The sequence below is a fragment of the Actinoplanes sp. NPDC051411 genome, assembly GCF_040682075.1.
Lineage (GTDB): Bacteria > Actinomycetota > Actinomycetes > Mycobacteriales > Micromonosporaceae > Actinoplanes.
This window is the reverse complement of the sequence record NZ_JBFBAD010000022.1, coordinates 1-57,098: the sequence shown is the minus strand read 5'-3', so window position 1 is coordinate 57,098 and position 57,098 is coordinate 1. Positions and strand designations below refer to the sequence as shown.

The following is a 57,098-nucleotide window of genomic DNA, read 5'->3' as shown; positions in this document are numbered from 1 at the left end:
CATCCACCACGCTGTCCGGCAGGTGCGCGCCGATCAGCACGACGTTGCTTCCGGTACGCGCGAGCGCCGCGGCCAGATTCGCCGACACCAGGGTCGCGGCCGAACCGCGGCTCGCCCCGGTCACCACGATGATCTGGTCGCCCGGCTGGAGGCTGGCCAGAACCTCGTTGCGGAGCCGGTTGAAGACCCGGCCGCCCGCGCCGTAGGGCTGCAGCACGTCGTCGAAGTGCGGAGTGGTCCGGTCGTCGAGGGCCGCCAGCACCGGCATCCGGCCGCGGTCGCGGACGTCCGCCGCGGTGCGCAGGCGCCGGTCGAAGCGTTCCCGGGCGAAGGCCAGCAGCAGACCGAGCAGCAGGCCGACCATGCCGCCCGTGGCCAGGTTGACCATCGGGTTGGGGCTGGTCGGCGTGTCGGGCAGGCGGGCGTCGCTGATGATGCTGCCCGCGCCGACCGTGGTCGTGGTCAGCTCGTTCAGCTTGCCGGTCAGCGAGTTGAGCTGGTTCTGCGAATTGTTGCGCAGGCTCAGCAGGTTGCTCTCGTCCGGGCTGCCCTTGGCGGCCCGCGACAGGCGCGCGTTGATGCCGGTCAGCGTGGTGGTGAGCTGCTTGACCTTGGCGTTCAGCGTCTTGATCTGCTGGTTCAGGCCGTCCTGCGCGGTCTCCTGCCGGTTGCGCAGGTAGGCCTCGGCGAACGCGTGCGACCCGGACTGGGCCTCCTGCGGCGTACCGCCCTTGAAGTTGACCACCAGGACCGTGGTGTTCGCCGGCACCTCGACCGACACGTCCTTGGCCAGGTCGATCGGCGAGCGGGTGGTCCGCAGCAGCTCGGCCGCCTTGACCGCGACCGCGCCCGAACCGACCAACTGGGCCTCGGTGTCGAGGTTGACCGCGCCCTTGGTGCGGCCACCGGAGGCGTTGGTGTCCTGGTCGACGGCCTGCACGAGCACCGAGGTCGACGACTCGTAGACCTTCGGCAGCGCCTGGGTCAGCGCCGTTCCGGCTCCGAGCCCGGCCCCCGTCGCCAGCAGCGCGATCCACCAGTGGCGGCGGAAGACGCCTAGGTAGTGCGAGACATCAGCGGACGAGGCGGACGCTTCCATCGGTTTCGGCGGCCCTTCCGGGGTGGAGTGAGAGGGTGCTTTGCCCCCGGAGGGGTAAACGTCTCACTCCCGCCTACGTGATGGGTCAGCTCAACTTGGGCTCCACCCAGCCGCTCTCCACCAGATAGGCCAGCACCACCTCGATCGCCTCCGGCACCGACATGTCGGTGGTGTCGATCGTGAGCTCGGCGTTGGCGGGCTCCTCGTAAGGGTCGTCGACACCGGTCATGCCGCGCAGCTGACCGGCCCGGGCCCGGGCGTACAGGCCCTTGCGGTCGCGCTGCTCGCACACCTCGAGCGGGGTCGCCACGTGCACGAGCACGAAACCGGCCCCGGCCTCGGTCGCCATCCGCCGGGCGGCCCGGCGGGCGCTTTCGTAGGGCGCGATCGGGCAGGCCACGGCCATGCCGCGGTGCCGGGCGACCTCGGCCGCGACCCAGCCGATGCGGCGCACGTTGGCGTCCCGGTCGGCCTTGGAGAAGCCGAGACCGGCCGACAGCTCACGGCGCACGACGTCGCCGTCGAGCAGCGTGATCGTGCGGTCGCCGCTCTCGCGCATCGAGTCGACCAGGCCGCGGGCGATCGTCGACTTGCCCGAACCGGAGAAGCCGGTGAAGAAGACGACCAGGCCGCGGTGCCGGCGCGGCGGGCGCACCCGGACCAGCTCCTTGGCGACCGCGGGCGGGGTGTGCCACTCGGGCAGCGGGAAGCCGCGGTCGAGCAGGTCGTCGATCTCGGCCGGGGTCATCGCCAGCCGGCGGTTGCGGGGCGGGATGTCGTCGCGCCAGCGCCACTGGCCGTCGCGGTTGTCGTACGCCAGCTCGCGCGGCACCAGCACCCGCAGGCCGGCGCCGGACAGCATGTCGCCGGTCGACAGCACGTGGGTCACGCCGTACGCCCCGGCCACCCGCGCCCGCAGGAGCGCGTCACGCATCTCGTCGCCCCGGGTGAGCAGCGGGACCGCGACGATGGTCGCCGGAGGCATCCGGTCACGGGCCGCGAAGATCGCCCGGACGAGTGCCTCGGGCGGCAGGCCGTCGGGGCCGGGACCGCTCACCGGGACCAGGATCAGCAGGTGGGCCGCCAGCGTGCGGGCGGCGTGGGCGATCTGCGCCAGTTGAGGCCGGTGCAGCGGGCGGTCGGCGATCACGCCGAGCACGCGGCCCGGCGGCAGCAGCGCCTTGACCTCCTCGGGCGAGCGCCGCAGCCGCTGGAACGGGCCGTGCCCGCCGTCGCCCATCCGGCGGACCGTGCCGCCGGCGCCGTAGCGCTGCGGATCGATCGGCCAGACGTCGGTGAGCTCGAGGGCGGCCACCGGCGCGCCCTCGGGGTCGGTCAGCACGACCGTGCGTTGTCGTGGGTCGTCGGCGTCGAGCCGGCTCGCCAGCTCGGCCGGCAGCTCCAAAGTGACCGGCACCGGCCACTGGGTTCCGTCGGCGAGCTGACCGCGACGCTGCAGCGCGGCCAGATCGGCCCGGCCGAGGAACCCGGTCAGCGGCGAGTAGGCCCCGCTCAGCAGGAGCTCCAGGTCGGCGAGCTCGTGCGGGCGCGGCGTGTACGACGGGGCGTCCCGCAGCACATCCTCGGGCAGCACCGAACCATTCACTGTCGTATCCCCTTGCGGCCGATTAGGAGACAGTTTTGCAGCCCTGCTGATCGAGGTCGAGGCGGGTCTCCCCACGACGGATTTCTCGTCGGGTATTGGACAAATCGGATAAAAGTCACAATACTGGCTGATCGTGAGTCGTCGCCCGCGCCGTTTCCGGCATCTCCACTTCGCCGCGATACCCGTCGCATTCGTTCTTTCCGCCGTCACCACGCTCGCCTGGGCGTGGACCGGGGGGATGTCGCAGATCGGCCTTCCGGGTGACCCGACCGTGGCCCTGCCCCTACTGGCACCCGGCCCCTCGCCGTTCTCCGTCGGGCCCCTGCCGACCGGTGGTTTCGCCGCCCCCTCCCTTCTGACACGCCCGGGCGCGGGGGACGACCCCGTAGTCCACGCCGCCGCTCCGACCACGTCGGGTGCCGCGCCCGGGCCTTCACATTCCGCACCGGCCGTCCCCGCCCCGCCCGTACTGGCGCGATCGGCCTGCCACACCGCGGACAAGCTGATCCCGACCTGCGGCGTCCTCTGGGGAGTCGCGCCGGGCGCCCACACCGAGTCGCGGGGCGCCTCGGCGCTGGCCGCCTTCGAACGCAAAACCGGGCGCCACCAGGCGATCTACCACGCCTACCACGGCGGCATCCACCGGCTGTTCCCCACGCCGCAGGAGATCGCGATCGCCCACCAGAAAGGCGCGCCGCGCATCCTGTTCCTCAACTGGAAACCGGAAGCCGCCTCCTGGGCCGCGATCGCCCGCGGCGACCGGGGCACCGACGCGTTCCTCGACCGGCTGGCCGTCCACATCCGCCGGACGTTCCCCGACAAGTTCTTCTTCGCTGTGCACCACGAGGGCGAGAACGACGTCCGCGAGAAGGCCGGCTCGGGCTACACGGCCCGGGACTACGCCGCGATGTACCGCCACGTGGTGAAGCGGCTGCGGGCCGACGGCGTGCACAACATGGTCACCGTGCTGGTGCACATGGCGTACGTGCCGCACGCGACCAAGAGCTGGTTCGACCAGATGTACCCGGGGGACGACGTGGTCGACTGGATCGGCCTCGACGTGTACGCGTACAGCACCCCCGGCTACGGCCACGGAGACTTCGCCGAGGTGCTGAACCGCAAACTGGGCGGCAAACGGGCCTGGCCCGGCTTCTACAACTGGTCCATCCGCGAACACCCGCACAAGCCGCTGATGATCGCCGAATGGGGCGTCTGGTCGTCCTCGAAGAACACCCGCTACAAGGTCGACTTCTATCGCGATCTCGGCTCCGAGCTGCGCCGCTTCCCGCGCATCAAGGCGATGGTGCAGTTCGAGACCCCGCACAACCAGAAGGGCCAGGACTCGTCGGTCGACAGCACCCCGGCCGCCCTGCAGGCCTACCGCCGCCTCGGCCACCTGCCGATGTTCCAGGTGGCGGTCACCGCCCGCTGACCAGAGCTTCCAGCCCTGACCGGCAACCGCGTGGCCTCACTGTGCGCTAGATCACAGTGCGCGTTGGTGCCGCGCGCTCCGTCACTCCGCCCCCGGCACGGCCGAGACGACGTTTCCCTCCACGGGCACACGTTCCCGAAGTTCCCGGGCGGCCGACGAGAGGACCGGGAGGTGATCGCGCCGGAAACGGACCGGCGCGAAAGGGGCGCTCCGCAGCGGCCGCGAGGGTGCCAGCCGCAGCGACAACTCGAACGGGTGCCCGGCCTCGCCGCCGAGGCCGACCAGCGCCTCACAGAGGTTGGCAGTCACACCCTGCGAGACGGCCTCGGTGAAGACATCGAGCCCGTTCGCATCGGTCAGGGCCTCGTTCGCCGCGGCGTGCGCCGCCCGGACGGCGTCGTACAGCCTCAGCGACACGAGACGCTCGAACGGTTCCGCCGAGCCGGCCGCGTCCGGCTCGGCGAGCGGGGCGGCCAGGGCGCCGGGCCGTGGCCCGGCGCCCGGCGTGCGGGTCAGCTGGTTTCGCCGGCGACGCTGAAGGAGCCGAGGCGGCGGATGGCGTAGAGGGTGCCGCCCACGATGAAGATCGCGCTCATCACGATGGCGACCGGGATCGAGACCACGCCCTTCAGCATGTCGGTGGGATGGATTTTGTCGGCCAGGGCGATCACGTACTGCTCGATGGAGAGCACCCGGGTGCCGCTGAGGAAGCGGCCCAGCAGGCCCTCCCAGACCAGGATGTAGATCAGGCCGAGCAGGACCGGGCGGCGGCTCAGCAGGCTGAGCAGCACGAACAGGGCCGAGTAGGCGATGGCGCCGACCACGCCGCCGATCACCAGTGCCAGGCCGAAGGCGGCCGAGTCGGCCAGCAGGCCGGCGATGAACAGCGGGATGGCCGCGCTGACCGCGCTCACCACGATCGCCACCAGCAGCTTGGCGAAGATGATGTCGCGCCGCGGGAGCGGCTTGGTCAGGATGTGGACGATCGTGCCGTCGTCCACCTCGGAGCCGAGGACGCCGGTGCCGACGATCAGCGACGTCACGGGGAGCACCACGACCAGGCCGAGGCCGACGATGACCGGCTGGCCCCACTGGGTCGGCGCGACGTCGTTGGCCCGGCAGATCACCGCCAGGAGGATCATCAGCACCGGCAGGGGCAGCAGGAGGAGCAGCCGGCGGCGACCGAACAGGCCGCGGGCGGTGATGTAGGCGACTGTGGACATCATGCCTCCAGCAGGTAGGAGAAGACGCTCTCCAGGGACTCGTCGGACGGCAGCAGCTTGCGCAGCCGGATGCCCTCGCCCAGGGCGATGCGCGGGAGCGCGCGGGTGAAACTGCCGTAGTCGCTGGCGCGTACGGTCAGACCGGTCTGTTCGATCTCGACGCCGCTCACGGATTTCTCGCCGATCAGGGCGACCGCCAGGCGGCGGTCATCGGAGCTCTGTACGGCGAAGACGTGCGGCCGGTTCGTCATCAGCCGGCGGATCTTGCGGTAGTCGCCGGAGGCCGCGAGACGGCCCGCCACGATGACCTGGACCAGGCCGGAGAGCTGCTCGACCTCCTCCAGGATGTGTGAGCTGAACAGGATCGTGTGCCCCTGCTCGCCCAGCTTGTGCAGCAGCGTCATCATGTGCATCCGCTGGCGCGGGTCCATGCCGTTGAACGGCTCGTCGAGCAGCAGCACCTGCGGCTCGTGGACCAGCGCGGCGGCGACCCGGGTGCGCTGGCGCATGCCCTTGGAGAAGGTCTCGATGCGCCGGTCCTGCGCGTCGGTCATCTCGACCAGGCGCAGCGCCCGGTCGGCGGCGGCCGCCGGGTCGGGCAGCTTCTGCATCTTGGCGCACGCGGTGACGAACTGGCGGGCGGTCAGGAAGCCGTGCACCGCCTCGCGCTCGGCGACCAGGCCCAGCGTGCGGTAGATGCCCGGGTTGCGCCAGGTGGGCGATCCGTCGATGGTGACGGTGCCGCGGGACGGGCTGAGGAAACCGGCCATCATGTGCAGCACGGTGGTCTTGCCGGCCCCGTTCGGACCGAGCAGGCCGGTGACGCCCGGCTCCAGGCTCATCGTGATGTCGTTGACGGCCACCACGTTGCCGTACCAGCGGGAGACGTTCTGCAGATCGACGGTGCTCACAGGGAAGCCACCTTCCGATAGCGGGCCAGCAGGAGCAGCAACAGGGCCGCGACCAGGCAGACGAACTCGATGCCGTAGATCGGGCCGAAGCTTCCGATGTCGATGCCCGCGTTCGGCTTGTTTCGCAGCCAGGTGCTGATGCCGCCGACCAGGGTCTCCGGGCTGGCGAGGCCGGCCAGGTTGCGCGACGTCTCGGACGGCAGGATGCTCAGCACCCCGACGATCGGGGTGGTCACCACGAAGAGGGCGACGATGCCGCCGGCCGCGAACGCCTGCTTGCCCGTGACCGAGGCGATCAGCAGGCCGATGGCCGAGAAGAGGACCGCCCACAGCACGCTGTAGCCCCAGCCCGGGAGCAGGTTTCCGGCCTCGTGCCACACGCCCTTCATCCCGGTCTTGGTGGTGAAGGCGGCGCCCAGGAACATGATCAGCTGCGGTACGCCGAGCAACAGCCACACCGCGCTGATCAGCGCGGCCACCTTGGCCATGACGTAGTCGGAGGCGCGCACCGGGCGGCTGAAGTAGAGCGGCAGCACCCCGGCGCGCAGATCGCGGGAGACCAGGGCGGGCGCGATGATGGCGACGAAGAAGACGACCAGGATCCCCATCGTCTCGTCGAACTGGTAGTAGTCGAACAGCGTGATGTTCGCCTTGGCCTTAACCCCGGCGTCGATCACGGCGATGAGCAGGCCGATGCCCGCCACCAGCCAGGGGAAGATCTTGGCCTTCGCCGAACGGCCGAGACCGAACGAGGCCCGGATGCCGTGCACGTAGAGCGAGCCGAACAGCGCGCCCCGGCCCAGCTTCGGACCCTCGTACCGCTGGTATCCGATGTCATGGATGACGCCGGCCTCAGACATCGGCCGTCTCCTTCGTCGTGAAGAGCTCGGCCACCCGGTGGCGTCGCTGGTCGAGGCGGTGCAGCGGCAGGTCCAGATCGGCCACGACCCGCAGGATCTGGTCGTACGAGTCGTCCGAGGTGAGTGGCACCAGCAGCAGGCGCCCCTCCCGGCTGACCGCCAGGCCGTGGTTGGTGAGGGACTCGGCCAACTCGTCCGTACCCTCGCTGACCTCGACCGCGAGAACGTCGGAGGCGGTCGTCATCGCCGAGATGCGGTCGGCGCGAAGCAGCCGGCCGCCCTCGATCGCGATCAGCGAGTCGCAGATCCGCTCGACCTCACCGAGCAGGTGGGAGCAGACGACGACCGAGATGCCGAACTCGGTGCCGATCCGGTGGACCAGGGCGAGCATGGCTTCGCGGCCGGCCGGGTCGAGGCCGTTGGTCGGCTCGTCGAGCAGCAGCAGATCGGGGTCGTGCACGAGCGCCTGGGCCAGCTTGACCCGCTGCTTCATGCCGGTCGAGTAGCCACCGATCTGCCGGTAGCGCTCCTCGTAGAGCCCGACGTGCCGCAGGGCCTCGGAGGCACGCTCGCGGGCCGCGGTGCGGGGCAGGCCACTCATGCGGCCCAGATGGGTGACGAACTCGGAGGCGGAGACGTCCGGAGGCAGACAGTCGTTCTCCGGCATGTATCCGACACGGGCCCGGACCTTGTCGGTCTGCGAGACCGGATCGAGGTCGAAGACCCGGACCGACCCGCTGGACGGTGCGAGCAGGCCCAGCATGATTTTAATGAAGGTGCTCTTACCGGCGCCGTTGGCGCCGACGAGCCCGATGACGCCCGCATCGACGTCAACGGTCAGGTCGGCGAGAGCCGTCACCCCGCCGCCGTACGTCTTCGTCAGCGCCTGAGTCGCGATGATGGTCACAGGCCTAGCCTAGGAACCACCCGCACCCTGCCGGATCAGGTGGAACCCTGAGAGCGCCCCGAGGGTTCTCAGCTCACTCTCAGTTACGCCACCAGTCGTCGAGCGGGGTGACCGGGACCGTGCGCTTGTGGCGGGTCGTGCGATAGATCGACTCCAGCTTTTCGGCCACCTCGGGAGCCACGTCGGCGCCCTCCAGGTAGTCGTCGATCTGGGCGTACGTGAGACCCAGCGCGACCTCGTCGGGGAGCGCGGGCCGGTCGTCCTCGAGGTCGGCGGTCGGAACCTTCCGCCAGACCGACTCCGGCGCGCCGAGCTCCCGCAGCAGCTGGGCGCCCTGGCGCTTGCTGAGGCCGGTGAGCGGGGTCACATCGACGCCGCCGTCGCCGAACTTGGTGAAGAAGCCGGTGACCGCCTCGGCCGCGTGGTCGGTGCCGACGACGAGGAGGTTGAGCTGACCGGCGATCGCGTACTGGATCACCATGCGCTCGCGGGCCTTGATGTTGCCGCGGACGAAATCGCGCAGCGGTTCGCGCAGGTCACGCGCCACCTCGGCGGCCAAGGCGTCGGCGCTCGGCTTGACGTTGGCCACGATCGAGCGGTCCGGGGAGATGAAGTCGAGCGCGATCTGCGCGTCGGATTCGTCGGCCTGCACGGCGTACGGCAGACGGACCGCGACGAACGTCGCGGCGTGACCCTCCGACCGCAGTTCCTCGGCCGCGATCTGGCACAGCCGGCCGGCGAGGGTGCTGTCCTGCCCGCCGCTGATGCCGAGCACGAAGCCCTCGGTGCGGGACGCGCGCGAATAGTCCTTGAGGAAGTCGACCCGGCGCCGAATCTCGTCGGTGGGGACGACGGACGGCCGCACGCCGAGGTCGTCGAGGATCTGCTTCCGGAGGTTCGTCACCCCAGTACGGTATCCGGCCGCCCCGCGGGCGTGGCCCGGGCCACGTTGGGAGAATTCCGCGTTGCTCTAGGGTTAACGGAAGGTGGACGAGGGTATGCGGCCCGGCCGGGGCTACGAGGGAAGTGGGGCCGTGACAACGACGGGGTTCTGGCAGCCGGACCGGCTGCACACGCTGGCCGACGAGGTCGACCAGGTCGAGCTGAAGCTGGTCGTGCACCGTAAGGGCAGCCGCTCGCTGGGCCTCGACCGCGACCGCGGGCCAACCCGCCGCATCTACTTCCTCGACACGCCTGACCTGGCACTCTATCGCCTCGGGGTGATCGTCCGGTTCCGCGACCGGGCCCGCCGGCGCGACGACGCGGTGGTCAAACTGCGGCCGGTCGTGCCGGGCCGGGTGCCCGGCTGGCTGCGCCACGCCGACTGCTTCCGGATGGAGATCGACGCGCTGCCCGGCCACTCGGTGTGCTCCGGAGCGCTGAAGAAACGGCTGGCCCGCGGCCAGGTGTCGCGCACGGTCGCGGCCGGGCGGCCGCTGACCAAACTCCTCTCACCCCGCCAGCGGCGGCTCCTCACGCAGTACGCCCCGGCGGTCGCCCTCGGCGACCTGACCGTGTTCGGGCCGATCGACGTACGCTGCCAGAACGTCAAGCTGCGCGGCTTCGACGGCGGCCTGACCGCGGAACGCTGGCGCTACCCGGACGGCTCCGACCTGGTCGAACTGTCGACCCGCTGCCCGGTCGACGAGGCGCCGGCGGTCGCGGCGCGGGTGTCGACGGCGCTCCGGGCGTACGGGGTGGTCCCCGCCGACCTGCAGGTGACGAAGACGGAGATCGCCCTCAACTCGTGAACGGCGAGGCGAGCAGAAACTCAGTCGATGTCTTCTCCCCGCGCGTGGTCGCAGGACGGTGAGCAGCGCCGCCCGAGGGCGTGGCCCAGGTCGGCGATCAGGCGGCCGAGCCTCGCGGACTCGCTCGGGCCGAGTGGGGTGATCGGCGCGCCGGCCGCGAGGTGTTCGCCGTGCTCGTAGAGGACCACGTAGAGGTTCTCGGCGGTCGGGCGGTCGAGCCGCAGAACGAGATCATCCGGCATCGGTCCACCGTAGTGGTGGGGCGAGCGCACCCCGCGTACGGAAAAGGCGCGGCGTCCGCCGGAAGCGGACGCCGCGCCGAGGTGAAGCGGCAGCTCAGCCGGTGTTGCGCATGCCGGCGGCGATGCCGTTGACGGTGGTGAGCAGGGCCCGTTCGAGGGCTGTCGAGTCGGAGGCGGCCCGCCGGGCGCCCGGTGCCGTGGCCAGCTGGCGTTCGGTGTCGCCCAGGTCGCGGTATTGCCGCAGCAGGGCCACCTGGAGGTGGTGGAGCGGCTCCAGGTAGGTGTCGCGGACGCCCAGGGTGCGCTTCAGTTCGGGCTGGGCGTCGAGCAGGTCGTTGCCGCCGGTGATGGCGAGGACCTCGCGGACCGTGCGGTCGTATTCCTCTTCGATCGTGTCGAAGATGGGGTGCAGGCCGGCCGGGACGAGGGTGTCGACGTAGCGGCGGGCGATTTTCAGGTCGGTCTTGTTGAGCATCATCTCGACGTTGGAGAGGAACGTCTTGAAGAACTCCCAGTGTTCGTGCATCTCGGTCAGGACCGGCGTGTGCCCGGCTTCGCGGGCGGCCTGGAGGCCCGAGCCGACGCCGAACCAGCCGGGGACGATCTGCCGGGTCTGCGTCCACCCGAACACCCACGGGATGGCCCGCAGGCCGCCGAGTCCGGCGTCGGCGTTGGGCCGCTTGGACGGCCGTGACCCGATGTTGAGCTGGCCGAGCAGTTCGGTCGGGGTCGCCGCCCAGAAGTAGGCCGGCAGGTCGGGGTTCTCGACCAAGGCCCGATATGTCCCGAACGCCGCGTCGGAGGCGCAGTCCATGGTGGCGTCCCACCGGGCCAACTGCGAAGGGTCGACCGACGGCGAGGTGTGCAGCAGGGTCGCCTGCAGAACGGCGGCCACAGTCAGCTCGAGGTTTTCGCGGGCCAGCGCCGGCAGGGTGTATTTGTCGGAGATGACCTCACCCTGCTCGGTCACCTTGATCGCACCGTCCAGCGTGCCGTAGGGCTGAGCGAGGATCGCCTCGTGCGTCGGGCCACCACCCCGCCCGACCGTCCCGCCCCGACCGTGGAAGAGCCGCAACCGCACGCCGTGCCGGGCGGCCACGTCACGCAACGACCGCTGCGCCTTGTGGATCCGCCACTGGCTGGTCGTGATCCCGGCCTCCTTGTTGGAGTCGGAGTAGCCGAGCATGACCTCCTGCAGATCGCCCCGGGCGCGGACGATCTCGCGATAGGCCGGCAGCGACAGCATCTCGTCGAGCAGGTCACCGCCGGCGTCCAGCTCGGCCGGCGTCTCGAGCAGCGGCACGATGCCGACCCGGGCGCGGCCGGTGTGGATGTCGATCAGGCCGGCCTCGCGGGCCAGCACGGCCGCGGCCAGCACGTCGTCGACGCCCAGGGTCATCGAGATGATGTACGACTCGATGACGTCCATGCCGAACCGGTCCTGGGCCTCCCGGATCGTGTTGAACACGTCGAAGGTCTTGCGGGCCGAGTCGGTCAGCGGCGTGTCGAGCGCGGACAGCGGCCGGCGGCCGGTCAGCTCGTCGGCCAGCAGCTTGGTGCGCTGGGTGCGGTCGAGCGCGGCATAGTCGTCGACCTCGCCGACCTGTGTGTACATCTGCTGGAGCACCTCGTGGTGCTTCTCGGCGTGCTCGCGCACGTCGAGCGTCGCCAGCTGCAGGCCGAACGCCGAGACCGTACGGATCGCCGTCGCGACCACGCCGACCGCCGTGAGCTGGCCCGAGTTGCGGGCCAGGGACGCCCGCATCAGCTCGAGGTCGCTGATCAGCTCGTCGCTGCCCAGGTAGTCGCGGCCCGGCACGTGGGCCGTGCCCTGGTCGAGGCGCTTGCGGGTGTTGGCCAGCTTCGCCTTGATCGCCCGGACCTTGAGCCGGTAGGGCTCCTCGGCGTTGGTGCGCCGGAACCGGGGCGCCACCTCGGGCAGGTCGTCGAGGTCCTTGGCCAGCGAGGCCGCCAGGTCGAGGGAGACGCCGCGCAGGCGCCGGGAGACCGACAGCTCGTCGATCAGCGCGTCCATCGCCTTCTCGGTGGCCTGGATGCCGTGCTCGTGCTGGATGATCAGCACGTCGCGGGTGACCGCCGGGGTGACGAACGGGTTGCCGTCGCGGTCGCCGCCGATCCACGACCCGAAGGTCAGCGGGCGGCTGGTCGGCGAGGTCTCGACGCCCAGCTGGCGGAGCGTCTCGGCGAGGTCGCCGAGCACCTGCGGAGCCGCGTCGGCGTAGAGGTCGCGCAGGTAGAAGATCGCGTTGCGGGCCTCGTCGGTCGGGTCGGGCCGGTCGAGCCGCAGCTCGTCGGTCTGCCAGAGCAGGTCGATCAGCTCGGCCAGGCGCCGGGTCGTGGCGCTGGTGTCGGACGCGCCGTAGAGCACCGCGGCGGACGCCTCGGCGTCGAGCGAGTCGGCCAGCTGCCGCAGCTTGGAGAGGATCGAGCGGCGGGCCGCCTCGGTCGGGTGGGCGGTGAACACCGGCCGGATCGCGAGCCGGCGGGCGGCCGCCGCGATCTCGTCCGACGGGACGCCCTGCTCGGCGATCAGCTTGGCCGCCTGGTCGAGCCAGCCGCCGTTGCGGGCCCGGCGTCGCTGCAGGTCGCGCGCCCGGTGGACCTGCTCGGTGATGTTGGCCAGGTGGAAGTAGGTGGAGAACGCGCGGGCCAGTTTGGTGCCGGTCGTGACGTCCATCGCGGCCAGCCGGTCGGCGGCGGCCTCGGCGTCCTGGCGGACCAGGGCGCGGACCTCCTCGACCAGGTCGAGCAGCGGCCGGCCTTCCTGGCGGGCAAGGGTCTGGCCCAGCAGCGTGCCGATGCGCCGGATGTCGGCGCGCAGCGCCGCGTCGGGGCTATCGGGGTCTAGGTGGCCGTGCTGGTCGGTCATCGGGGCGCTCCTTCGCGATCAGGTGCTCCAGGACTGCGCTGTCCCGACTGCGCCGATCGTATCGGCGTCGCCTCAAGCGGGGGTGAATTGAGGCACTTCTCACCTCGGGTCTCACCTCAGGCCGAGATCGGCACCGCCGGGCGGACGCGGGCGACCGGCACGACTTTTCCCTTCACCGGGAGCGCCAGCCGCGGCGGGGTCGCACCCGGGCGGGCCTTGGTCACGAAGTCGCGCCGGGCGGCCGCGAACCCGGATCGATCGCCGAACATGTCCCGGCTCATCTCGGCCAGCTCACGGGCCTCATAGACCTCGAGCGGCACCCGCTCGCCGGCGAGACGCTTGGCTTTCGCCGCGCGGCGGACGCGGGCCAGGCGGGGGTCACTCTGCCGCTCGGCGAGCGCGGTCAGCCATTCCCCGTACGCGTCGGGATGGCGCGGCCCGACCTCGTCCACGAGACCCATCGTCGCCGCCCCGGACGCGCTCACCGGCAGTTTCTCGTCGATGAGCCGTTGCGCCTGCTCCGGCCCGACCCGGCGGGGGAGCGTGAAGGTGTGCAGCTCGGAGCCGTACAGCCCCATGTCGTAGTAGGGGTTGAGCACGATCCCCTCGCGGGCGGCCACGATGTCGGCGCCCAGCCCGAGCATCACCCCGCCGGCCCCGGCGCTGCCCGCGTAGCCGGCGATCACGACCTGCCGGCTGCACGTGATGATCGCCCGGCACACCTCGTTGATCGCCCGGATCGCGGCCCACGCCGCCCCCGAGGGGTCGGTCGACGCCTCGATCACGTTGAGGTGGATGCCGTTGCTGAACGCGTCCGTACTGCCCCGCAGCACCAGCACGTCGGTGTCCTGGGCGGTCGCGTACTTCAGCCCGGCGAGCAGCCGCCGGCAGTGCCCGGGCGCCATCGCGCCGTTGTAGAAGTCGAAGGCCAGCCATCCGACCCGGCCGCTGCGGCGATAACGGATCTGGCGATAGGCGCCCGGTGATTCCGGCTCGCTGCCGGGCGGCAGCGGCGAGTGCGGTACGCCGCGGAGCCGCGCTCCGAGAAGCGTGGTCGCCGGGAGCTTGATGTTCCGGTATTTCTCGGCCGACCGCAGATGGCCCAGCCAGATGCTGCCGTCCCCGGTGCCGACCAGCACCGCACCCTGGCGGCGGCTGATCAGCTCGCCCGGCCGTCCGCCCCGGTGCAGTCCGGGGTGTGCGTCGTACGCGAAGACCGGCAGCCCGGCGATCTCGGTGCGTACGCCGGGGGAGCCGTCGGCGGCCCGGATCCGCCGCACGATGTGCTCGGTCGGTTCGGTCCAGGCGAAGGCCCGGTCGTCCTGCCGCATGAGCGGCCGCAGCCGGGCGCCGCCCTCTTTCCGCAGTTCGGGTTGTGGCGGGAGGGCTTCGGTCGGCATCCGCTCGGCCGGGATCGGGGTGAATTCGGGGTCGACGGCCTTCTTCACGACCTCGAGGACGCATTCCATCGCGGCGTCGGCGACCGGCCCGTTGTAGAGCGACGACTTGCGGGGTGGGGCCATCGGCAGGGGGAAGGTGCGGGTGGCCCAGATCGGCCCGGCGTCCATCTCCTCGACGGCCTGCAGTGCGGTGACGCCCCACTGCCGGGCGCCTTCGGTGATCGCCCAGTCGAGCGAGGAGGGTCCGCGGTCGCCGACCGGGCCGGGATGGATGATGATCGTCCGCCACCGCTGCCAGACCGTGGCCGGGACCCGGTCCTTGAGGAACGGGCAGATGATCAGGTCGGGGTCGGCGGCCCGCGTTCCCTCGATCATGTCTTCCGCGCTGGTGGCCAGCTGCACGCCGACGTCGTGCCCGGCCTCGCGCAGCGAGCACCACACTCGCTGGGTCAATCCGTTGAACGCCGTAACGAGCAGCAGTATCCGCACGTTGCCTCCCCAGAGACTCATTTAGGAACGGCACTATTCACGGCTTTTATGCGGTTATGTCGGACGCGTTGTCCGACTCCGACAGGTCGGGAGGCCGGACTAGACTTGGTCCCCTACCCCCGTCCTCTTGGGCGCTGGGGTTAAAAGACGTGTCTCGGGGGATCCCCATGCAACTCGCCGGCCTCATCCCGGCCGCTCTGCGCGACCGGGGCCTCTCGCGTGCCCGTGACCTGGCGCGCAAAAGCTTCGTCGACTCCGACTCGCTCGACCTGACCGCGCCCGCCGCGCTGCGCCCGTTCGTGGTCGCCACCGTGGCCGGCGGCTCCGACATCGGCGGCGCCGGCCGTCCCGTGCTGGCGGTCACCGCCACCAGCCGCGAGGCCGACGACCTGGCCGACGCGCTCGGCTGCCTGCTCAGCCCCGACCGGGTCGCGGTCTTCCCGTCCTGGGAGACGCTGCCCCACGAGCGGCTGTCCCCGCGCTCCGACACGGTCGGCCGGCGGCTGGCCGTGCTGCGACGGCTCGCCCACCCCGGCGACCACCCGGTCCAGGTCGTCGTGGCACCGGTGCGGTCGGTGCTGCAGCCCCAGCTCAAGGGCCTCGGCGACCTCGAGCCGGTCGAGCTGACGGCCGGCGGCGAGGCCGAGCTCGAGGGGGTCGCGCGGCGGCTGTCCGACATGGCATACGCCCGGGTCGACCTGGTCACCAAGCGGGGCGAGTTCGCGGTGCGCGGCGGCATCCTCGACGTCTTCCCGCCGACCGACGAGCACCCGTCCCGGGTCGAGTTCTGGGGCGACGAGGTCGAGGAGATCCGCACCTTCGCGGTCGCCGACCAGCGGACGATCGACCAGGTGCCGCGGCTGTGGGCTCCGCCGTGCCGCGAGTTGCTGCTGACGCCCGCGGTCCGTTCGCGCGCGGCGGAATTGTCGGCCGAGCACCCCCAGCTGGCCGAGATTCTCGACAAGCTGGCCGAGGGCATCCCGGTCGAGGGCATGGAGTCGCTGGCCCCGGCGCTGCTGCACGGCACCGACTCGATGGAGTTGCTGCTCGACTGCCTGCCGTCCGGCGCCCACGTGCTGTTGTGCGACCCGGAGCGCATCCGCACCCGGGCCCACGACCTGACCCGCACGTCGGATGAGTTCCTGGAGGCCTCCTGGGCCGCCGCGGCCGTGGGCGGCCAGGCGCCGATCGACGTCGGGGCGGCGGCTTTCCGCACGCTGGCCGACGTACGCGCGCACGCCGCAGTCCTGCACCAGCCATGGTGGACGGTGTCGCCGTTCGGCCTGACCGAGTCCGACGATGAAAAAGTCGATGATCAACCGTGGCTCGAGACGCCGTCCGTCGAGGTCGCGCCCGATACCGGAGACGCGATCGCGCTCTCGGCCCAGCCGGTGCCGCTCTACCACGGCGACACCGCGAAACTGGTGTCCGATCTGTCGGACTGGTCGCGCGGCGAGTGGTCGATCGCCCTGGTCTTCGAGGGTCACGGCACCGCCGAGCGGGCCACCGAGGTGCTGCGCGACGCCGGCGTCGGGGTGGTCCCGGTCGACTCGATCCCGACCGCGATCGAACCCGGCCAGGTGCTGATCACGCGGGGCGGGCTCAACCACGGCTTCGTCGACGCCGGCTCGCGGCTCGCGGTGATCACCGGCAACGACATCAGCGGCGGCCGGGGCTCGTCCACCCGCGACATGCGCAGGATGCCGTCCCGGCGGCGCAACACGATCGACCCGCTCGAGCTCAAGGCGGGCGACTTCGTGGTGCACGAGCAGCACGGCATCGGGCGGTACGTCGAGCTGGTGCAGCGGACGGTCAACGGCGCCGACCGCGAATATCTGGTGCTCGAATACGCCGCCTCCAAGCGGGGCCAGCCCGGCGACCGGCTCTACGTGCCGACCGACCAGCTCGACCAGCTGTCGCGCTACGTCGGCGGTGAGTCGCCCACGCTGCACAAGATGGGCGGCTCGGACTGGCAGAAGAGCAAGGCGCGGGCCCGCAAGGCGGTCCGCGAGATCGCCGCGCAGCTCATCCAGCTGTACGCGGCCCGCCAGGCGTCCAAGGGCCACTCGTTCGGCCCCGACACCCCGTGGCAGCGCGAGCTGGAGGACGCGTTCCCCTACACCGAGACCCCGGACCAGATGGCCGCGATCATCGACGTCAAGCAGGACATGGAGCTGGCCGTCCCGATGGACAGGCTGATCTGCGGCGACGTCGGCTACGGCAAGACCGAGATCGCGGTCCGGGCGGCGTTCAAGGCGGTGCAGGACGGCAAGCAGGTCGCCGTGCTGGTGCCGACCACGCTGCTGGCCCAGCAGCACTTCAACACCTTCACCGAGCGGATGAGTCAGTTCCCGGTGCAGATCAAGCAGCTGTCCCGGTTCCAGACGCCGAAGGAGACCGCGACCACGCTGGAGGAGGCGGCCAGCGGCACCACCGACATCGTGATCGGCACCCACCGGCTGCTGGCCAGCTCGACCCGGTTCAAAAACCTCGGCCTGATCATCGTGGACGAGGAGCAGCGCTTCGGCGTCGAGCACAAGGAGCAGCTCAAGGCCCTGCGGGCGTCGGTCGACGTGCTGACCATGTCGGCCACGCCGATCCCGCGCACGCTCGAGATGGCGATCACCGGCATCCGCGAGATGTCGACCATCGCCACCCCGCCCGAGGAGCGGCACCCGGTGCTCACGTTCGTCGGCGCGCAGGACGACAAGCAGGTGGCCGCGTCCATCCACCGCGAGCTGCTCCGCGACGGCCAGGTGTTCTATCTGCACAACCGGGTCGAGTCGATCGACCGGGCGGCCCGCAAGCTGCGCGAGCTGGTGCCCGAGGCCCGGGTCGCGGTGGCCCACGGCCAGATGAGCGAGGAACAGCTGGAAAAGGTCATGGTCGGCTTCTGGGAGAAGGAGTTCGACGTCCTGGTCTGCACCACGATCGTCGAGTCCGGCATCGACATCCCGAACGCCAACACCCTGATCGTCGAGCGGGCCGACCTGCTCGGCCTGGCCCAGCTGCACCAGATCCGCGGCCGGGTCGGCCGCGGTCGCGAGCGGGCGTACGCGTACTTCCTCTACCCCCGCGAGAAGCCGCTCACCGAGCACGCCCACGAGCGGCTGGCCACCATCGCCCAGCACACCGAGCTGGGCGCCGGCATGTACGTCGCGATGAAAGACCTCGAGATCCGCGGCGCCGGCAACCTGCTCGGCGGCGAGCAGTCCGGCCACATCGAGGGCGTCGGCTTCGACCTCTACGTGCGGATGGTCGGCGAGGCGGTGCAGGCCTTCAAGGGCGAGCGGCCCGAGGAGGAGCCCGAGGTCAAGATCGACCTGCCGATCGACGCGCACCTGCCGACCGAATACATCTCGGTCGAGCGCCTGCGCCTCGAGATGTACCGCAAGCTGGCCGAGGCCCGCGACGAGCCACGCCTCGACGAGGTGGTCGCCGAGATGGCCGACCGCTACGGCGAGCCGCCCGAGCAGGTCGCCAACCTCATCGCGGTCGCGCGTTTCCGGCTGCTGGCCCGGGCGTACGGCCTGACCGACGTGTCCGTGCAGGGTAAGCACCTGCGGTTCTCGCCGCTGCCGCTGCCCGACTCCAAGCAGATGCGGCTCAAGCGCTACCACCCGGATTCGGTCTACAAGACGACCACCGACCAGGTCAGCGTGCCCCGGCCGAGCACCCGGCGGATCGGCGGCGAGCCGCTGCGCGACCAGGCCCTGCTGCAGTGGTGCGCCCAGCTGCTCAAGGACGTGCTGGGGGAGGTCCCGGCGCCGGTCAAGGCGTGAGGTGGATTCGGGGGTCGGAGGGCATGCGTCACATCGGTCGTGAGAGAGTCATGACCATGCAGCGTGCTCGCCGACTCGCATCCGTGGTCGTTGTCGCTTCCCTCGGCGTGGCCGGGCTGTCCGCCTGCCGGTCGGAGCCCTCGGTCGCGGCCTACATCGGCGACTCGGAGCGCATCACCCAGGACCGCGTCGACGCCGTCTACAACGAAGTGCGTGACAAGCTGCAGGCCTCGCCGCCCGCCGCGCAGGCGCCCGACGGCCAGCCGGCGGCCACGTCGTCCGGGCCGGCCGCCGTGCCGATCACCCGCGCCGACGTGGTGTCCCTGCTGATCGGCTCCAAGGTCATCGACAAGCTCGCCGCCGACCAGAGCATCCCCGCCCCGACCGCCGACCAGCTGCAGGAGCCCGGCCTCGCGGGCGTGCTCCACCTGCCGGCCGATTCGGAATACGCGCAGCTCTACGCCAAGTGGCTCTACGAGATCGAGACGTTGCGCGACAAGGTGGCGACGCCGGTCGACCCGACCGACGCCGAGCTCCACCAGGTGCACGACGCGCTGGTCGGCATGCAGGGCTACGACCCGTCCGCGCCGTTCTCGAAGTTCAAGTCCGACATCGCGGCCAGCACCAACATGGCCGTGTTGAAACAGGCGGCGGGCCTGCGTAACGAGATCGCCAAGACGACCTCGCAGCTCGACGTCCGGGTCAACCCGCGCTACCAGCCGACCAAGATGCCGGTGCTCGTCACGCAAAACCAGCAGACCGGCGCGATCGTCTCGCTGATCACGATGCCGATCGGGCCCGACGACCAGATCTCGCCGGTCACCGACGCGCGCTGAGCGTGACCGCCCGCATCGTTCTGCTCGTCACCTCGCCGCGCCTGCCGGCCGGGCTGCTGACCGCGGCCGCGTGGGATGTGGTGCGAGCCCATCCGGTCTTCACCGCGGCCGAGTCCGCCCAGGTGGAGGCGCTGCGGGCGAGCGGCGTACCGGTCACGGTGATCGACCCCGACCCGGAGCGCCTGCTTTCCGAAATCGGGTCGGGTGCCGTCGTCTGGCTCGGCGGGCCGGCCGGCGACCTTGACTTCACGCGGAGGCTCGGCCTGCGGCTCGCCAACGAGCCGTCGCTGGCCGAGCTGGAATTGATGTACGGGTCGTGGGACCCACCCGGAGCGCGGCTGCTCGACGCGGTCGCGGTGATGGACCGGCTGGTCTCGCCCGGCGGTGACCCGTGGAAGCGGGCGCAGAACCACCGGACGCTCGCGCCCTACCTGCTCGAAGAGGCCTACGAGGCCGTCGACGCGATCGAGTCGGACGACCTCGACGCGCTGCGCGAGGAACTCGGCGACGTGCTGCTGCAGATCGTGCTGCACGCCCGGCTGGCCGAGGAACTGCCGGAAGACGAACGCTGGAACGTCGACGACGTGGCCGGCGGGCTGGTCGACAAGATGGTGCGGCGCAACCCGCACGTCTTCGCCGGGGAGACCGTCGAGGGCCTCGAAGAGATCACCGAGAACTGGGAGCGCATCAAGAAGGCCGAGAAGTCGCGCGACTCGGCGCTCGACGGCATCGCGCTCGGTCAGCCCGCGCTCGCGCTGGCGGCCAAGATCCTGCATCGGGCGGAGAGGGCCGGCCTCCGCGTACCGCTCCCGGAGAGCGCCGATCTCGGCGCCGCCCTGCTTCGGCAGGTGGCCGCGTCGCGTGCGGCGGGCGAGGATGCCGAGGCCGTATTGCGGCAGGCTGCTCTGCGGTACGCGGACGACGTGCGCGACGCGGAGCGAAACCGGCGTCCCGGAACCGCCGGGCGTCCATGAACGAAAATGTCGGGGGTGCCGGGTAGGTTTCTCGGCATGCCGGAGTTCGTCCCCCTCGCCGAGCAGATCGTCGACGCCATCCTCGAGAGCGAACCGGGTCTCGCCTCCTTCGCGGGCGACCACCGTTTCGACGACCGCCTGCCCGATCTGTCGCCCGGGGGCGTGGCCGCCCGGGTGTCCATGTTGCGCGATGCCGCCGACGCATTGTCCGGCATCGACCCCGACACCTTCGACCAGGAAGATCAAGTCGACCACGCGATTCTCTCCGCGGTCGTCGAGCGGGGCCTGTTCGAGCTGACCGATGTGCGCGAGCACGAGTGGAACCCGTTGGAGCACAACCCCGGCCCGCTGCTGCACGCGCTGCTGGCGCGGCCGTTCGCCCCGGCCGAGGAGCGGCTGGCCAGCCTCGGCGGCCGGCTCGCCGCGATCCCCGACACGCTGGCCACCGCCCGCGCGGTGCTGCGCGACGTGCCGCGCATCCACGCCGAGACGGCGATCGGCCAGTTCCAGGGCACGGCCGCGCTGATCCGCCAGGAGCTGCCGCTGCTGCTCGCCGAGGAGCCGGGCATGCAGGCGGCGATCGAGCCGTCCGCGGCGACCGCGCTGAGCGCGCTGGCCGAGTTCGACGGCTGGCTCCGCGGCCGGCTCGAGGGCGGTGAGCCCGGGCGCGACCCGCGGCTCGGCCGCCCGCTGTGGGAGGCCCGGCTCTGGCACACGCTCGACACCGAGCTGCCGGCGGCCGAGATCCTGTCCCGGGCCCGCGAAAACCTCGAGCGGGTCAGCGCCGAGCTGCGCGACGCCTCGGCCGAGCTGGTCGGCGGCCCGGCCACCGACGAGACGGTCCGCAAGGCGCTCGCCGCCCTCGCCGCCGACCACCCCGACAACGCGACGATCGTCGACCTGGCCAAGGTCACGATGACCGAGGCGACCGAGTTCGTCCGCGAGCACGACCTGCTGACCCTGATCGACGACCCGTGCGTGATCGAGGAGATGCCCGAGTTCGCCCGGGGCGTCGCGGTGGCCTATTGCGACCCGCCCGGCCCCCTCGAGACGGCCGACGTCCCCACGTTCTACTGCATCGCTCCGACCCCGTCCGACTGGCCGGCGGCGCGGGTGGAGAGCTTCTACCGCGAATACAACAACCAGATGATCCGCAACCTCACCGTCCACGAGGCGATGCCCGGCCACTTCCTGCAGATCGCCCACTCCCGCCGCTTCCGGGCCGCGACCCGCGTCCGCGCGCTGGGCTGGTCAGGCCCGTTCGTCGAGGGCTGGGCGGTCTATGCCGAGGAGGCGATGACCGCCCTCGGTTTCGGCGGCCTGCCGGTGCGCCTGCAGCAGCTCAAAATGCAGCTGCGGATGAGCCTCAACGCCATCATCGACCAGCTGGTGCACTGCGAGGAGCTCCCCGAGTCCGAGGCCATGGCCCTGATGACCGGGCGCGGCTTCCAGGAGGAGGGCGAGGCCGCCGGCAAGTGGCGCCGCGCCCTGCTCACGTCGACCCAGCTCTCGACATACTTCGTCGGCTACACCGAGATCTCCGCGATCGCGGCCGCCCGCCCCTTCGGCGCCACCCCGAAAGCCTGGCACGACGCCATGCTCGCCCACGGTTCCCCACCCCCACGCCACCTGCAGGCCCTCCTCGGCGTCTGAGCACACATTGATCTAGCTCGGTAGGGTGAGCCGATGCCGGTTTCTGCATACATCTCTGGGTTGCGTGCCCACATCGGTCATGGCCTGCTGATGCTGCCCAGCGTCAGCGCGGTCGTCCGCAACGAGGCGGGCCAGGTGCTGCTGGCCCGCCGCAGCGACAACGGCCGCTGGTCGGTGCCGGCCGGGGTCGTCGATCCCGGTGAGCAACCGGCGGAGGCCGCGCTGCGCGAGTTGTTCGAGGAGACCGGGGTCCGCGCGGTGATCGAACGCATCGGCGGCGTCGCCACCCACCCGGTGGTCTATCCCAACGGTGACCGGTGCGAATATCTCAACGTCTGGTTCCGGTGCCGGGCGGTCGGCGGCCAGGCCCGGGTCAACGACGACGAATCGGTCGAGGTCGCCTGGTTCGACCCGGGCGCCCTTCCCGACCTTGACGACTGGTCGAAGCTGCGCATCGACACCACGGCCGGCCTCGACGATCCCACCTGGTGTGTGCCCCCGGGAGAACACCATGCCGGGGTCAGCCAGCCCGATGCGCTCTGAGGCCGGCTGCCGTCCGAACCAGACAGTCCGAAGTGGACGCCGAAACGATGGTGCAGCGATGGGCGGTCGCGGCCGCCGGGAGCTCGACACCGGCTCTCCGCATCCGGCGCGGCGCTATGACTATCCGCTCGGCCGCTCGGCCGCTCGGCCGCTCGGCCGACTTCGCCGACCGCGAGGCCGCTGACGAGATCGTGTCCCGGCATTCGAAGGCCCGGCTGAGCGTGTGGGAAACCGCTGGTTCCTGCACCGGGCGGTGCGGTTCATGGCCGCCCGGTGCCTCCGGCAGCTTCGACATCGGCTCCGGCATCTCGACCTCGGCCAACACCCACGAGATCGCCCAGGTCCGACCCAACGGCCCGCTTCGTCTACGTCGACAACGACCCGCTGGTCCTCGTCCACGCCCGAGCCTCTGCCGGCCGGTGACCCGAGCCTCTGCCGGCCGGTGACCCGGGCTCTTGCCGGCCGGTGACCCGGGCTCTTGCCGGCCGGTGACCCGGGCTCTTGCCGGCCGGTGACCCGGGCTCTTGCCGGCCGGTGACCCGGGCTCTTTCCGGCCGGTGACCCGCGCGGCTGGCGCCGCCCGGTGACCCGGGCTTTGCCGCCCGGTGGGCTGTGCGGCTAGCGCCGCCCAGTGACCCGGGTTCTTGCCGGCCGGTGACCTGCGCGGCTGGCGCGCCCGGTGACCCGGGCCCCTGCCGGGCGGTGACCCGCACGGCTGGCGCCGGGCAGCTTCATCGTCGCCTCTCACTCTCACGCGGCGCCGGAGTACACGCCGCGCGGGCAGGCGGCCGCCCTGCGCGCGGTCATGGAGTCCCCGTGGGCCGGCCCCGGCGCGCCCTCTGAGACCCGTCCTCGCCTGGAGCGGGTCGCCTCGGGCGTCCAGCCGGTCTCCCGCTGGCGGGGCAAGGATGCGCCTGACCCTCGCTCGGCGGTCGAAGACGTGGCCAGCAACCGCATCGTTCTGCGGGTGGCCGCGGCGCCGTCTACTTGCGCTGGTCGGTGACCTTGGCGCTCGGCGGGAGGTCGAAGGCCGATGCGTCCGGCTTGTCGGAGTAGGCGGTCAGGGCCAGGTCGGCCTGTTTTCCGCCCATCGTGGCGGTGAAGCTGCCCAGGGCGCCCTCGGCCGTGACGCAGACGCTGAAGTCGGGCGTGGGCGTGTGGGCGACGCCGGTCAGGGCCAGGCAGGTCGCGTGGTGGCCGGCGATCGTCGTGTCGTGCTGTTTGGCGGTTGCGCTCGGGTCGATCGCGGCCTGATTGAGCATCGCCAGCACGGACTCGGGCGTGGTCAGCATGCCGGTCGAGTGGAGGTCGGCCGGGTCGGGCCGGGTCTGCGTGCATTTCAGGGCCGACGATGCGCCCCGGCAGCGGGTGGTCGCGTCCGACGTGCGGATCATGAGGCCGCCGGGGTAGGTGTAGGCCGCCCGGGCCGGCTTCTGCGTCTGGGTGATCTGTGCCTCGTCGCCCCCGGCCAGCTGATAGGTAGCGGTGTAACTGAGCGTCGCCGACTCGGAGAGCTGCGTAGCCAGTTCGGAGACCAGGTCGTCGTGGGTGATGCTGGCCGCGTTGGCCGTGTCGACCCCGCCGCAGGCGGCCGCGACCAGCATCGTCGCGGAGGCGGCGAGGCCGGTCAGAACAAGACGCACAGCGGGCACGTCTGTCACCTTTGCCTACGCGCGCAACCCCGCGCAAACCAAATCCCGACTACCCCACGCAACCAGAAACCGACAATTCCGGCAAAGCGCACAGGAAGCTCAGGCCAGCGCAGCCCGCGACCGCGACAGCAGCTGCTGCTTCATGATGTAGCGCCGGATCATCTTGGCCGTATGGTCGTCCTGGCCCTCGAACACCGCGACCAACTCGACCGACAGCGGCCCCCGGCGGGGCACCTGCTGGCGCATCGAGCTGACCTTGAAGGCCCGGGCGGGAAACGAGGCGACCTCGTCGGTGAGCTGAACCTTCAGCAGCATTTCGTCGCCCGGACGCACGGTCACGTCGGTGAAGTGGGCCCGGACCGCCCGCTCACTCAGATCGTGCACAAATCCGACCGCGTCCTCGTCGCCGTCGCGCTCCATCAGGATCAGCTCGCCGCCCCCGCCGCGTACGTAATCGCGGGCCTGCACGATCGAGGGCTCGCCGGCGAACCGGATGTCGAACCGGTTGCCGTCGACCGCCGCGACGTTGGCTGTCACGGCGTACCGTCCGCGCGGGGCCGCCGCCCAGCGGACCGTGACCGCCGAGCCCTGCGGCGGGATCTCGGAGAGGGCGAGCGAGAGGGTGATCACCTCCTCGCCCGCGTGGACGACCCGGACGTCAGGCACCGTTTCGCCGAATTGGGTCAGCTCGATGTACGACCCGTCGGCGGGAAGCTGGGGTTCGCTCATAGTGCTCGGGTGATCGGCCAGCTCGGGGTCGACTTGAGGAAACCCGCACCTTCGGGTTCACCGGCCGCCCGAACAGCCCCCGGGAAGGCTCGATACGCTCTGTGTCGTGGTCGGCCGCAGGGTCGCGGTCGGGTGAAATGGCCGGTCACCAGGCCGGCACAAGCTGTTAGGGAGCGACACGACACATGGCCACCATCGAAGCGATCGTCGCCCGCGAGATCCTCGACTCCCGGGGCAACCCGACCGTCGAGGTCGAGGTCGGGCTGGACGACGGCACGGTCGGCCGAGCCGCGGTGCCCTCGGGTGCCTCGACCGGCGCCTTCGAGGCGATCGAGCTGCGGGACGGCGACAAGGGCCGTTACCTGGGCAAGGGCGTCGAGAAGGCGGTCTCGAACGTCGAGGACAAGATCGCTGACGAGCTCATCGGCTACGAGGCGAGCGAGCAGCGCCTGATCGACCAGAAGATGCTCGACCTGGACGGCACCGCCGACAAGTCGGAGCTGGGCGCGAACGCGATCCTGGGCGTTTCCCTCGCGGTGGCGAAGGCGGCGGCATTGAGTGCCGAGCTGCCGCTGTTCCGTTACGTCGGCGGCCCCAACGCGTCGGTGCTGCCGGTGCCGATGATGAACATCCTCAACGGTGGCGCGCACGCCGACTCGAACGTCGACGTGCAGGAGTTCATGATCGCTCCGATCGGCGCTCCGACCTTCCGCGAGGCGCTGCGCACCGGTGCCGAGGTCTACCACGCCCTCAAGAGCGTGCTGAAGAAGAAGGGCCTCTCCACGGGCCTGGGCGACGAGGGCGGCTTCGCGCCGAGCCTGCCGTCCAACGCGTCGGCGCTCGACCTGATCGCCGAGGCGGTGCAGGCGGCCGGCTTCACGCTGGGCACCGACATCGTGCTGGCCATGGACGTCGCGGCGACCGAGTTCTTCAAGGACGGGTCGTACGTCTTCGAGGGCGCGCCCAAGTCGACCGACGAGATGATCGCGTACTACGCGAAGCTCGCCGCCGACTACCCGATCGTCTCGATCGAGGACCCGCTGTCCGAGGAGGACTGGGCCGGCTGGAGCGCGATGACCGGCCAGCTCGGCGACAAGATCCAGATCGTCGGCGACGACCTGTTCGTCACCAACCCGACCCGCATCGGCCGGGGCATCGCGGAGAACGCGGCCAACGCGGTCCTCGTCAAGGTCAACCAGATCGGCTCGCTCACCGAGACGCTCGACGCCGTCGACCTGGCCCACCGGGCCGGCTTCAAGACGATGATGAGCCACCGCTCGGGCGAGACCGAGGACGTCACGATCGCCGACCTGGCGGTCGCGGTCGGCAGCGGCCAGATCAAGACCGGCGCCCCGGCCCGGTCCGACCGCGTCGCGAAATACAACCAGCTCCTGCGCATCGAGGAGCAGCTGGAGGGTGCGGCCCGGTACGCCGGCGCCGGCGCTTTCCCGCGTTACCGCACCGCCTGACGGCAGTCCGGCAGATCATGGAGTTGTGGCGCTCGCCGGAACCGGCATAGGTTTCGGTGAGCGCCGTCCAGCGGCCGGAAGACAGCCGGAGGGGAAGCGGTGAATACACAGCGACGCATGCCGAGCGGTCAGGGCCCGGCCCGGCGCCCGAGCGCGTCCCGCACCCGCACGACCGGTTCGATGCGCGTTCAGCGCAGCCGCACCGCCCGTCCGGCTGTCAACCGGCGCACGGTCACCGCCAGTTCCGGCCCGGCGAAGCGGACGGTCGCGCCGCGCCCCCGGGCGCTCACCGGCCGCGCGACCATCCTGATCGTCGTTTTCGTGGCGCTGGCCCTGGCCTACACCTATCCGCTGCGCGTCTATCTGGCGCAGGAGTCGCAGATCGCCCAGCTGAAGGCCGACCAGGCCACCCAGCGCAAGCTGATCGCGTCGAAGTCGGAAGAGCTGGCCAAGTGGCAGGACCCGGAATACATCAAGGCCCGGGCCCGCGCGAAATACTTCTATGTCGAGCCGGGCCAGACGCCGATCCTGGTGCTCAACGACCCGTCCGTCGCCGTCAAGAGCACGGCCAAGGATGCCCCGGCCGCCGCCCCCGATTCCTGGTACGACACGCTGTGGAACAGCGTCCGAGCCGCCGACGCGGAGCCTACGAATTAAATGGAACCACCGACCGAAGCCGACCTCGACATCGTGGCGGCCCAGCTCGGCCGCCGTCCCCGCGGCACCCGCGCGATCGCGCACCGCTGCCCGTGCGGCAACCCGGACGTGGTCGAGACCTCGCCCCGGCTCGACGACGGCACCCCGTTTCCCACCCTCTTCTATCTGACCTGCCCGCACGCGGCCGCCGCCTGCAGCCGCCTGGAGTCGGCCGGGGTGATGCGCGACATGCAGGAGCGGCTGTCGACCGATCCGGAGCTGGCCGAGTGCTACGAGAAGGCGTCCGAGGACTATCTGGCCCGGCGCAAGGCGATCGAGGACGTGCCGGAGATCTCGCACGTGGCGGCCGGCGGCATGCCCGATCGGGTGAAATGCCTGCATGTTCACCTCGCTCACGCGCTCGCCGCCGGCCGGGGGGTAAATCCTTTCGGCGATGAGGTCCGGGACGCGGTCGAGCCCTGGTGGGCCGGCGGTCCATGCGTAGAAAAGCCGGAATAATGGTCGAAATCAGGCGGGCGCGAACCGGTGATGTGCGGGCGATCCGGGAACTGGTCGACGCCTACACCGCCGATCGCCGCCTCCTCAGCAAGGCGACGGTCACCCTCTACGAGGCGGTCCAGGAGTTCTGGGTCGCCGAGGAGTCCGAAAAGATCATCGGTTGCGGTGCCCTGCACGTCATGTGGGAGGACCTGGCCGAGATCCGCACGGTCGCGGTCGACCCGGCGTCCCGCGGCCGCAAGATCGGCCACCAGTTGGTCCACCGCCTGATCGAGCAGGCCCGCGAACTCGGTGTCGCCCGCGTTTTCTGCCTCACCTTCGAGACCCGCTTCTTCGGCTCGTTCGGCTTCACCGAAATCGACGGCGCCCCGGTCCCGCACGCCGTCTACGAACAACTACTGCGCTCCTACGACGAGGGTGTCGCCGAATTCCTCGACCTGGAACGGGTCAAGCCGAACACGCTCGGAAACACGAGGATGTTGTTGCATCTATGAGAGTCGCCGCTATCGACTGTGGGACGAATTCCATTCGCCTGCTCATCGCCGACGTGGACCGCGAAGAGCTCACCGACGTCACTCGCCAGATGCGGATCGTCCGGCTCGGCGAGGGCGTCGACCGCACGGGACGGATCAGCGACGCGGCCCTCGCGCGCACTCGCGCGGCGCTTACCGCGTACGGGGAAGAAATCGCCGACCATGGCGTGACGCGCGTCCGGATGTGCGCCACCTCGGCCTCGCGTGATGCCTCCAATGCCGACGATTTCCGCGCGATGGTGCGCGGGGTGATCGGTGTCGATCCCGAGGTGATCAGCGGCCGTCAGGAAGCGCATCTGTCCTTTCTCGGAGCGGTCAACGGGCTGACCGCCGAGCCGCCCTACCTCGTCTTCGACCTGGGCGGGGGCTCGACCGAATTCGTCACCGGGCGCACCGACGTCGAGCACGCGATTTCGATGGACATCGGCTGCGTGCGAATGACCGAGCGGCATCTGCCCGGCGACCCGCCTTCGGCGGCCCAGATCGACGCGGCCTCGGCGGAAATCACCGAAGCGGTCGACATCGCGCTCGCTGCCGTTCCCGGCCGCGATTCCCGTACGCTGGTGGGCCTCGCCGGCACGGTGACCACGGTGACCGCCCTGGCCCTCGGCCTCCCGGAATACGACGCGAACCGCATTCACCATGCGCGGGTGAGTTACGACGCGGTCGCCAAGGTGACCACCGACCTGCTCGGCATGACGGTCGCGGAACGGCTCGCGCTCCCGGTGATGCACCCGGGCCGGGCCGATGTGATCGGTGCGGGTGCGCTGATTCTGCGCACCATCATGGAGCGCTCGGGCCATTCGTCGCTGGTCGCCTCCGAACACGACATCCTCGACGGGATCGCCTTCGGCCTGGCGGCTGCTCCATAGACTGCCGCGCATGGCGAATGATTTCACGGTGGTGATCCGCGGCTACGACCGCGGCCAGGTCGACGCGGCGCTGGTCCAGGCCGCTCAACTTCTCGAGGCCGGCCAGTCGGCGGCGTTTCTGAGCGGCAAGAAGTTCGACGTGGTTCTGCGTGGCTACGACCGTGGTCAGGTCGACACCCACATCCAGGAACTACTTCGCCGTTGACGGTACTTCGCGGTGCACAGTACTGTGCACCGCGTGGACACGACCCAGCTCCTGAAGGGCGTGCTCGACCTCGCCGTCCTCGCCGCCCTGCGCGACGAGGACGGCTACGGCTACGACATCCTCCGGCGCCTGCGCGGCGCCGGGCTCGAGGACGTCGGCGACGCCTCGGTCTACGGCACGCTGCGCCGGCTCTTCAACGCCGGCTTCCTCAACACCTACGTGGTGCCCAGCGACGAGGGCCCGCACCGCAAGTACTACGGACTCAACCCGGCCGGCCGCGCCGAACTGCAGCGCTCGGGCAAGGTCTGGCACGGCTTCGCATCGATCATGGACGAGCTGCTCGGGGAGACGGTGTGAACTCAACGGTTGCTGACGAGGTCGCCGGCTACGTCTCCGCGGTCCGGGGCGCGCTGAGCGATCTCCCGCCGTCGGTCATCGACGAACTCCTCGAAGACCTTCCGGAACACCTGGCGGAGGTCCGGGCCGAAGGAAACGGCACGCTGCGCGATCGGCTGGGCGAGCCCGAGGCGTACGCGTCGGAGCTGCGCACGACGGCCGGCTTCGTCGGCGGATTCCCGGACCCGCCGCGCAAGACGACGTGGGTGACGCCCACCGAGGTCTGGGGAAACCTGGAACCGGTGCTGCGCCGAGCCGACGTGAAGGCCGGCCCGGTGATCGGCTACGAGAAGGCCAGCGACTTCCTAATCCTGCTGCGCCCGGCCTGGTGGCTGCTGCGGGGCTACCTGGTCGCGATGGCGACCGCCTGGATCCTCGACGACGGCGGCAGCCGCGGGCTCCTGCCCCGCCTCGGCGGCAGCACCCTGTTCGCGCTGATCTGGCTCGGCTGCTGCGTGGCGGCGTCGATCCTGGTCGGCCGGCGGGCCGGTGGCTGGTCGAAGTGGCCCCGCTACGCCCTGCGGGCGGGCACGGTCCTGCTGGTGCTGTTCGCGATCTCCGGCTTCGTGACGGCCGACAACGACACCCGCAACTACGATTCCTACCCGGTCGGCGACTACGGCGGCGGCAACCCGTACAGCGGGGTCCAGGACGTCTACGTCTACGACCCTCAAGGCCACCTCGTGCAGGGCGCGCGGCTGTTCGACCAGGACGGCTCGCCGATCCAGCTCGGGTCCGGTTACCCGGCCTACTGCTCGGATCCATCGACCGGGGAGACCGTTCAGAGCCGCAGCCTGGGCTATCCGTACTGCCCGGAGAACGCCCCGTTCACCGCGCCGCAACCCTCCGGCAGCGCGCCCTTGGTGCCGGTTTCACCCGTCCCGTCAGGGTCCGTTTCGCCGACCCCGTCGACCGGTTCGGTCAGCTCCGCACGGCCATCGGTGTCACCGTCGGTCACCCCTTCGGGCGGCTTCGGAAACGGTAAATAAAACCTGGGTAACGGGGTCGCGGGACAGGTCGGCGGGTCGCTAGGGTCACCCCCTGCGACCGGCGGACCCCCTCGGCCGGCCCCCTCGAAAGGACCACTCGTGAGCAACCCGGTTCCGCCCCCCGGTGGCGCGTACCCGCCCCCGCCGGCGCAGGGCCAGCCTGGCTTTCCGCCCGCCCAGGGGCAGCCCGGCTTCCCGCCGGCGCAGGGCCAGCCCGGCTTCCCGCCCGCGCCCGGCCAGCCCGAGGGCCAGGCCTACCCGCCCGCGCCCGGCATGCCCGGCGCGGAGCCGGGGCAGTTCGCCCAGTTCCCGACCGAGAAGCCGAAGAAGTCGGCCAAGGCCCGGGTGCTGAGCATCCTCGGCGTCATCGTGGTCGTCATCATCGTCGGCGCGATCAAGTTCGGCATCGGCAGCGCGCTCAACAAGGACGAGGCCAAGCAAGCCAAGGTCGGCGACTGCGTGGCCGCCCAGGGCAAGGTCCCGACCGAAGAGGGCAAGACCAGCGAGGCCGACGCCAAGGTCGTCGACTGCACCTCGAAGGACGCCGCCTACACGGTCGTCGGCCGCGTCAACGGCGAGACCGACACCAACAGCAAGTCCTGCGACCAATACTTCACCGACGAGAAGGCCGACTACTTCGTCTACTCGTCGACCTCGGGCGACGGCTACCTGCTGTGCCTGCAGGCCAAGAAGGCCTGACGCTTTTCTACTAAACCGGCGAGGCGCTGCCTCGCCGGTTTTTCAGTACGTCATGCACGTCATCGTCGTAGAGCAGCAGCACCACGGCCTCCCGCTCGGCCGAATAGCGCACGTCCCGCACGTCGAGCAGAAACTCACCGAGGTCGACGCGCACGTCGGCCTCCCAGTGGCCGAGCAGCATCTGCATCAGTTCAAGCCGGTCCACGGCCCACCCCTGCCTGCGTGAGCCGTCCGCAGTCCGGGCACCAGCGCCTTTTGGCCCGGAAACCGAACAGACCGGCTAGGAATCCGAGCGCAATACCCATTGCCACCGCCATTTCCATATCCCTTCATCTTTGGCCGTCGGTCGTACTTACAAGTCTGGACGCGGGGCCGATACGCTCGGAAGCCTTCCTGCACCGCCAGGTCAAAGCGGTGTGGCGAATCGCTTTCATGTGCGGGCCCGTGGAGAAATCCACAGATCTGATGGCGGTGTTGTGGAATGTCGGATGACCTGGTTGTTTCGCCGTCGGCCTTCCTGCTCGGCGAGTTGCGGCGGGCTCGCTCGTCCGCCGGCCTGAGCCAGGAAGACCTCGGCAAAACGATCAACTACTCGGGTTCGCAAGTGAGCGCGGTCGAGAACGGCCAGCGTCCACCTACTCGCGACTACCTGGTCGCGATCGACGGTGCGCTCCGCACGGGCGGCCTCTTCGAGCGCATGCAGAGCAACCTGGCGAACTTCGATCAGGCACCGGTTTGGTTCCGAGACTGGCTCGTCATCGAACGCGAGGCGACACTGATCCGCTGGTTCGAGCCACTCATCGTGCCGGGGCTTCTCCAGACCGAGGACTACACGCGCGCCATCATTGTCGGCGCCCGGGTCGTCGGCCCCGCAGAGATCGAGCAGCGAGTCGCCACGCGGATGGAGCGTCGACGAATTCTGGAGTCAGCCAACCCACCGAACTTGATCACCGTGATTGATGAGGGCGTTCTGCGCCGCTGTGTGGGTGGTCCGTCGATCATGGCGGTCCAGTGCAATTACCTGCTGGAGCAAATGGCCACCTCATCAATTCAAATCCACGTGGTTCCCGCCGCGGCGGGCTCGCACGCCGGGCTCGCCGGACCTTTCATCCTTGCCAAGGGTCCCGACTTCGAGGCCGCACACCTCGATACTCCTTGGCAAGCGCAGATCACCGATCTTCGAGAGGCCGTTGATACCCTGATCGGACGGTGGGAGGCGCTCCGAGGTGAGGCGCTGCCTACCAGCCAAACCATCGACCTGATCAAGGATGTGGCGAGGTCATGGCAGACCTGACGGATGCCGTCTGGCGCAAGTCGACTCGCAGCGACAACGGCGGGGCGTCCTGCGTCGAGGTGGCCAAGAATCTTCCGGGTGTGGTCGGGGTTCGGGACAGCAAGGACCGTTCCGGCCCGGCGCTGGTCTTCGGTCCCGAGGCGTGGGCGGCGTTCGTCGCCGGTGTCAAGGATGGGGAGTTCGACCTGTTGGGCTGAGCGGCCTGCGGAGGCCGTTTTGCCTGGCCGAGGTCGAGATACCGCTGACCGGCCGCGTCCGGCGAAGCTAGATGAACTGGTCGGCCATCGTCGGGGCGTAGGGGACGTCGATGACGAAGCGGTTCGGGTGGGTTGCCGGGTGGACGACCGGGACCTGGGCACCTGGGTGCACCTGTGCCTCAAAGGCTGGGGCGCGGCGCCCGTAGAACTTGTATTGGCGCAGCCCGCTCTGGTCGCCGGCGAGAGGGTCCCGCCAGCCGACCCGCACCCAGTAGACCGTGACGCTGCCGCCTCTCGGGTTGTGGATGACCCGAGGGGTCGCCTGCCGCACGGTCGCGGTGACCGTCACCGTGTCGCGCCGGCGCATTCGATGCAGGCGCCACGCCTGCACCCAGCCGCGCCCGCGGTGCCCGATCGTCAGGCCGGCCGTGACCCCGGCGATCGCGCCGACCAGCAGCAGCCACTGCACATCGTGGCCGCCGTCGTAACGCGGCGCCACGTCGTAGCCGAGCCACGCGCCGGCCACCATCCCGCCGAACGTGGTCGCGGCCGGGCTGACCAGGATCGCCACGGCCCAAAGCCGGCCCCGCCCGGCCCGGGCGACCGACGCGGATACGTCCCCATCCTGACCGGGCCCCACCCGGGTGCGGCCACCCGAGTGCGGAGTGGTTCGCTGGCTTGATGCGGTTGGGTGAGTTGACGTCGCGTACAAGAGAAGACGTTGTGAAGCACGCGGCCGAAGCCGCGTCGCTCAGCGTGCTCGACGCCGGCGTCGCGGATTGTTTTGCGTGCCCTCGGCTGGTCGCCTGGCGTGAGGAAGTCGCCGTCACCAAGCGTGCGTCCTTCCGGGATCAAACCTATTGGGGGCGGCCCATCCCCGGATGGGGGCCCGGCGACGCCGAGATCGGGATCCTCGGGCTCGCCCCGGCCGCGCACGGCGGCAACCGGACCGGGCGGATCTTCACCGGCGACCGGTCGGGAGATGTCCTCTTTGCCGCCCTGCACCGGGCCGGCCTGGCCAACCAGCCGACCAGCGTCAGCATCGACGACGGCCTCCAGCTCCGGCACACCCGGATCTTCGCCGCCGTGCGATGTGCGCCCCCGGACAACAAGCCGTTACCGCAAGAGCGGGACAACTGCGCTCCGTGGCTGCACAGAGAACTCGCGCTGATCCGGCCGACGCTCAAGGTCGTTGTCGCGCTCGGTGCATTCGCGTGGCAGGCGTGGTGGCCGGCCGCAACCGCCGTCTATGGGGCGAAAGCGCCCGTGCCGCGGCCCAAGTTCGGGCACGGTGCCCAGGTCAGCGTGCCCGGAGCGCCGATTCTGCTCGGCTGTTTTCACGTCAGCCAGCAGAACACTTTCACCGGGCGGTTGACGCCGCCGATGCTCGACGACGTGTTCGCCCGTGCGAAAGCGCTCGCGGGCCTGGCATGATGCGAGCGCACCGAAAGGACCTGAGCACACGACATGGATCTCGCCGCCCTGCGCCGGTGGTGGCCGCTGGCCGCCGTCCTCGTGCTGCTCTTCGTGACCTCGTTGGCCGCCACCCGGTCGCAGCCGCAGCTTGATCAGATCAAGCCCGACGCGACCGCGACCACCCCGCCGCCGCTGCTCCCGACGTCGGTGCCGAGTGCCCAGCCGGCCGGTGCGCAGGCCGATACGCCGTCCGAGGGCCTGCCCGACTGGGTGGGCACGGTGGCGTTGGTCCTGCTCTGCGTGGTCGGGCTGATCGTGCTCGCCATCGTGGTGTTCGCGCTGCTGCGCGAGCAGGCCAAGCGCCGCGCCAAGCGGAAGGGCAAGCTGGTCCGCAAAAAGGCGCAGCCGCGCACGGCCGATGAGCTGGTCGCCGCGCTCGACGCCGGTCTCGAGGAGCTGTCCGACGCCGACCGTGACCCGCGCCGCGCGGTGATCGCCTGCTGGGTGCGCCTCGAGCAGGCGGCCGCGGCGGCCGGCACCCCGCGGCACCCGGGCGACACGCCGACCGACCTGGTCGGGCGGCTGCTGGCCGAGCAGCAGGTCGACTCGCGGGTGCTGGCCGCGCTGCTCGAGGTCTACCGGCAGGCCCGCTACGCGACGCACACGGTCGACGACCAGATGCGCCGGCAGGCCGTCGACGCACTGCAACGGCTGCGGGCCGACCTGGGGGCGGGGGTGGCCGCGTGAGCCTCGACGACCTTTTCAGCGCGCGCGACGAGCCCGTCGTCGAGGAGCCGGTTGAGGCACCCGTCGTCCGGCAGAAAAGCAAGGCGCTCTGGCTGCTGCGCAACGCGCTGCTGGTCGCGGCCGCCACCACGGTCACGGTCGCCGCGCTGCGGGCGGGTGGGCTGCACGCGCCGCTGATTCTGATCATCGCCGCCTTCATCGGCCTGCGGCTGATCCTGCTCGCGGTCTCCGAGGTCGCGCCTCCGCCGCTGCCCAAACGGCCCGGCGGTGGTTCCGGTGCGTCGTCCGGTCCCGCGAGCGATGCGCTCCGCGCGGCCGTACGCCGGTGGGAACGCACCCTCGACCGGGCGAACGCCGACCCGGATCTGTATTCGCGTAACGTTCTGCCGGTGCTGGCCGAGCTGGCCGATGAGCGGCTGCGGCTGCGCCACGGCATCACCCGCGCCTCCGACCCCCGCCGGGCTCGTGAACTGCTCGGCGACCCGACGTGGGCGGCCCTGCACGACCCGGGCCGGCGGGCCGGCAAGACCCGTGAGCTCGAGTCCCTGGTTGACGCGTTGGAACGACTGTGAGAAAGGTTGCGCCGGTGGCAGAGACAGGCGGTCAGGCCCTCCCCCCGTACGAGGTGGGGCGGCTGGCGGGCGCGGTCCTCGATTCGGTCGGCAGCGTGCTGGTCGGCAAGCGGTCGGCGCTCGAACTGGTGCTGGCCGGCATCCTGGCCGGTGGGCACGTGCTGCTGGAAGACCTTCCCGGTCTCGGCAAGACGCTGACCGCGCGGTCGTTCGCCCAGGCGCTGGGCCTCGACTTCCGGCGGCTGCAGTTCACCCCCGACCTGCTGCCGGCCGACGTGACCGGCTCGTTCCTCTACGACCAGCGCAAGGGTGACTTCGCGTTCCGGGCCGGCCCGGTCTTCACCAACATGCTGCTCGCCGACGAGATCAACCGGACGCCGCCCAAGACCCAGGCCGCCCTGCTCGAGGCGATGCAGGAGAAGCAGGTGTCGGTCGAGGGCGTGACCTACCGTCTCGACCCGCCGTTCCACGTGCTGGCCACCGCCAACCCGATCGAATACGAGGGCACCTACCCGCTCCCCGAGGCCCAGCTCGACCGGTTCCTGCTGCGGGTCTCCTTCGGCTATCCGACCGCCGAGGAGGAGTGGGAGGTCCTGCAGCGCCGCATGGCCCGCCGCCAGGAAGAGGCGTTCCTGCAGCCGGTGGTCGACTCGCGAACCCTCCAGGCGATGCAGGCCGCGCTCGAGATGATCACCGTAGAGGACTCGATCGGCCGTTACTGCGTGTCGCTCGCCGCGGCCACCCGCGAGCACGCCTCGGTGCTGGTCGGCTCGTCGCCCCGTGGCTCGCTCGCGCTGCTGCTGCTGGCCCGGGCGCGGGCCGCGATGGCCGGCCGCGACTTCGTGATCCCCGAGGACGTGAAGGACGTGGCCATCCAGGCCCTCGCCCACCGCATCACGCTGCGGCCCGAGATGTGGCTGCGCCGGGTCGACCCGGCGTTCGTGGTCGACGAGGTGCTGGCGGCCACGCCGGCCCCGGCCAGCGGCGCGCTGCCCACCTACGCCACCGGATATCAACCGCAGTGAGCCTGGGCCCCCCGCTGCGCCGAGCCTTTCCCCTGGCGGCTGCCGAGCCGGCGGGGGATTCGTGGTCGGGTCCGGCCTGGGTGCCGACCCGCGCGCTGGGGCGCACCGTCCTGCTCATCGGCCTCCTGCTGGTGCTCGGGGTGGCGCTCGGCCGGGTCGATCTGGTGCTGCTGGCGGCCCCGTTCGCGATCGGCGCGGCGGTCGGGCTGCGCCGCATGCCGCGCTCGGCACCCGACCTGACGATCGAGGCGGGCGCCGACTACCTGGTCGAGGGCGGCCACGTCGAGGCCGGGGTGACGGTATCCAACCCTGACGTCATCTCGTACGACCTGGTGGTTCTGCGTACCCGCACGTCGCCCTGGCTGAAGCTCGAACACTCCGACCGGCCGTTCGCGATCCGGGTCGGCTCCGACGCCTGGGCGGCGGTCGAACTGCCGGGCGACGCCCTGCGCTGGGGCCGGCAAGACGTCGGCCCGGCGGCCGCCCGGGTCGCCGCGTGCGGAGGCCTGCTCGCCTGCCGCCCGGTGGTCACCCCGGCCGCCGGCGTGCGGGTCTATCCGGTCACCGATCCGTTCAACGCCACCGAAGCCATGCCGGCCGCCGCCGGCCTGGTCGGAAACCATCGGTCGAGACGCATGGGAGAAGGCGGCGAGCTGGCCGGTGTACGCCCGTTCGCGCCCGGCGACCGGCTGCGGCGCATCGACTGGCGTGTCTCGCTGCGCACCCGCGACCTGCACGTGGCGTCCACCCTGTCCGACCGGGACGCCGAGGTGCTGCTGCTGCTCGACGTGCTCGGCGAGGTCGGCCTGTCCGGCGGGGTCGCCGGCAGCGCGTCGGTGCTCGACACCACGGTCCGGGCGGCGGCCGCGATCGCCGAGCACTACCTGCAGCGGGGCGACCGGGTGTCGCTGCTCGAATACGGCGCGGCCGCGCGACGGCTGCGCCCGGCCACCGGCCGCCGGCAATACCTGACCGTCCTCGAATGGCTGCTCGACGTGCGGCCCGACCCGATCGATGGCGACGAATACCAGAACGTGTTCGCCCCCCACCACGTGTCGTCGGACGCGCTGGTCATGGTGCTGACCCCGCTGGTCGACCCGCGATCGGCCGACATGCTGGCCCAGCTCACCCAGTCCGGCCGCTTCGTCCTGGCGGTCGACACGCTGCCCGAGTCGGCCCGGCCCGAACTGCGCAACCAGTGGACGCCGATGGCCACCCGCCTGTGGCGCATCGAGCGCGAAAACGTGCTCGGGCGGCTGCGGGAACACGGCGTACCGGTCGTGGCCTGGGCCGGGGCGGGCAGCCTCGACCTGGTGCTGCGCGACGTCGCCCGCATGGCCTCGGCACCCCGGGGGCGCTGATGAACACCATCCTCGTACGCCTCGAGCGCGCCCGCCGGGCGCTCGGCCGCTTCACCATGATCCCGTTCCTGATCCGGCTCGGCATCGCCCTGGCCGGCCTGCTCGCGATGTCGGTCGCGTGGCCGCCGTCGCTGCTGGCCAGCCAGTTCTTCCTGCCGATCGCGCTCGTAGCGGTCTACCCGGCCTTCGCGCCCCGCGGCCGCGGCGCGACCGTGGCGGCCCTCGTCGCGGTGGCCGGCTGGCTGGTCGACACGGCCGGCTACGACGCCCGGGTCGCGCTCTGGCGGGTGCTCGCGATCGCGACCCTGCTCTACCTCGGACATTCACTGACCGCCCTGGCCGCGGTACTGCCGTACGACGCGGTCGTCAACGTCGACGTGGTCGCCAACTGGCTGGCCCGCGCGTTCGCGGTCGTACTCGTCTCGGCCGTGCTCACCGTGGCCGCCCTCGGCCTGACCGCCGACCTGGCCGGCGGCGCCTTCCTGATCGCCACCCTGGTCGGCCTGGCCGGCGCGGTCGGCGCCACGATGCTCATCGCCCGGCTCCTCCGCCGAGCCTGAGCCGTTCGTCCGGGCCTTTAGTCCGGTCGGACCATCGGTCCGTTGTCCGATTCCGCCGCCCCGGCCGCAACCGATACGGTGTGACCAGCAAGGCCCGGGTGGTGGAACGGCAGACACGGCCGCCTTAAAAGCGGCTGCCTCACAAAGGCGTGCGGGTTCGAGACCCGCCCCGGGCACCCTGAAGATCCGCAGCGTTTGTGTGACCCGCTGGGGCGCGCAACTGATCCGCAACGGGTTCGGGCGTGCCGCCCGCCGAGTCGAGGACCTCTTGCACGGTGGCGCGGAGCATGGTCGCGGTGTCTCCGGTGATAGTGACCCGCAGGTCCAGTTCGCTGGTGCGGTCGTCGTAGCGCACCTCAAGGTGGAAGGCATCAAAAGGACGTCGCCGTTGCGCTTCCGGTAGCCGGCTGACGTCGAGCCTTGTCGTAGGTAGCGCCTCCAGCAGCGCCGGGGCGGTCTCCGGCTGGAGCTTGCCTTGCTCGGTGAGTTCTGCGAGCAGGTCCGTCTTTTTGCACAGGTCGGCCAAGGATCATCCGGAATCGCCCCACGCGGAGGGCGGGTTGACCTTGCCGCGGATGCCGCGTTCCGGCCGGGGGCGTTTACGGCGGTTCCACACCACTCCCTCGGGCTTGAGGTCACCGTCGCGTCGTTGTGGGCGATGGTGTTGGAGGGGCGGGCTCGCCAGGTTGTGTGCTAAGGGCTGGTTCTGGCGAGCCCGCCGGTTTCGCCCACCGCCGCAGCCTTGGCGGCGGGTACAGCGGTGAGGTGATGGGTTCCATTCATCCGGTGGGTCGAAGGTTGCCGCCAGCGGCGGGACGCGGACACTGGCGGTGTACGCATCGGTCGCCGACATGCGGGGCGGAGTGGAGGCTTTGGTGATCGACGACGGGTGGGAATCAGCGCCGACGGCAGTCGATGTGGCCCGCGCGGGCGTCTCGTACGACTGGCTGACCAGCGTCGATGACCGGCTGTTCTGGGTGGAGTCGTCTCCGGCCGCCGGCAGTGATGCGGTGGTGACCTGGTCAGCCGGGTCGGTTGCCGTTCTGCCCGGTGACGGGGTGGGCAGCGGCTTACACGCCTACGGGGGGATGCCGTACGCGGTCTTGCCGTCGGGTGAGGTCGTGCGGGTGAACGGTGAGTCGGGGCAGCTCACCGGCGTGGTCACGATGTCTGCCACCGCGCACGCCTATGGGGATCTGACCTGGTCGGGCGTCGAACTGCTGGGCGTCCGGGAAGACGCCGGTGGGGATGACCTGGTTGGGGTCGAGATGTCGTCCGGACGGCTGCGAGTTCTGGAGGCGACGGACGGGTTTCTCGCTTCACCACGGGTGTCCAGGGATCGGCTGGCCTGGGTGCGCTGGGACCGGGGTGTGATGCCGTGGGATTCCAGCGAGGTGTGGACGGCGAGCTACATGCTGGATGAGCAGCCAGTGGACCCCGTACGCGTAGCCGGCGGGCCAGACGAGTCGGCGTTCCAGCCGCAGTGGGGCGTCGATGGGTGGCTGTATTTCATGTCGGACCGGACCGGATGGTGGAATCCTTACCGGTGGCGTGACGGCCGGACGGAGCCGGTCGCCCCGGTTGAGGCTGAGTGCGCGACCGCGCCGTGGGAGTCGGGCTACGCCAACTATGCGATGCTGCCGGACGGGCGGATCGTGATGACCGTCCAGCGAGGCCCGGTGCATGAGCTGGCGGTGGTGTCGTCCGGCGCGGTGGCGCGACTACCAGTGCCGTACACGTCGATCAAGCCGTTCCTGGCGGTGGTGGGTGACCGGGTCGCGGTGATCGGCTCCTCGGCAACCCGGATGCAGGAGATCGCGCTGGTCAGCACGGATGGCTCCGGCGGGGTCGAGGTGGTCCGTCCCGACGCGGATCATCGGTTCGCTGATGTGTCGGTGCCGCAGCTGATTCAGGTCGAGTCCGGCGGTGCCCAGGTGACGGCGGTCCTCTACCCGCCGTCCGGTGATGGCGGTCCCGCGCCGGTGATCGTGCGCCCCCACGCCGGGCCGACCTACCACAGCGATCTTCGGCTGGATGGTGAGGTGCAGTTCTTCACCAGCCGGGGGTTCGCGGTGGCCGATGTCGACTATCGGGGCAGCACCGGCTACGGGCGTGCGTTCCGGAAGGCTCTCGACGGGCAGTGGGGCCGAGTCGACGTCGCGGATTGTCGTGCCGTCGCCGAGGTTCTGATCGACACCGGCCGGGCGATACCGGGTGCGGTGTTCATCTCCGGGGCCAGCGCGGGCGGCTACACGGCGTTGCGAGCCGTCAGCGAGGAGGGACCTTTCGCGATGGCGGTTGCCCGGTCAGCGATCGTCGACCCGCAGCGGTGGACGACGACCGCACCCAGGTTCCAGCGCCCGCACGCCGCGATCCTGGCGTCGCCCGACTCGGCGGTCCGAGCAGACCAGATTCGCCGGCCGGTGCTGCTGGTCCACGGCGTACGGGATGAGATCGTCCCCATCGGCGACACGGCGGCCTTGGCGAACGGGCTGCGCGGGCGCGGCCTGTTAGTCGGCATGCTGACGCTGGAGAACGTCGGGCACTACGTGTCCGGGACCGGGCTGGTGGCGGCGCTGGAAGCGGAGCTTGACGCCTACCGGTGCGTGCTTAAGGACGCCGGCCTGGCAGTGCCGGGCTGAACAGCACCGGCAGCCGGAGTCGCGCGTACTCGGTGACCGCTTGTACCTCGGGCTGGTCTAGGTCCGGTTGGAGTTGGGCCAGCATGAGCACGATGCGGTGGGCGACGCGGAACGACTCGACGGTTGCGGCGTGGTCGATCGCCTGGCGGGCCATGGCGCAGGCGTGTTCGATCTGGCGACTGCAGGCCAGGGAGGTGGCGTGCAGGGCGGTGTCGATGGCCAACCTGCGGACCCGGTGGGGTTCGAGCAGGTCAACCGCTCGGGTGGCCTCGCGCTGGGCGAGTTCGTGCAGTCCGAGGTCGAAGAAGCAGTGGGCTTTCTCGTCGGCCAGGTCCGCTTCCCCGAAGTAGCCGATCCAGGCCGGCTCGTCGCCTGGCCGGCTGCGGGCCAGGTCGGCTTCGGCCTGCAACAGGGCACTGGCGCAAGCGGGTTCGTCGCCACGCCGGGCGTGGGCCCGGGCCAGCACCGTGCGGCAGGCGGCCCGTACCGCCGGGGTGCTGGTGTGTTCGGTGCCGCGTAGCGCGGCGGCGGCGAGCCGGGCGGCCTGGGCCGGGTCGCCGCAGTGAAGGGCGAGGTGGGCGAGGCTGACCGCGATCAGATAGCCGCCGTAGAGACGATCCGCGGACCTCGTCGCGATCTCCAGCGCTCGCAGGTAGTGCTGTTGGGCGAGTCCGTCGTTGCCGAGGTCGACCGCGTCGTAGCCGGCGAGTTCGAGACATCCGGTCGCGAGCTGCGGCGCCCGGATGGTCAGGTCGTCGAGATCAGTGAGCACGCCGACGAGGTCGGGATAGGTGGATCCGGCGCCGTGCTGGTGGTCGGCGCCGCGAAGATCCCGGAGACGGTCCGCGGTGGACCGGTCGTCGCTGTCCCGGGCACGCCGGGCATCGCGAGTGGTTGACAGCAGCCAGTCCAGTACGGGCCGGTCCGTCGCCTCGGACCGGAACCCGGCCGTCGCGCCGACCGTATCGCGGGTCAGCCGGAGCGCTCGCTCCCGGCGCAGGATCGGCAGGAGCCGGCACAGCCCGCCATCGGCGCCCAGGACTCGGTCGCAGGCGTCGACCAGGTCGTCGGTGGGCATCCGCTCCGCCGACTCGATCTTGCGGACCAGGTCCTTGTGCACGAACAATGCGGTGCCGAGATCAGCCTGTGACATGCCCCGATCGTGGCGAAGACGCCGGATCTCGGCCCCGAAGAAGTGCAGCACGGATCGGGCCGGCTGCAACTGCTTGGGGGTCTGGCCCATCGCCACCACCATCGGGATCGAACGCGAACGTCTATTGTCGATGAAACCGCGGACATGCGACAACGCCGTCGCGAGTGATGGGGACAGGCCGGTTGTCCGCATCCACCCCCTGCCCGAAACCCGGGCCGGTTGGGTCTGCTCGATGCATGCGTATCGGCTACAGCATGTGGGGCTTCCTCGGTCACGGCATCGTGGACACCCCGGACGGCTCCCGCGCCTATCGGCGGCCGTTCATCGACGGGCTCATCGCGGCCGGTCACGCGGTCGTGTTTCTCCAACCCGACCGGGACCTGACCGAGGCCGGGCAGACACCGCGGGGACGCTATCGGTGGGATTCGGGCCTCCCCGACCTCGACGCGATCGTCTACGAGTGGCGGTGGCCGCTGCCCGGCCGCAACACCACCGACTGCGACGCCGCCGGGCACACCTGTGACCTGCACCGGCAGACCGACCTGTTCGACCACTACACCAAAACCGGCACACCGACGCTGATCTGGGACCTCGACCGGCAACTGCCCGGTGACGACCCTCGGCGGCTGCTGAGCAACGTCATGGTCGGCGAGTTCGCCCTCACGCCAACGCCCGGCGCGGTGTCGCTGCCCTGCCCGGTTCCCGACGCGTTGCTGGACACGGCCGACCCTAAACTGCTCGCCAGCCTCTCCCGTCCGCTTCCGCTGGTCTACGTCGGGAACCAGTACGACCGGGACGAGGCATTCGACCGCTACTTCGTCCCCGCCGCCGCCCGCGTGCCGCATCAGGTCGCCGGGAAATGGACCCGAATCGAGCGGTGGCCCCACGTGCGGTTTACCGGCCGGTGCGGTTTCACGCAGGTCGAGCCCCTGCATCGCCGCGCCTTGGCCACCGTGTTGATGCTGCCCGACCGGTACGCACACGCCGGGCACATGACCTCCCGCTGGTTCGAAGCGCTCCTCGCCGGCTGCCTTCCTCTGACCCCGGCCGAGATCCGCTTCGCCGACGCCTACGCACCCCGCGACCTGCGGGTCACCACCGGCCAAGACGTGATCGACAAGCTCACCTGGATTCAGTCGATCGCCGGCAGCGTTGAGCACGCCGACCTGATCGCCGGCTGCCTGCCCCTGCTGGAGCCGTTCCGCTGCTCTACCCAGGTCGCCGCCGCACTCACCGTCCTGGAGGGACTGTCATGATCACCGGCCCGGTCTTCGGCACCTTCACCGACGCGTACCTCGCCGTGCTGCGCGAGATCCACGACCAACCCCGCTACTCCACGGTCACCAGGGGGAAGACCGCACTCGAAACCCCGAACGTCAGCTTCACCATCGAAGATCCGATCGCCCGCACCCCGTACCTGGCCGCCCGCCGGGCGAACATCGTCTTCAACCACGCCGAGGCGCTGTGGTACCTGTCCGGCCGTGACGACCTCGACATGATCGCCCACTACGCCCCTCGGCTGCGCGGCCTGTCCGAGAACGGCACCACGTTGACCGGCACCGCGTACGGTCCCCGCCTGTTCGCCCCCACAGGCCCCGACGGCCGGTCACAGTTCGACCGGATCATGGCGCTGCTGCGCGACGAGCCGGACACCAAACGCGCCACCATGCCCATCATGCGGCCGGACGAACTGGCCGACCCCACCAACCCGGACGTCGCCTGCACCCTCGGCCTTCAGTTCATGCTCCGAGCCGGACGGCTACACGCCATCGCCTACATGCGCGGCAACGACGCCATGATCGGCCTGTACGGCGACACCTTCGCCTTCACCCTCATCCAGGAACTCGCCGGCCGCCTGCTCGGCGTCGAGGTCGGCAACTACACCCACCACGTCGGCTCCATGCACATCAACACCCTCGACCTCGCCAAGGTCGAACGCATCCTCGCCGAACCGACCCGCCCCGACCTCGGCCACGCGACCATGCCCTCCACCACCGGCTGGGACGACCTGCAAACCGTCCTGGCCTGGGAAGAAAAGCTCCGGCGCAACCAGACCACCTACACCGCCGATGCCGTCGACCTGGACCCCTACTGGTCGCAGGTGATCGCCCTGTTCGAGGTCCACCGGCAACTCACCCACCATCCCGAGCGGCCCGTCACCCCCGAAGCCCTGGCCCTGCTTCGTCCCGGCCACCGCTGGCTCGTCGAACAACGCTGGCCCAGCCGGATGCCCGCCGGAGTGACACCGTGACCACCGCCATCGACGTCGACTGGACCCGCTGGACCGTCGTACTCCTCAAACCCGACTGCATTACCCGCGGCCTCGCCGAACCCGTCCTCACCTGGGTCGGCACCGAAGTCACCCTCGTCGACCAGCGCCTGGTCACCCCCACCGAGCAACAGATCTTCGCCCACTACGACGACCTGCTCACGACCCGCCGCGCCTACTTCACCTGGGTCGACGTCCCCGCCGACCTACGCCGCACCTACGTCGGCCGCCGCGTCGGCATCGCCCTCGGCTACGCCCCCAACGCCGCACCCCGCCTGCGCGATCTGCTCGGCCACTACGACCCCACCCACGCCGGGCTGCTCACCATCCGGGGCCGCTTCGGCCAGGACTCGCTGCGCCAGGCCCAAGCCGAGCAGCGGCTCATCGCGAACGTCATCCACTCCTCCGACGACCCCGTCGGCGCCGAACGCGAATTTGGCATCTGGTACGGCCCCGCACACCGGAATCTGCTGCACGCGCCCACCCAAGGAGGCCAACCATGACCATCGCCGCTGGCCCGCGCCTGCTGCCCATGCTCTCCGACCAGGCCAAAGCCAACCTCGACCCGTACATGGCCCTGATCGTCGGCTACCGCAAATCCGGCCTGTCCCTGAACCACATCATCGGCTGCCCCCTCGACTGCGGCTACTGCGTACGCCACTTCTGGGGCAACTACGACGTCAAGATTCCCCACCTACTCTGCCCCACCAACCAGGCCATCGAGCAGCTCGTCACTCACCACGCCTTCCAACCCCACGTGACCCCGATCCAGCTGTTCAACAAGGCCACCGACCCGTTCCTCCCCGGCGTCAAACCCCACCTGTTCCAAGTCCTGCAGACTCTCGACGAGCGCGGCTTCACCAACCACGTCCTGGTCATCACCCGCTTCAAGGTCACCGCCGCCGACATGGCCACCCTCGAACAGCTACGTCACCTGCGAGTCACGCTGTTGTTCACCTACTCCGGCATCAGGGACCCCCGCATCGAGCCGATCGCCAAGAGCAACACCACCCTCACCTCGATCCGCACCGCCGCCGATCACAAGCAGCGAACCGGGGTCGTGCTCTATTGGCGACCCATTGTCGCCGGCTGGAACGACGCCCCCGACACCATGGCCCACGTCCTCGACGCTGGCCGGGACGTCGACGCCATCGTGTTCACCGGCTACTACCACAAGCCGGAAAACGCCGACCACCTGCGCAACCTCGGCGTCGACGTGCCCTACGCCGACGACTACGCCCGCCGCAAAGTCATGCCCGCCGATCTCGACGCCCGCGTCATCGCAGCCTGGCGCGCCTCCGGTATCGGCACCCCGCTGTTCCGCAAAACCTCCTGCGGAGTCGCCTACGCCCACGCTGCCCCCGACTACAACGGACACTGGGGCGTCCGCGAACTCTGCGACATCTGCCCCGCCGTCCAAAGGAAGCGCTGCGCCGACGACTTCCGAGAACCCGCCCCTGCAGACCTCGACGCCGTCCTCGCCCACCTCGGCTACACCACCGACTACCTCATCGAAGACGGCCACGTCTGGACCCACGGCCTTGGCGAACAACGCCGATACGCCATCCAACACACCCTGCGCCACCAAATCTGGGAACTCGACCAACCCCACTACCTGCACGCCCACGGCCGCTCCCTCAACGGGCACACCGCCGACCCCGACCAGGTCGCCGCCCTCGCCGAAATCCGCGAACACTTCGAGAACGCCACCCGCTACGAGGACGACTGACCCACCGACACGGTCTCGGACGCGTCACAGCCGACGACCGTCGTGGAAGACTCGGCACGGAGGTGCAGATAGGTGGAACTCGTCGCGATCGACCTCGAAGGCAGCGGCGCCCAAGACCGCGACCACGAAGCCATCCTCGAAATCGCCCTCGTCCCCATCGTCGACTGGCAACCCGACATGACCAGGGCCTACTGCACGCTGATCAACCCGCAACGGCCAGTCCCACGCAGATCGTGGATCTCTCCGGGGCTCACCAACGACAGTCTCAGCACAGCGCCCACGATCGCGACCGTCGAACCCGAACTCGCCCACCGGATCGACGGGAAGTATCTCGTCGGCCACAACGTAGGCGTCGACTGGCGCCTCCTGCACCGCCGCTGCCCGACCATCACCCCAGCCGGCCTCATCGACACCCTCCGTTTGGCTCGCACGATTGACCCGAAAGCCCAGCACGCCCTCACTGCCCTGCTCGGGCGGTACGAACTCACCAGCCAGGTACACCGCCTCGCACCAGGCGGCATCCCGCACCGGGCCCTCTGGGACACCGTTGGGTCCGCCCTCCTCCTCAAGTCGCTCGCCACACGGCTACTCGGCGAGCAGCCAGACCCCGAAACCCTCCACAAAGCTGCCGGCATCCCCACCGACAAGTCGGCAGCACCAGTCGCAACGCAGCCCAGCCTCTTCGACCCGGCAGGCTGAGTGGTACGACGCAGATGTCCGATCAGACCCCTGGATCTCCGCGACCTGTACGGAGTCCGGGCCGTAGATCGAGCGCATCTCCGGCAAGAGCGACTGCAGCTGGCCGAAGGCGTTTACCAGCCGCGTCGTGCCTGGTAGGCGGGAAGCTCGTCACGCAGGACGCAGGCGAACCGGACGCGCAGCTCGGCGAGGCCGATTGGTTTACCGCTCATCCGGAAGCCCAGCTCGGCGAGGGTCCAGCTGGCGAGGTAGCCGAACCGAACCGCGTAGATCGCGACGCTGTGGAGGCCGTAGGCGTTGGAGTAGTCCATCAAGGCATAGCCGAGCAGCTCATCGATTTCGGTACGCGCGAGCGAGGCCGCCCGAGTGCCGTCGGCACGGGGCTTGCCGCCCTGGTTGGCCTTGAAGTCGACGAGCATCCCGCCGACGATGAGGTCCCCGTCGGCGTGCAGGTCGGCGCTGCCGTCGAACGTCATCCCGGTGACAACCGGCCCGGCCGGGAGCGCCGACAGCAGCTTCTCGCGGGCGAGGTCGCGCATCGCGATCAAATCGGTCACCTCGGCGTCGTTCGCCAGATCGAGTAGATCTGCGGCACGGCTACGTTCCCCAGGCCCATCAGCCGGGAGTTTTCCAGTGACAGCGTTCGGCGTAGCTCGACCATCAAGGCCAAGGCGTAGCAGACCCTGGGCCACCACTCGTCGCCGCGATCCGTATAGTCGGCCGGCTGCATCCACAGCTCGACTCCGCCGCCGGGAAGCTGGCGGGGCCGAGTGCCGCCGGCGAGTTCGGCGAGCAATTCCTTTCCCGCCGACATACAGGGTGCTCGGCCGGAAAGCAGGCCGATCAGCGGCAGTACGAGCGAAGGCTTCGGATCCGCCAGCATCCGCAACCAGAAGTCGATCGCAGCCCCCTGGGTGCCGGGCGCAACCCAACGCGCATCAGCACCCGCTGCGGGCCGGCTTCGACCCGAAACTCCTTCTGGATCTCTTTGCAGTCCGGGAATGTGGTGCTCAGCCACGTGGCGACCGGACTCTGCCGGTCCTTCACTTCGTACGTCAACGCCGACATGCCGGCACCGTAGCGGAGCCCTCCGACAGAAACGGCAGCCGGCGTTCAGGAGTCACAGCAGGAAATGCTTGATTTCAGTTTTCGTCGGCAAGGTGGCGAAGGTGTTCTTGCAGGTTCTCTACCTCGACGATGTCTGCCGGATCAAGGCCGAACATCGACCGCATGTCGTCCAGCAGCGCGTCGAGCTGCCGCAACGCCTCGTCAATCTGGCCCACACCGGCAGTGATCACTGCTATTTGAGTGCGCAGCGGAAATCCCGCTGCGTCGGGTGAGTCGCGTAGCAGGTCCCGTAGCGTCCGCAGGGCCTCGGTGGCATCGCCGAGTTCGGCCTGGCATGTTGCCACCTGCAGCCGGCATTCCCGGACTGCTTCGTGCTTAGGGCCGTACCGGACCGTCAGGTCGGCGACGAGTTGCTCGAACGTGAGCAGCGCCGTACGGAAGTCACCGGCGAGCATGAGCATTCCGGCATAGTCCAGCCGAGCCTCAAGAATCTCCGGCGAGCCCGGCCCGTAGAACGGGGCGGCCAGGCGCAGCACCGTTTGCAAGGCATCCGCGGCCTGGCCGAACCGTTCCTCGTCGGCCAGGGCAAGTGCCTGGTCGCGAACACCGTGTACGTCCTCGAGGCTAGGAATGCTCATCGGCGCTGTGGACGCTGCTGCCGGGCGGGCGCGAGCGACCGTGTCGCGCGGAAGCGGCCCGAAGGGGAATCGATGGGGGGAGGTTGGGTCGGCGGCGCTGTGCTCGGGCGGCGTCTTGCCCAGTTCGGGCAGGTCGACGGTGGCCCACTGCAGCAGGTGCCGGTAGACGATCGCGGCGGACTCGGGCCGGTTCTGCGGGTCCTTGGCGAGCAGCGCGAAGATCAGCTTGTCGAGCTCAGAGGGCACGCCATCGCGGGAGTCGGCAACGTGGGGGACAGGCGCCTCTAAATGTTGATGCAGCATGCCGAGCGCGTTGTCCGCCAGATACGGCGGTTCCCCGACGAGCAGCTCGTACAGGACACACCCGAGCGCATAAAGGTCGGCGCGAGGGCCGACCGACGAGCTGCCTAGTGCCTGCTCGGGGGCCATGTATGTGGGGGTGCCGATGGTGTCCGTGGTGCCGGTGAGCTTGGGCAGGTCGCTGTCGAGCACCGCCGCGACCCCGAAGTCGAGGACCTTCACCAAACCGGTCGGGCCGAGAATCAGGTTGGTGGGTTTGAGGTCGCGGTGCACCAGCGACGCGGCGTGCGCGGCGGCGAGGACCGAGCAGATCTGCGCGCCGATCGCGGCCACCCACGGTACGGGCAGTGGCCCGTTCTCGGCGATCAGGTCGGCGAACAGCGTGCCGGGCACGAGCTGCATGACGATGTACAGGTCGTTGCCGACCACTCCGGCGTCGTGCACAGTGGGCACGCCGGGATGGTCGAGCCGGGCGGTGATGCGGGCTTCCCGCCGGAACCGTTCGACGACATCTTGCCGATCGGCTTCGACGGCGAGCCCGGGCTTGAGGAACTTGACGGCGACGGGCCGGTCGAGCCGCTCGTCGTAGCCGGCCCACACCTGGCCCATCCCGCCGCTGCCGACCGGCTCGGTCAGCTCGTACCGGTCGGCGATCCGCATTCCCGGCTGCACTGATCACTCCTGCGGTGAGGGCTCACGTGAGGCCGTGCTTGCGGCGGATCAGCCGGTAGGCCTGGCTACGCGCGAACTGGTTCATGTGGCTGCGCAGTGTGTCGTCGTCCAAATACCGCTGCATCAGCTTCCCGTTGTCGTCGTGCCGAGACAGGATCACATCTTCGATGCGTTTTTCACACACCACACCGAAGTTGCTTTCGTCGTTGACGAGCGCAGCGGCCTCCACCGCGCCGTCTTCGGCGAGCGCGACGACCTGCTGCTCGAACCACACCTTGTCGCCCTCGCCGAGGCCCATCCCGAACCGGTCGTTGAGCTCGTCGATCAGTTCGGACAGCGCCACCTTGTCCAGGTCGTTCTGCGGTCCGGCGCCGCCACCGAGGAAGCCGGGCAGCATCTGCTCGCCTTCCGCTTCCAGGGACGCGTCGTGCGTACCGGTCTTGCTGACCCGCAGATGGGTGAGCTGCACCTCACCGATGTCGACCGACGGGTCCTGGCGCCGGGGCAGCCGGTTGAGCAGCGCCCGTCCGTACAGGTAGAGCCGTTCGAGGTCGGCGTCCTGGTAGGGCACGATCTGGGCGAGGAACGCGTACATCCGGGTGTAGTCCCGCAGCGCGGCGCGGAAGCCGTCGGCGGCCTCCGGGTCGTCGGCGGCGAGCGCGACGTAGCGGTCGCGCGCCGGGTCGGTGAAGCGGTAGAGCGCGGCGTGCGCTTTCTGCAGCGCGGCGTCGGTCTTCGCTTTGCCTTCGGCGGCGAGCAGAGCTTCGACGTACGCCTGCATCTCCGACGGCACCAGCAGGGCGTACGACGTGACCGCGTTTTCGGCCGTGTACAGCAGATTCGGGTCGGTCGGGGTGGTGGCGGCGGTCTCGAAGTACGGCCGGAACTGGTCGGTGATGTCGGCGGCCTCGTTGACGAAGTCCAGCACGAACACGTCTTCCTGCTCCTTGAGCGGATGCGTGCGGTTCAGCCGGGACAGAGTCTGCACCGCGGCCACGCCCTTGAGCGGCTTGTCCACGTACATCGTGGTCAGCAGCGGCTGGTCGAAGCCGGTCTGGTACTTCTCCGCCACCACTAGAATCTTGTACTCGACCGGCTGCTTGGCCTTCGGCGTGCCGGCGTGTTTGTCGTCGACCGCCGTGTAGCCGAACCGCTCCGGCAGCTCGCTCTCGCCGAAGCCGTTCATCCGCGCCTCGGTCACCTCGATCCCGTCGAGGCTCAGGTCAGCGGAGAACGCGACCAGCGGCGCACAACCGGTGTAGTCGTTGGTCTCGAGGTACTTCTTGATCGCGGTGTACAGCTTGGCCGCCGCCTCCCGCGAGCCGGTCACCACCATCGCCTTGGCCCGCCCGCCGAGCCGGGAAGCGGTGTGCTTGCGGAAGTGCTCGACGATGATCTCCGCCTTCTGCGCCATCATCGTCGGATGCAGCACCGCGAACCGGGCCAGCTGCGACGCCGCCTTCTTCGGGTCCACTTCCGGGTCGTCCGGGTTCTGGTTGGCCAGCTTCCAGTACGACTGGTACGTCACGTACTGCTTGAGCACGTCGAGGATGAAGCCCTCCTCGATCGCCTGCCGCATTGAGTACGTGTGGAACGGACGCATGTTGCCGTCCGCGCCCAACGTCCCGAACAGTTCGAGGGTCTTCGGCTTCGGCGTCGCAGTGAACGCGAAGTACGACAGGGTCTCGTGCCGGCCCCGCGCCAACGCCGACGCGGTGAGCACGTCACCGTCATCGTCGATGTCGTCGCTGCCCTTACGCAGCAACACCTTCTTCAACGCGGTCGCGTTGTCTCCGGACTGCGACGAGTGCGCCTCGTCCACAATCACCGCGAACCGCTTGCCTCGCAGCCCGTCCACCTTCTCCAGGATGAAGCCGAACTTCTGCATCGTGCTGATGACGACCTTGGCCGTCTCCCCGCTCAGCGCGGCGGCGAGCTGGTTGGAGTCCTTGTCGATGCGCTGCACCACACCCGGCACGTGCTCGAACTGGAACACCGTGTCCTGCAACTGCCGGTCCAGCACCACCCGGTCGGTGATGATGACGACCTTGTCGAAGACCGGCTCGTTCGCGGCGCTGTGCAGGCTGGACAGCCGGTGCGCCAGCCAGGCGATGGTGTTCGACTTGCCCGACCCGGCCGAGTGCATGACCAGGTAGTTGTCTCCGGACCCGTGCGCCACCGCGTGATCGGTGAGCGCGGTGACCGCGTGCCATTGGTGGTAGCGCGGAAAGATCAGCGCCCGCGATTCCTTGTCCGTGTGCATGAACCGCCGGACCACATCCATCCAGGTGTCCGGATGCCAGATCTGCTCCCACAGGTAGGTAGTCCGATACCCTTCGGCCGCCGGGTTCCCCGCGCCGCCCGACACGCCGGGCCCGTCGGACCCGGTGTTGAACGGCAGAAACCGGGTGTCGTCGCCCGCCAGCTTGGTGGTCACAAAGACCAGATCAGGATCAACCGCAAAATGCACGAGGGTACGCCGGGAGAACAGCAACTCTTTCGGGTCCCGGTCTTTGCGGTACTGCTCCTTGGCGTCCTCGACGGTCTGGTTGGTTAGCGGGTTCTTGAGTTCCGCCGTGGCCAGTGGGATGCCGTTCACGAAGAGGGCGAGATCGAGGCTCTTCTTCTGGTCCTGGGCCGAGTAATGCAGCTGTCGGGTCACGCTGAGCCGGTTGGCCTGGTATAGCTTCAACGCGTCGTCGGTGATCGAGTGCGCCGGCTTGAAATACGCCAGCCGGAACTGGATGCCCTTGTCCTTGACCCCGCGGCGCAGCACATCGAGCGGGCCGCGCTCGTCGATCTGCTTGGCTAGGTATTCCTTGAAGTGCCGCTGCGTCTCGTTGACGTCGTTGCCGTGGTAGGCGACGAGCTTGAGCCACTGGTCATTTTGGGTGGCTCCGACGTACGCGAACAGCTCAGATGTGTCTAGCCCGATCTGCCGGTCGTAGTTGCCCGGTATCCCGCGCCGCCAGCCGGCGTCCAGCAGCGACTGCTCAATCGCCGCCTCGAAAGCGCCCTCCCCGTGCACCTTCACATCAATCCACTCCTCGCGTCGTAGTCGCGTCGATCTGTCCAGTAACCGCCGCCGTAATCAATGCCTGCCGCCTCTCCAGTGCGCGGTGCGTAAATTGCTCAACGGCAGTCTTCAACTGATTCAGTGCTGTGAGTTCGGAGTCGAGCGCTCTTCTCGCGGCAATCTGCACATGTAGCAGGGGAAGGTGAACAGGAAACGCTCTAAGAGCATCATTGTTGATGATCCTGATTCGCGAGTATTGCGCCCAGTTGCGAATCTCATCCTGGGCTGCCCAGAGCTGCCAGGCCAAAAACCGGTCGTCTGCTCGCTGATTTGCCTTGAGGGCAGTTAGCTGCTGGTTTCCTGTTGCATTGTGTTCCAGGAAGCCTACTTTACCCAGGGATTCTCCGATACCTGTAACGATAATGCTTCCCGCCGGGAAAAGAGGCACATCCTCATTTGCGGGAAGTGCAACTACCTTCTCTGCGGCGCCCACGTGGAGCATCCCGTCTATCGCGGCAGGCGTGTACCACGGGATGGATCTTTCCGAGGTGGTTGCGCTTCGCTCCTCTAGCGTGGCTGGTGTTCTGCCAGTTCGGATAAAGCGGATAGCTCGCCGGAGTGGCAGGCGCCACTGGCAGTTGGTCTCGGTCCGACTGGGCGCTGCCATCCTGCCGGTGCTTAGCGCCGCGCGAGCCGCAAGCCGTTCAACTGCAGTTGCGAACTGTTGTCTCCTCAGGGTAAGGAGCCGATCAATGCGTCCGACTTCGCCGTCGAGGAAGTTGGCGATGCGCCGCTGCTCCTCGATTGCCGGAAGGTCTATCGCAAAATCGCCGATGTCACCAGGGTTAACCGCCGGATAGCTGACCCCCACCGATCTGGCGACGAGGTGCTGCACGAAGGGCTCCGAGCGGCAAAGGTAGTAGAGATATTTAGAGTCCGCCGCCTCCGGCCTCGCCTCGAGCACTGCGAAGCCAGTGGAAAACACCAGAGGGCGCTGCGATGGTGGAACGCGTCCTATGGCCCGCAGATAGGTTCGGACAGTGGAAATGATGGTTGCGCCCGTCGGCGCCAACCGGCGAGCCCGCGACGGGGCGGCACCGAACATTGTGCTCGTCCCCGGAACGGAGACGTTCCCTAATCCGTCGACCGATGAAATGTCGACGTAGTGGAAATCGTAATCAGGCGAAGTGGTCTCCTGCAGCGTGCGGCGATTCATGTAAACGATGTCCTTAAGCCTCATCGGTCACCTCCCCGAGCAGCTCCTGGATCTGCGCCTCCAAAGCTTTGATCTCGGAGTCGATCTCCGCCAACGGACGGGGTGGTTGGTAGACGTAGAAGTGGCGGGTGAAGGGGATTTCGTAGCCGATCTTCGTCTTGGACTCGTCGATCCAGGCGTCGGGGACGTACGGTTGGACTTCGCGCCTCAGGTACTCGTAGATGTCCTCATTGAGCGGCACGTTCTCGTTGTCGCGCAGGTCGGCATCAGGCAGCGCGGTGCCCTTGCGGTCGGTCTGCACCTCACCCTGTGGGTCGCTGACCGAGAACGCCTCCCACACCGCCTTCTCCACGGTCGCCGGAAGCTTGCCCAGCTTAGCCAGTTTCATCGCGAACTCGGAGCGGCTGCCCGCTGCCGTACCAATCATCGACTTCGCTGCGGTCAGAAGCGCCTGGCCCCCGGCGTACTTGATGACGGCCTTGGCGTCCGCAAGCAGGGCGAACGTCTCTTCGGTGATCTCGAAGCGCAAGTGCAGCGGCCGCTCAATCGTGACGCGTTGATAGCCGAAGTCTGTGGTTTGGAAGACCTTCACCTTGCTGTGCTGTTCGTGAGACGGGTCGTCGGCGATGGTGAGCGTTTCCATGTACGCGCGAGTGAGCGCAGCGATATGGTCCTCGTTGAGGATTTTGCGCTTGTCGCCGAGGCTCTTGCGCATTTTGACCCAGTAGCCGCGGCCGTCGAGCAGGACGACCTTCTTGCGGCGAGACGGGGACTTCCGGTTGGTGAGGATCCAGAAGTACGTCGAGATGCCGGTGTTGTAGAAGAGCTGGTCGGGCAGGGCGACGATGCCTTCGAGCAGGTCGTTCTCCAAGATCCAGCGCCGGATCTCCGATTCGCCGGAACCGGCCGCGCCGGTGAATAGGGGCGAGCCGTTGAAGACGATCGCCAGGCGGCTGCCGCCGTCCTCGGGGCGTTTCATCTTGGAGATCATGTGCTGGAGGAAGAGCAGCGAGCCGTCGTTGATGCGGGGCAGGCCGGCGCCGAAGCGTCCCGCGTGGCCGCGCGCCGCCTCGTCCTTGATGAACTTCTCGACCTTCTTCCACTCCACGCCGAACGGCGGGTTGGCGAGCATGTAGTCGAAGTGTTCACCTTCGTGGCCGTCCTGGCTGAAGGAGTTCCCGAAGGCGATGTTGTTAGGGTTGCCGCCCTTCATCATCATGTCGGAGCGGCAGATTGCGTACGTTTCGCCGTTGAGTTCCTGGCCGTAGACCTCGACGGTGGCGTGCGGATTGTGAGCCTGGATGTGGTCCTGGGCCTCACTGAGCATGCCGCCGGTGCCGCACGCCGGGTCGTAGATCTTCCGGACGATGCCGGGGGTGACGAGGTCGTCCTCATCAGGCGCGAGCAACAGGTTGACCATCAGCTTGATGACCTCGCGCGGGGTGAAGTGTTCACCGGCGGTCTCGTTGCTGATTTCAGAGAACTTGCGGACGAGTTCCTCGAACAGGTAGCCCATCTGATGGTTGGAGACCGCCGAGGGCCGCAGGTCGATGTCGACGAACTTGCTGACCACCTGATAGAGCAGACCAGCGTCAGCCAGCCGCGTGATCTGGGCATCGAAGCCGTATTTTTCGAGGACGTCGACCGCGCCGGGTGAAAATCCACCGATGTAGGAGCGCAGGTTGGTGGCAAGGTTGTCCGGGTCGCCCGTCAGCGCGGGGAAGTTGAGCTTGCTGATGTTGTAGAAGCTCAGGCCGGCAGTCTTCCGCAGCACCGGGTCCACGTTCTGTACGCCGGCGGTCTTGAGCTGCTCGTATCGGGTGAGCACGGCTTCTTTGGTCGGCTCGAGGACCCAGTCGAGGCGGCGCAGCACGGTCAGCGGCAGGATGACCCGGCCGTACTCGGATTGCTTGTAGTCGCCGCGGAGCAGGTCGGCGACCGACCAGATGAAGTTCGCCAGTTTCTGGTGATCTGTGCTCACCGGGGTCCTTCCTCGGTCTTCTTCTCGGTGGGGTACAGCTTGCCGGAGGCCAGGCCGTCCGCAGTCAGCCGCATCATGTCGGCGCCGAGGGCGGCGGCCTGTCGCATGGTGTCGTTCAACTGGTCGAGCTGCCGGAAGACTTCGCCGTGTCCGTGTTGCTCCGCGGTCGAGATGCTTGGCACCCGCACAGATCACCGCGGACTGCGATTGGACTATAGCAACGGTCTGACGGCTGAATGTCTTATGGAAAGCAAGTCGCCAAACGTTCTTTGGTATCACGGAGTAGTGGCAGAAATCAAGGAAACCCGACTGCGTGACGCGCAGTCCGGCGACGAGCTGTACCGTAGCTACGTCGGGTTAATTATCGCTAGGGCGCCCCAACTGGACTGGACCGAATCCTGGAAGCCCTAAGGATCGGTAGGTGCAGTAGGGCCCGAACGTCATCGACGCGGAACCAAATCGTCATCATCACGGTGCCGCGGGAAAGGCGCATGAGGTAGTCGAACTCCTGCGCGGCATACTCTTGGTACGCGAAGCGAAGCCCGACTCGAATTCGCCGGAGTTCGAGACTTCGAAGAGTTCGCGCAAGTGTCTATGGTGTATACTGGAAAAATATGCACATTTACTTATTTACTCTTCGGGATGTTGCTCCTCTATTCGTAATAGAGTCTCCGCCAACTCAACTAGAGAGCCCTCGCTGTGAATAAACCACTGCGCGGTGCCCTGGACGGCGACCGGTGCAGTCTCCCACCCGGCTGTTGCCCAGATTCGCTGTACCAAGCCAGTCGGTGAGTAGCGCTGCCCGTCCACTGTCCAAAGGAGCGGTTTCGTGCGGTGATTGACCCACGTTGCCTGAGCTCGACGTGAATCTTCGTCCAGCCACGGCTGGATAGCCTGCCGTTCCGGGCCGCCAAGCGCCCGGAACTCCAGCGCGGTTCCTTCCTTTATGCGCCCCGCATCCACCAAGATTGACACAGTATTGGGACGCCGAGTGCGTTGCCGTGGGGTGCGGGGTATGTAGTTAGCCGGAAGCGCCGGAACTGGCTTGCCGGCGCGGCTATCGGCCACAATTTGCTGCGCCATAAGCCTGAAACGTTCGGGGTTTCCCAGTGTGCTGGTGATGAAAGAAGTGGTGCCATAGTTAGCGTCAACGTGACTGGATAGGTGCCCGGATACGCTGTGTTTTTCAGCTGGTGGTGGGGATCCAGGGGTTTCCTGTGGCGGCTTGGATGAGTGCGTCGAGCAT

The 57,098-nt window shown here is 69.3% G+C and carries 55 protein-coding genes and 1 tRNA gene (1 of these 56 running past the window's edge); 32 read left to right on the top strand and 24 right to left on the bottom strand.

The window, feature by feature from the left end; genetic code table 11:
- Both AB0M88_RS14785 and cysC read right to left on the bottom strand, forming a co-directional pair.
- Positions 1-1,099, bottom strand: partial view of a Wzz/FepE/Etk N-terminal domain-containing protein gene (locus AB0M88_RS14785; RefSeq protein ID WP_364100977.1) — the 5' portion only. Its footprint begins 680 nt before the window's first position; the window shows 1,099 of its 1,779 coding nt (coding positions 1-1,099); its start codon is at positions 1,097-1,099; the stop codon falls past the left edge of the window.
- A gap of 85 nt (positions 1,100-1,184) precedes the next feature.
- Entirely contained in the window at positions 1,185-2,705 is a 1,521-nt protein-coding gene (cysC, locus tag AB0M88_RS14780) for an adenylyl-sulfate kinase (RefSeq protein WP_364100974.1), read from the bottom strand.
- Between the two features lie 133 nt (positions 2,706-2,838).
- On the opposite strand from cysC, the gene AB0M88_RS14775 reads away from it, so the two are divergent.
- A complete protein-coding gene (locus AB0M88_RS14775; protein ID WP_364100971.1) occupies positions 2,839-4,137 on the top strand; it encodes a glycosyl hydrolase in 1,299 nt (432 codons plus the stop codon).
- Between the two features lie 81 nt (positions 4,138-4,218).
- Here the strand turns inward: AB0M88_RS14775 and AB0M88_RS14770 are convergent, their stop codons facing one another.
- The 6 genes from AB0M88_RS14770 to nadE form a co-directional block, all read right to left on the bottom strand.
- Positions 4,219-4,554 carry a hypothetical protein gene (locus AB0M88_RS14770; RefSeq protein WP_364100968.1) on the bottom strand — a complete coding sequence of 112 codons (336 nt, stop codon included), beginning with the start codon at positions 4,552-4,554 and terminating at the stop codon, positions 4,219-4,221.
- A 95-nt stretch (positions 4,555-4,649) separates the two neighbouring features.
- Positions 4,650-5,360: an ABC transporter permease gene (locus tag AB0M88_RS14765; RefSeq protein ID WP_364101094.1), complete on the bottom strand. Its 711-nt coding sequence runs from the start codon at positions 5,358-5,360 to the stop codon at positions 4,650-4,652.
- Positions 5,360-6,271 (bottom strand): ABC transporter ATP-binding protein, encoded by a 912-nt coding sequence (locus AB0M88_RS14760; protein WP_364100965.1) that lies wholly within the window; start codon positions 6,269-6,271, stop codon positions 5,360-5,362. The genes AB0M88_RS14765 and AB0M88_RS14760 overlap by 1 nt, the downstream gene beginning before the upstream one ends.
- Complete coding sequence (locus AB0M88_RS14755; RefSeq protein ID WP_364100962.1) at positions 6,268-7,131, bottom strand: ABC transporter permease; 864 nt, start codon at positions 7,129-7,131, stop codon at positions 6,268-6,270. The genes AB0M88_RS14760 and AB0M88_RS14755 overlap by 4 nt, the downstream gene beginning before the upstream one ends.
- The gene (locus AB0M88_RS14750) at positions 7,124-8,038 is read right to left on the bottom strand and encodes an ABC transporter ATP-binding protein (RefSeq protein ID WP_364100959.1); all 915 of its coding nucleotides are present in this window, start codon (positions 8,036-8,038) and stop codon (positions 7,124-7,126) included. The genes AB0M88_RS14755 and AB0M88_RS14750 overlap by 8 nt, the downstream gene beginning before the upstream one ends.
- Before the next feature lie 79 nt (positions 8,039-8,117).
- Positions 8,118-8,942 carry an ammonia-dependent NAD(+) synthetase gene (gene nadE, locus AB0M88_RS14745; RefSeq protein WP_364100956.1) on the bottom strand — a complete coding sequence of 275 codons (825 nt, stop codon included), beginning with the start codon at positions 8,940-8,942 and terminating at the stop codon, positions 8,118-8,120.
- A gap of 130 nt (positions 8,943-9,072) precedes the next feature.
- Here nadE and AB0M88_RS14740 point away from each other — a divergent pair, with 130 nt between their 5' ends.
- Positions 9,073-9,789: a hypothetical protein gene (locus AB0M88_RS14740; protein WP_364100953.1), complete on the top strand. Its 717-nt coding sequence runs from the start codon at positions 9,073-9,075 to the stop codon at positions 9,787-9,789.
- Between the two features lie 20 nt (positions 9,790-9,809).
- Here AB0M88_RS14740 and AB0M88_RS14735 read toward each other — a convergent pair whose 3' ends face one another.
- From AB0M88_RS14735 to AB0M88_RS14725, 3 genes are all read right to left on the bottom strand, one after another.
- Entirely contained in the window at positions 9,810-10,031 is a 222-nt protein-coding gene (locus AB0M88_RS14735; RefSeq protein ID WP_364100950.1) for a hypothetical protein, read from the bottom strand.
- Between the two features lie 94 nt (positions 10,032-10,125).
- Positions 10,126-12,921: a phosphoenolpyruvate carboxylase gene (gene ppc / locus AB0M88_RS14730; RefSeq protein ID WP_364100947.1), complete on the bottom strand. Its 2,796-nt coding sequence runs from the start codon at positions 12,919-12,921 to the stop codon at positions 10,126-10,128.
- Between the two features lie 116 nt (positions 12,922-13,037).
- Positions 13,038-14,831: an enoyl-CoA hydratase-related protein gene (locus AB0M88_RS14725; RefSeq protein WP_364100944.1), complete on the bottom strand. Its 1,794-nt coding sequence runs from the start codon at positions 14,829-14,831 to the stop codon at positions 13,038-13,040.
- A gap of 146 nt (positions 14,832-14,977) precedes the next feature.
- Here AB0M88_RS14725 and mfd point away from each other — a divergent pair, with 146 nt between their 5' ends.
- The 6 genes from mfd (at position 14,978) to AB0M88_RS14695 (ending at position 23,021) form a co-directional block, all read left to right on the top strand.
- Positions 14,978-18,592 carry a transcription-repair coupling factor gene (mfd, locus tag AB0M88_RS14720; RefSeq protein ID WP_364100941.1) on the top strand — a complete coding sequence of 1,205 codons (3,615 nt, stop codon included), beginning with the start codon at positions 14,978-14,980 and terminating at the stop codon, positions 18,590-18,592.
- 83 nt (positions 18,593-18,675) lie between these two features.
- Positions 18,676-19,428 carry a hypothetical protein gene (locus tag AB0M88_RS14715; RefSeq protein WP_364100938.1) on the top strand — a complete coding sequence of 251 codons (753 nt, stop codon included), beginning with the start codon at positions 18,676-18,678 and terminating at the stop codon, positions 19,426-19,428.
- Between the two features lie 2 nt (positions 19,429-19,430).
- Complete coding sequence (locus AB0M88_RS14710) at positions 19,431-20,402, top strand: MazG family protein (protein WP_364100935.1); 972 nt, start codon at positions 19,431-19,433, stop codon at positions 20,400-20,402.
- Between the two features lie 36 nt (positions 20,403-20,438).
- Positions 20,439-22,055: a DUF885 domain-containing protein gene (locus AB0M88_RS14705; RefSeq protein WP_364100932.1), complete on the top strand. Its 1,617-nt coding sequence runs from the start codon at positions 20,439-20,441 to the stop codon at positions 22,053-22,055.
- A 33-nt stretch (positions 22,056-22,088) separates the two neighbouring features.
- Positions 22,089-22,598: an NUDIX domain-containing protein gene (locus AB0M88_RS14700; protein WP_364100929.1), complete on the top strand. Its 510-nt coding sequence runs from the start codon at positions 22,089-22,091 to the stop codon at positions 22,596-22,598.
- Between the two features lie 273 nt (positions 22,599-22,871).
- Positions 22,872-23,021, top strand: a complete 150-nt coding sequence (locus AB0M88_RS14695) for an SAM-dependent methyltransferase (RefSeq protein ID WP_364100927.1) — start codon at positions 22,872-22,874, stop codon at positions 23,019-23,021.
- A gap of 560 nt (positions 23,022-23,581) precedes the next feature.
- Here AB0M88_RS14695 and AB0M88_RS14690 read toward each other — a convergent pair.
- Both AB0M88_RS14690 and AB0M88_RS14685 read right to left on the bottom strand, forming a co-directional pair.
- A complete protein-coding gene (locus AB0M88_RS14690; protein WP_364100924.1) occupies positions 23,582-24,250 on the bottom strand; it encodes a hypothetical protein in 669 nt (222 codons plus the stop codon).
- 99 nt (positions 24,251-24,349) lie between these two features.
- Entirely contained in the window at positions 24,350-24,979 is a 630-nt protein-coding gene (locus AB0M88_RS14685; protein WP_364100921.1) for a hypothetical protein, read from the bottom strand.
- A gap of 185 nt (positions 24,980-25,164) precedes the next feature.
- Here AB0M88_RS14685 and eno point away from each other — a divergent pair, with 185 nt between their 5' ends.
- The 9 genes from eno (at position 25,165) to AB0M88_RS14640 (ending at position 31,297) form a co-directional block, all read left to right on the top strand.
- Positions 25,165-26,448, top strand: a complete 1,284-nt coding sequence (gene eno, locus AB0M88_RS14680) for a phosphopyruvate hydratase (protein ID WP_364100918.1) — start codon at positions 25,165-25,167, stop codon at positions 26,446-26,448.
- 117 nt (positions 26,449-26,565) lie between these two features.
- Positions 26,566-27,105, top strand: a complete 540-nt coding sequence (locus AB0M88_RS14675) for a septum formation initiator family protein (protein ID WP_364100915.1) — start codon at positions 26,566-26,568, stop codon at positions 27,103-27,105.
- Positions 27,106-27,603: a DUF501 domain-containing protein gene (locus AB0M88_RS14670; protein ID WP_364100913.1), complete on the top strand. Its 498-nt coding sequence runs from the start codon at positions 27,106-27,108 to the stop codon at positions 27,601-27,603.
- Entirely contained in the window at positions 27,582-28,097 is a 516-nt protein-coding gene (locus AB0M88_RS14665) for an amino-acid N-acetyltransferase (RefSeq protein ID WP_364100910.1), read from the top strand. The genes AB0M88_RS14670 and AB0M88_RS14665 overlap by 22 nt, the downstream gene beginning before the upstream one ends.
- Positions 28,094-29,008 carry a Ppx/GppA phosphatase family protein gene (locus tag AB0M88_RS14660; RefSeq protein WP_364100907.1) on the top strand — a complete coding sequence of 305 codons (915 nt, stop codon included), beginning with the start codon at positions 28,094-28,096 and terminating at the stop codon, positions 29,006-29,008. The genes AB0M88_RS14665 and AB0M88_RS14660 overlap by 4 nt, the downstream gene beginning before the upstream one ends.
- A 10-nt stretch (positions 29,009-29,018) precedes the next feature.
- A complete protein-coding gene (locus tag AB0M88_RS14655; RefSeq protein WP_364100904.1) occupies positions 29,019-29,213 on the top strand; it encodes a DivIVA domain-containing protein in 195 nt (64 codons plus the stop codon).
- A gap of 33 nt (positions 29,214-29,246) precedes the next feature.
- A complete protein-coding gene (locus tag AB0M88_RS14650; RefSeq protein WP_364100901.1) occupies positions 29,247-29,570 on the top strand; it encodes a PadR family transcriptional regulator in 324 nt (107 codons plus the stop codon).
- Positions 29,567-30,598, top strand: coding sequence for a hypothetical protein (locus AB0M88_RS14645; RefSeq protein ID WP_364100899.1), 1,032 nt, complete (start codon positions 29,567-29,569; stop codon positions 30,596-30,598). The genes AB0M88_RS14650 and AB0M88_RS14645 overlap by 4 nt, the downstream gene beginning before the upstream one ends.
- A gap of 99 nt (positions 30,599-30,697) precedes the next feature.
- Positions 30,698-31,297: a hypothetical protein gene (locus tag AB0M88_RS14640; RefSeq protein ID WP_364100897.1), complete on the top strand. Its 600-nt coding sequence runs from the start codon at positions 30,698-30,700 to the stop codon at positions 31,295-31,297.
- 10 nt (positions 31,298-31,307) lie between these two features.
- Here the strand turns inward: AB0M88_RS14640 and AB0M88_RS14635 are convergent, their stop codons facing one another.
- On the bottom strand, positions 31,308-31,502 hold the full coding sequence (locus tag AB0M88_RS14635) for a hypothetical protein (protein WP_364100894.1): 195 nt from the start codon (positions 31,500-31,502) through the stop codon (positions 31,308-31,310).
- A gap of 276 nt (positions 31,503-31,778) precedes the next feature.
- Between AB0M88_RS14635 and AB0M88_RS14630 the strand changes: the two genes are divergently transcribed.
- Together AB0M88_RS14630 and AB0M88_RS14625 are read left to right on the top strand one after the other, a co-directional pair.
- Complete coding sequence (locus tag AB0M88_RS14630; RefSeq protein ID WP_364100892.1) at positions 31,779-32,591, top strand: helix-turn-helix transcriptional regulator; 813 nt, start codon at positions 31,779-31,781, stop codon at positions 32,589-32,591.
- The gene (locus AB0M88_RS14625; protein WP_364100889.1) at positions 32,579-32,788 is read left to right on the top strand and encodes a DUF397 domain-containing protein; all 210 of its coding nucleotides are present in this window, start codon (positions 32,579-32,581) and stop codon (positions 32,786-32,788) included. Before AB0M88_RS14630 ends, AB0M88_RS14625 begins: the two co-directional genes overlap by 13 nt.
- Before the next feature lie 67 nt (positions 32,789-32,855).
- Here AB0M88_RS14625 and AB0M88_RS14620 read toward each other — a convergent pair whose 3' ends face one another.
- A complete protein-coding gene (locus AB0M88_RS14620; protein WP_364100886.1) occupies positions 32,856-33,359 on the bottom strand; it encodes a hypothetical protein in 504 nt (167 codons plus the stop codon).
- Positions 33,360-33,469: 110 nt separating this feature from the next.
- Between AB0M88_RS14620 and AB0M88_RS14615 the strand changes: the two genes are divergently transcribed.
- The 7 genes from AB0M88_RS14615 (at position 33,470) to AB0M88_RS14585 (ending at position 38,645) form a co-directional block, all read left to right on the top strand.
- Positions 33,470-34,222 carry a uracil-DNA glycosylase gene (locus tag AB0M88_RS14615; protein WP_364100883.1) on the top strand — a complete coding sequence of 251 codons (753 nt, stop codon included), beginning with the start codon at positions 33,470-33,472 and terminating at the stop codon, positions 34,220-34,222.
- A 33-nt stretch (positions 34,223-34,255) separates the two neighbouring features.
- Positions 34,256-34,951, top strand: a complete 696-nt coding sequence (locus tag AB0M88_RS14610) for a DUF4129 domain-containing protein (protein WP_364100881.1) — start codon at positions 34,256-34,258, stop codon at positions 34,949-34,951.
- Positions 34,948-35,523, top strand: coding sequence for a hypothetical protein (locus tag AB0M88_RS14605; protein WP_364100878.1), 576 nt, complete (start codon positions 34,948-34,950; stop codon positions 35,521-35,523). The genes AB0M88_RS14610 and AB0M88_RS14605 overlap by 4 nt, the downstream gene beginning before the upstream one ends.
- Before the next feature lie 14 nt (positions 35,524-35,537).
- The gene (locus AB0M88_RS14600) at positions 35,538-36,548 is read left to right on the top strand and encodes a MoxR family ATPase (RefSeq protein ID WP_364100875.1); all 1,011 of its coding nucleotides are present in this window, start codon (positions 35,538-35,540) and stop codon (positions 36,546-36,548) included.
- Between the two features lie 32 nt (positions 36,549-36,580).
- Positions 36,581-37,909: a DUF58 domain-containing protein gene (locus tag AB0M88_RS14595; RefSeq protein ID WP_364101091.1), complete on the top strand. Its 1,329-nt coding sequence runs from the start codon at positions 36,581-36,583 to the stop codon at positions 37,907-37,909.
- Entirely contained in the window at positions 37,909-38,469 is a 561-nt protein-coding gene (locus AB0M88_RS14590; protein ID WP_364100873.1) for a hypothetical protein, read from the top strand. Before AB0M88_RS14595 ends, AB0M88_RS14590 begins: the two co-directional genes overlap by 1 nt.
- A gap of 92 nt (positions 38,470-38,561) precedes the next feature.
- Positions 38,562-38,645: transfer RNA gene (locus AB0M88_RS14585), tRNA-Leu, on the top strand.
- Here AB0M88_RS14585 and AB0M88_RS14580 read toward each other — a convergent pair.
- Positions 38,609-38,995, bottom strand: coding sequence for a hypothetical protein (locus AB0M88_RS14580; protein ID WP_364100870.1), 387 nt, complete (start codon positions 38,993-38,995; stop codon positions 38,609-38,611). The two genes, AB0M88_RS14585 and AB0M88_RS14580, sit on opposite strands and share 37 nt — an antisense overlap.
- A 349-nt stretch (positions 38,996-39,344) precedes the next feature.
- Here AB0M88_RS14580 and AB0M88_RS14575 point away from each other — a divergent pair, with 349 nt between their 5' ends.
- Complete coding sequence (locus tag AB0M88_RS14575) at positions 39,345-41,111, top strand: prolyl oligopeptidase family serine peptidase (protein WP_364100867.1); 1,767 nt, start codon at positions 39,345-39,347, stop codon at positions 41,109-41,111.
- On the opposite strand, the gene AB0M88_RS14570 is transcribed toward AB0M88_RS14575, so the two are convergent.
- Positions 41,080-42,354 (bottom strand): helix-turn-helix transcriptional regulator, encoded by a 1,275-nt coding sequence (locus AB0M88_RS14570; RefSeq protein WP_364100864.1) that lies wholly within the window; start codon positions 42,352-42,354, stop codon positions 41,080-41,082. The two genes, AB0M88_RS14575 and AB0M88_RS14570, sit on opposite strands and share 32 nt — an antisense overlap.
- Positions 42,355-42,500: 146 nt before the next feature.
- On the opposite strand from AB0M88_RS14570, the gene AB0M88_RS14565 reads away from it, so the two are divergent.
- The 5 genes from AB0M88_RS14565 to AB0M88_RS14545 all read left to right on the top strand — a co-directional run bounded on the left by AB0M88_RS14565 (position 42,501) and on the right by AB0M88_RS14545 (position 46,961).
- Positions 42,501-43,520, top strand: a complete 1,020-nt coding sequence (locus AB0M88_RS14565) for a hypothetical protein (RefSeq protein WP_364100861.1) — start codon at positions 42,501-42,503, stop codon at positions 43,518-43,520.
- Entirely contained in the window at positions 43,517-44,515 is a 999-nt protein-coding gene (locus tag AB0M88_RS14560; protein WP_364100858.1) for a thymidylate synthase, read from the top strand. The genes AB0M88_RS14565 and AB0M88_RS14560 overlap by 4 nt, the downstream gene beginning before the upstream one ends.
- Entirely contained in the window at positions 44,512-45,036 is a 525-nt protein-coding gene (locus AB0M88_RS14555) for a nucleoside-diphosphate kinase (RefSeq protein WP_364100855.1), read from the top strand. Before AB0M88_RS14560 ends, AB0M88_RS14555 begins: the two co-directional genes overlap by 4 nt.
- Positions 45,033-46,262, top strand: coding sequence for a hypothetical protein (locus AB0M88_RS14550; RefSeq protein WP_364100853.1), 1,230 nt, complete (start codon positions 45,033-45,035; stop codon positions 46,260-46,262). The genes AB0M88_RS14555 and AB0M88_RS14550 overlap by 4 nt, the downstream gene beginning before the upstream one ends.
- Positions 46,263-46,334: 72 nt before the next feature.
- The gene (locus AB0M88_RS14545; protein ID WP_364100851.1) at positions 46,335-46,961 is read left to right on the top strand and encodes a 3'-5' exonuclease; all 627 of its coding nucleotides are present in this window, start codon (positions 46,335-46,337) and stop codon (positions 46,959-46,961) included.
- Positions 46,962-47,074: 113 nt separating this feature from the next.
- On the opposite strand, the gene AB0M88_RS14540 is transcribed toward AB0M88_RS14545, so the two are convergent.
- From AB0M88_RS14540 to AB0M88_RS14510, 7 genes are all read right to left on the bottom strand, one after another.
- Entirely contained in the window at positions 47,075-47,518 is a 444-nt protein-coding gene (locus AB0M88_RS14540) for a hypothetical protein (protein ID WP_364100849.1), read from the bottom strand.
- The gene (locus tag AB0M88_RS14535; RefSeq protein WP_364100847.1) at positions 47,515-47,979 is read right to left on the bottom strand and encodes a hypothetical protein; all 465 of its coding nucleotides are present in this window, start codon (positions 47,977-47,979) and stop codon (positions 47,515-47,517) included. Before AB0M88_RS14535 ends, AB0M88_RS14540 begins: the two co-directional genes overlap by 4 nt.
- 124 nt (positions 47,980-48,103) lie before the next feature.
- Positions 48,104-49,627 (bottom strand): protein kinase, encoded by a 1,524-nt coding sequence (locus AB0M88_RS14530; protein ID WP_364100844.1) that lies wholly within the window; start codon positions 49,625-49,627, stop codon positions 48,104-48,106.
- A gap of 34 nt (positions 49,628-49,661) precedes the next feature.
- Entirely contained in the window at positions 49,662-52,673 is a 3,012-nt protein-coding gene (locus AB0M88_RS14525) for a type I restriction endonuclease (protein ID WP_364100841.1), read from the bottom strand.
- Position 52,674: 1 nt separating this feature from the next.
- Complete coding sequence (locus AB0M88_RS14520) at positions 52,675-53,895, bottom strand: restriction endonuclease subunit S (RefSeq protein ID WP_364100838.1); 1,221 nt, start codon at positions 53,893-53,895, stop codon at positions 52,675-52,677.
- Complete coding sequence (locus AB0M88_RS14515) at positions 53,885-55,852, bottom strand: class I SAM-dependent DNA methyltransferase (protein ID WP_364100835.1); 1,968 nt, start codon at positions 55,850-55,852, stop codon at positions 53,885-53,887. The genes AB0M88_RS14520 and AB0M88_RS14515 overlap by 11 nt, the downstream gene beginning before the upstream one ends.
- Positions 55,849-56,034 carry a hypothetical protein gene (locus AB0M88_RS14510; protein WP_364100833.1) on the bottom strand — a complete coding sequence of 62 codons (186 nt, stop codon included), beginning with the start codon at positions 56,032-56,034 and terminating at the stop codon, positions 55,849-55,851. Before AB0M88_RS14510 ends, AB0M88_RS14515 begins: the two co-directional genes overlap by 4 nt.
- Between the last annotated feature and the right edge of the window lie 1,064 nt (positions 56,035-57,098).

Bases quoted from the DNA above. Each gene is read 5' to 3' on its own strand.
- AB0M88_RS14765 (WP_364101094.1), bottom strand. From the start codon at position 5,360: ATGTCCACAGTCGCCTACATCACCGCCCGCGGCCTGTTCGGTCGCCGC.
- AB0M88_RS14755 (WP_364100962.1), bottom strand. From the start codon at position 7,131: ATGTCTGAGGCCGGCGTCATCCATGACATCGGATACCAGCGGTACGAG.
- AB0M88_RS14735 (WP_364100950.1), bottom strand. From the start codon at position 10,031: ATGCCGGATGATCTCGTTCTGCGGCTCGACCGCCCGACCGCCGAGAAC.
- ppc (WP_364100947.1), bottom strand. From the start codon at position 12,921: ATGACCGACCAGCACGGCCACCTAGACCCCGATAGCCCCGACGCGGCG.
- AB0M88_RS14725 (WP_364100944.1), bottom strand. From the start codon at position 14,831: ATGAGTCTCTGGGGAGGCAACGTGCGGATACTGCTGCTCGTTACGGCG.
- mfd (WP_364100941.1), top strand. From the start codon at position 14,978: ATGCAACTCGCCGGCCTCATCCCGGCCGCTCTGCGCGACCGGGGCCTC.
- AB0M88_RS14705 (WP_364100932.1), top strand. From the start codon at position 20,439: ATGCCGGAGTTCGTCCCCCTCGCCGAGCAGATCGTCGACGCCATCCTC.
- AB0M88_RS14700 (WP_364100929.1), top strand. From the start codon at position 22,089: ATGCCGGTTTCTGCATACATCTCTGGGTTGCGTGCCCACATCGGTCAT.
- AB0M88_RS14685 (WP_364100921.1), bottom strand. From the start codon at position 24,979: ATGAGCGAACCCCAGCTTCCCGCCGACGGGTCGTACATCGAGCTGACC.
- eno (WP_364100918.1), top strand. From the start codon at position 25,165: ATGGCCACCATCGAAGCGATCGTCGCCCGCGAGATCCTCGACTCCCGG.
- AB0M88_RS14675 (WP_364100915.1), top strand. From the start codon at position 26,566: ATGCCGAGCGGTCAGGGCCCGGCCCGGCGCCCGAGCGCGTCCCGCACC.
- AB0M88_RS14670 (WP_364100913.1), top strand. From the start codon at position 27,106: ATGGAACCACCGACCGAAGCCGACCTCGACATCGTGGCGGCCCAGCTC.
- AB0M88_RS14665 (WP_364100910.1), top strand. From the start codon at position 27,582: ATGCGTAGAAAAGCCGGAATAATGGTCGAAATCAGGCGGGCGCGAACC.
- AB0M88_RS14660 (WP_364100907.1), top strand. From the start codon at position 28,094: ATGAGAGTCGCCGCTATCGACTGTGGGACGAATTCCATTCGCCTGCTC.
- AB0M88_RS14655 (WP_364100904.1), top strand. From the start codon at position 29,019: ATGGCGAATGATTTCACGGTGGTGATCCGCGGCTACGACCGCGGCCAG.
- AB0M88_RS14630 (WP_364100892.1), top strand. From the start codon at position 31,779: ATGTCGGATGACCTGGTTGTTTCGCCGTCGGCCTTCCTGCTCGGCGAG.
- AB0M88_RS14625 (WP_364100889.1), top strand. From the start codon at position 32,579: ATGGCAGACCTGACGGATGCCGTCTGGCGCAAGTCGACTCGCAGCGAC.
- AB0M88_RS14615 (WP_364100883.1), top strand. From the start codon at position 33,470: ATGCGGTTGGGTGAGTTGACGTCGCGTACAAGAGAAGACGTTGTGAAG.
- AB0M88_RS14610 (WP_364100881.1), top strand. From the start codon at position 34,256: ATGGATCTCGCCGCCCTGCGCCGGTGGTGGCCGCTGGCCGCCGTCCTC.
- AB0M88_RS14590 (WP_364100873.1), top strand. From the start codon at position 37,909: ATGAACACCATCCTCGTACGCCTCGAGCGCGCCCGCCGGGCGCTCGGC.
- AB0M88_RS14570 (WP_364100864.1), bottom strand. From the start codon at position 42,354: ATGGGCCAGACCCCCAAGCAGTTGCAGCCGGCCCGATCCGTGCTGCAC.
- AB0M88_RS14565 (WP_364100861.1), top strand. From the start codon at position 42,501: ATGCGTATCGGCTACAGCATGTGGGGCTTCCTCGGTCACGGCATCGTG.
- AB0M88_RS14560 (WP_364100858.1), top strand. From the start codon at position 43,517: ATGATCACCGGCCCGGTCTTCGGCACCTTCACCGACGCGTACCTCGCC.
- AB0M88_RS14550 (WP_364100853.1), top strand. From the start codon at position 45,033: ATGACCATCGCCGCTGGCCCGCGCCTGCTGCCCATGCTCTCCGACCAG.
- AB0M88_RS14530 (WP_364100844.1), bottom strand. From the start codon at position 49,627: ATGCGGATCGCCGACCGGTACGAGCTGACCGAGCCGGTCGGCAGCGGC.
- AB0M88_RS14520 (WP_364100838.1), bottom strand. From the start codon at position 53,895: ATGAGGCTTAAGGACATCGTTTACATGAATCGCCGCACGCTGCAGGAG.